General features: G+C 71.2%; 51 protein-coding genes, 4 tRNA genes, 4 pseudogenes and 1 riboswitch (1 of these 60 running past the window's edge). Of the genes and pseudogenes, 24 read left to right on the top strand and 35 right to left on the bottom strand.

What is annotated here, in order from left to right:
* A protein-coding gene (gene secE, locus ACWIF2_RS06185; protein WP_104785540.1) for a preprotein translocase subunit SecE crosses the window boundary here: on the bottom strand, positions 1-132 show its 5' end (the start). 153 nt of this gene lie to the left of the window's left edge; only the first 132 of its 285 coding nucleotides appear in the window; it begins with the start codon at positions 130-132; the stop codon falls past the left edge of the window.
* A 108-nt stretch (positions 133-240) separates the two neighbouring features.
* Positions 241-313: transfer RNA gene (locus ACWIF2_RS06180), tRNA-Trp, on the bottom strand.
* 307 nt (positions 314-620) lie between these two features.
* Between ACWIF2_RS06180 and ACWIF2_RS06175 the strand changes: the two genes are divergently transcribed.
* Together ACWIF2_RS06175 and ACWIF2_RS06170 are read left to right on the top strand one after the other, a co-directional pair.
* Positions 621-1847: a pyridoxal phosphate-dependent aminotransferase gene (locus tag ACWIF2_RS06175; protein WP_454358865.1), complete on the top strand. Its 1227-nt coding sequence runs from the start codon at positions 621-623 to the stop codon at positions 1845-1847.
* Positions 1848-2006: 159 nt separating this feature from the next.
* Complete coding sequence (locus tag ACWIF2_RS06170; RefSeq protein ID WP_454358864.1) at positions 2007-3038, top strand: adenosine deaminase; 1032 nt, start codon at positions 2007-2009, stop codon at positions 3036-3038.
* Positions 3039-3069: 31 nt separating this feature from the next.
* Here the strand turns inward: ACWIF2_RS06170 and ACWIF2_RS06165 are convergent, their stop codons facing one another.
* The 9 genes from ACWIF2_RS06165 to ACWIF2_RS06125 all read right to left on the bottom strand — a co-directional run bounded on the left by ACWIF2_RS06165 (position 3070) and on the right by ACWIF2_RS06125 (position 8308).
* Positions 3070-4128, bottom strand: a complete 1059-nt coding sequence (locus ACWIF2_RS06165; protein WP_454358863.1) for a UDP-N-acetylmuramate dehydrogenase — start codon at positions 4126-4128, stop codon at positions 3070-3072.
* Between the two features lie 92 nt (positions 4129-4220).
* Entirely contained in the window at positions 4221-4601 is a 381-nt protein-coding gene (locus ACWIF2_RS06160; RefSeq protein ID WP_454358862.1) for a DUF3291 domain-containing protein, read from the bottom strand.
* A gap of 58 nt (positions 4602-4659) precedes the next feature.
* The gene (locus ACWIF2_RS06155) at positions 4660-6096 is read right to left on the bottom strand and encodes an MFS transporter (protein ID WP_454358861.1); all 1437 of its coding nucleotides are present in this window, start codon (positions 6094-6096) and stop codon (positions 4660-4662) included.
* 91 nt (positions 6097-6187) lie between these two features.
* Positions 6188-6742 (bottom strand): TetR/AcrR family transcriptional regulator, encoded by a 555-nt coding sequence (locus ACWIF2_RS06150; protein WP_454358860.1) that lies wholly within the window; start codon positions 6740-6742, stop codon positions 6188-6190.
* A 130-nt stretch (positions 6743-6872) separates the two neighbouring features.
* Complete coding sequence (locus ACWIF2_RS06145; protein WP_382490696.1) at positions 6873-7301, bottom strand: MaoC family dehydratase; 429 nt, start codon at positions 7299-7301, stop codon at positions 6873-6875.
* A gap of 8 nt (positions 7302-7309) precedes the next feature.
* Entirely contained in the window at positions 7310-7762 is a 453-nt protein-coding gene (locus ACWIF2_RS06140) for an FAS1-like dehydratase domain-containing protein (RefSeq protein ID WP_454358859.1), read from the bottom strand.
* Positions 7763-7862: 100 nt separating this feature from the next.
* Complete coding sequence (gene rpmG / locus ACWIF2_RS06135; RefSeq protein WP_003948671.1) at positions 7863-8027, bottom strand: 50S ribosomal protein L33; 165 nt, start codon at positions 8025-8027, stop codon at positions 7863-7865.
* Positions 8028-8116: 89 nt separating this feature from the next.
* Positions 8117-8189, bottom strand: a tRNA-Met gene (locus tag ACWIF2_RS06130).
* 46 nt (positions 8190-8235) lie between these two features.
* Positions 8236-8308 (bottom strand) — tRNA-Thr (locus ACWIF2_RS06125).
* A gap of 272 nt (positions 8309-8580) precedes the next feature.
* Between ACWIF2_RS06125 and ACWIF2_RS06120 the strand changes: the two genes are divergently transcribed.
* Both ACWIF2_RS06120 and ACWIF2_RS06115 read left to right on the top strand, forming a co-directional pair.
* Positions 8581-9840 (top strand): amidohydrolase family protein, encoded by a 1260-nt coding sequence (locus ACWIF2_RS06120; RefSeq protein ID WP_454358858.1) that lies wholly within the window; start codon positions 8581-8583, stop codon positions 9838-9840.
* A 173-nt stretch (positions 9841-10013) separates the two neighbouring features.
* The gene (locus ACWIF2_RS06115) at positions 10014-10670 is read left to right on the top strand and encodes an NAD(P)H-binding protein (protein WP_454358857.1); all 657 of its coding nucleotides are present in this window, start codon (positions 10014-10016) and stop codon (positions 10668-10670) included.
* A 20-nt stretch (positions 10671-10690) separates the two neighbouring features.
* Here ACWIF2_RS06115 and ACWIF2_RS06110 read toward each other — a convergent pair whose 3' ends face one another.
* On the bottom strand, positions 10691-10903 hold the full coding sequence (locus ACWIF2_RS06110) for a hypothetical protein (protein ID WP_454358856.1): 213 nt from the start codon (positions 10901-10903) through the stop codon (positions 10691-10693).
* 263 nt (positions 10904-11166) lie between these two features.
* Here ACWIF2_RS06110 and ACWIF2_RS06105 point away from each other — a divergent pair, with 263 nt between their 5' ends.
* Complete coding sequence (locus tag ACWIF2_RS06105) at positions 11167-13545, top strand: MFS transporter (protein ID WP_454358855.1); 2379 nt, start codon at positions 11167-11169, stop codon at positions 13543-13545.
* 451 nt (positions 13546-13996) lie between these two features.
* Here the strand turns inward: ACWIF2_RS06105 and ACWIF2_RS06100 are convergent.
* A tRNA-Tyr gene (locus ACWIF2_RS06100) sits at positions 13997-14078 on the bottom strand.
* A 222-nt stretch (positions 14079-14300) separates the two neighbouring features.
* On the opposite strand from ACWIF2_RS06100, the gene ACWIF2_RS06095 reads away from it, so the two are divergent.
* The gene (locus ACWIF2_RS06095) at positions 14301-14789 is read left to right on the top strand and encodes a YajQ family cyclic di-GMP-binding protein (protein ID WP_382489292.1); all 489 of its coding nucleotides are present in this window, start codon (positions 14301-14303) and stop codon (positions 14787-14789) included.
* Between the two features lie 105 nt (positions 14790-14894).
* On the opposite strand, the gene ACWIF2_RS06090 is transcribed toward ACWIF2_RS06095, so the two are convergent.
* Positions 14895-15161 (bottom strand): GlsB/YeaQ/YmgE family stress response membrane protein, encoded by a 267-nt coding sequence (locus ACWIF2_RS06090; RefSeq protein ID WP_454358854.1) that lies wholly within the window; start codon positions 15159-15161, stop codon positions 14895-14897.
* A 193-nt stretch (positions 15162-15354) separates the two neighbouring features.
* On the opposite strand from ACWIF2_RS06090, the pseudogene ACWIF2_RS06085 reads away from it, so the two are divergent.
* Positions 15355-16633, top strand: a pseudogene (locus ACWIF2_RS06085) (APC family permease).
* 180 nt (positions 16634-16813) lie between these two features.
* On the opposite strand, the gene ACWIF2_RS06080 reads toward ACWIF2_RS06085, so the two are convergent.
* From ACWIF2_RS06080 to ACWIF2_RS06025, 12 genes are all read right to left on the bottom strand, one after another.
* Entirely contained in the window at positions 16814-17206 is a 393-nt protein-coding gene (locus ACWIF2_RS06080; protein WP_454358853.1) for a YccF domain-containing protein, read from the bottom strand.
* Positions 17203-18066 (bottom strand): zinc metalloprotease HtpX, encoded by an 864-nt coding sequence (gene htpX, locus ACWIF2_RS06075; protein WP_454358852.1) that lies wholly within the window; start codon positions 18064-18066, stop codon positions 17203-17205. The genes ACWIF2_RS06080 and htpX overlap by 4 nt, the downstream gene beginning before the upstream one ends.
* Positions 18067-18304: 238 nt before the next feature.
* Positions 18305-19828: an NADH-quinone oxidoreductase subunit N gene (locus ACWIF2_RS06070; RefSeq protein ID WP_454358851.1), complete on the bottom strand. Its 1524-nt coding sequence runs from the start codon at positions 19826-19828 to the stop codon at positions 18305-18307.
* Positions 19825-21399, bottom strand: a complete 1575-nt coding sequence (locus ACWIF2_RS06065; RefSeq protein ID WP_454358850.1) for a complex I subunit 4 family protein — start codon at positions 21397-21399, stop codon at positions 19825-19827. Before ACWIF2_RS06065 ends, ACWIF2_RS06070 begins: the two co-directional genes overlap by 4 nt.
* 6 nt (positions 21400-21405) lie before the next feature.
* Positions 21406-23400 carry an NADH-quinone oxidoreductase subunit 5 family protein gene (locus ACWIF2_RS06060; RefSeq protein ID WP_454358849.1) on the bottom strand — a complete coding sequence of 665 codons (1995 nt, stop codon included), beginning with the start codon at positions 23398-23400 and terminating at the stop codon, positions 21406-21408.
* A complete protein-coding gene (nuoK, locus tag ACWIF2_RS06055) occupies positions 23397-23801 on the bottom strand; it encodes an NADH-quinone oxidoreductase subunit NuoK (protein ID WP_454358848.1) in 405 nt (134 codons plus the stop codon). Before nuoK ends, ACWIF2_RS06060 begins: the two co-directional genes overlap by 4 nt.
* Positions 23801-24457, bottom strand: coding sequence for an NADH-quinone oxidoreductase subunit J family protein (locus ACWIF2_RS06050; RefSeq protein WP_454358847.1), 657 nt, complete (start codon positions 24455-24457; stop codon positions 23801-23803). Before ACWIF2_RS06050 ends, nuoK begins: the two co-directional genes overlap by 1 nt.
* Positions 24454-25179 carry a 4Fe-4S binding protein gene (locus ACWIF2_RS06045; protein ID WP_454358846.1) on the bottom strand — a complete coding sequence of 242 codons (726 nt, stop codon included), beginning with the start codon at positions 25177-25179 and terminating at the stop codon, positions 24454-24456. The genes ACWIF2_RS06050 and ACWIF2_RS06045 overlap by 4 nt, the downstream gene beginning before the upstream one ends.
* Before the next feature lie 2 nt (positions 25180-25181).
* Positions 25182-26150 carry a complex I subunit 1/NuoH family protein gene (locus ACWIF2_RS06040; protein ID WP_454358845.1) on the bottom strand — a complete coding sequence of 323 codons (969 nt, stop codon included), beginning with the start codon at positions 26148-26150 and terminating at the stop codon, positions 25182-25184.
* Positions 26147-27700, bottom strand: coding sequence for an NADH-quinone oxidoreductase subunit C (locus ACWIF2_RS06035; protein ID WP_454358844.1), 1554 nt, complete (start codon positions 27698-27700; stop codon positions 26147-26149). The genes ACWIF2_RS06040 and ACWIF2_RS06035 overlap by 4 nt, the downstream gene beginning before the upstream one ends.
* Positions 27697-28311, bottom strand: a complete 615-nt coding sequence (locus tag ACWIF2_RS06030) for an NADH-quinone oxidoreductase subunit B (protein WP_454358843.1) — start codon at positions 28309-28311, stop codon at positions 27697-27699. Before ACWIF2_RS06030 ends, ACWIF2_RS06035 begins: the two co-directional genes overlap by 4 nt.
* Entirely contained in the window at positions 28302-28709 is a 408-nt protein-coding gene (locus tag ACWIF2_RS06025) for an NADH-quinone oxidoreductase subunit A (RefSeq protein ID WP_382489269.1), read from the bottom strand. Before ACWIF2_RS06025 ends, ACWIF2_RS06030 begins: the two co-directional genes overlap by 10 nt.
* A gap of 223 nt (positions 28710-28932) precedes the next feature.
* Here ACWIF2_RS06025 and ACWIF2_RS06020 point away from each other — a divergent pair, with 223 nt between their 5' ends.
* The 5 genes from ACWIF2_RS06020 (at position 28933) to ACWIF2_RS06000 (ending at position 35678) form a co-directional block, all read left to right on the top strand.
* Positions 28933-30159, top strand: coding sequence for a sensor histidine kinase (locus ACWIF2_RS06020; RefSeq protein WP_454358842.1), 1227 nt, complete (start codon positions 28933-28935; stop codon positions 30157-30159).
* 140 nt (positions 30160-30299) lie between these two features.
* A complete protein-coding gene (locus ACWIF2_RS06015; protein WP_454358841.1) occupies positions 30300-31664 on the top strand; it encodes a sensor histidine kinase in 1365 nt (454 codons plus the stop codon).
* A gap of 204 nt (positions 31665-31868) precedes the next feature.
* Complete coding sequence (locus ACWIF2_RS06010; protein ID WP_382580102.1) at positions 31869-32528, top strand: LuxR C-terminal-related transcriptional regulator; 660 nt, start codon at positions 31869-31871, stop codon at positions 32526-32528.
* Positions 32529-32677: 149 nt separating this feature from the next.
* A complete protein-coding gene (locus ACWIF2_RS06005) occupies positions 32678-34606 on the top strand; it encodes a 2-oxoacid:acceptor oxidoreductase subunit alpha (protein ID WP_454358840.1) in 1929 nt (642 codons plus the stop codon).
* Positions 34599-35678: a 2-oxoacid:ferredoxin oxidoreductase subunit beta gene (locus ACWIF2_RS06000; protein WP_454358839.1), complete on the top strand. Its 1080-nt coding sequence runs from the start codon at positions 34599-34601 to the stop codon at positions 35676-35678. Before ACWIF2_RS06005 ends, ACWIF2_RS06000 begins: the two co-directional genes overlap by 8 nt.
* 31 nt (positions 35679-35709) lie before the next feature.
* On the opposite strand, the gene ACWIF2_RS05995 is transcribed toward ACWIF2_RS06000, so the two are convergent.
* A complete protein-coding gene (locus ACWIF2_RS05995) occupies positions 35710-36090 on the bottom strand; it encodes a winged helix-turn-helix transcriptional regulator (protein ID WP_454358838.1) in 381 nt (126 codons plus the stop codon).
* Between the two features lie 91 nt (positions 36091-36181).
* Here ACWIF2_RS05995 and ACWIF2_RS05990 point away from each other — a divergent pair, with 91 nt between their 5' ends.
* The gene (locus ACWIF2_RS05990) at positions 36182-37036 is read left to right on the top strand and encodes an SDR family oxidoreductase (RefSeq protein ID WP_454358837.1); all 855 of its coding nucleotides are present in this window, start codon (positions 36182-36184) and stop codon (positions 37034-37036) included.
* Positions 37037-37223: 187 nt separating this feature from the next.
* On the top strand, positions 37224-38174 hold the full coding sequence (rarD, locus tag ACWIF2_RS05985) for an EamA family transporter RarD (RefSeq protein WP_454358884.1): 951 nt from the start codon (positions 37224-37226) through the stop codon (positions 38172-38174).
* Between the two features lie 80 nt (positions 38175-38254).
* Here the strand turns inward: rarD and ACWIF2_RS05980 are convergent.
* Positions 38255-39334, bottom strand: a pseudogene (locus ACWIF2_RS05980) (MFS transporter); the annotation flags it as partial.
* A gap of 166 nt (positions 39335-39500) precedes the next feature.
* Here ACWIF2_RS05980 and ACWIF2_RS05975 point away from each other — a divergent pair.
* The 3 genes from ACWIF2_RS05975 (at position 39501) to ACWIF2_RS05965 (ending at position 41498) form a co-directional block, all read left to right on the top strand.
* On the top strand, positions 39501-39926 hold the full coding sequence (locus ACWIF2_RS05975) for a winged helix-turn-helix transcriptional regulator (RefSeq protein WP_454358836.1): 426 nt from the start codon (positions 39501-39503) through the stop codon (positions 39924-39926).
* A 7-nt stretch (positions 39927-39933) separates the two neighbouring features.
* Complete coding sequence (locus ACWIF2_RS05970) at positions 39934-40407, top strand: VOC family protein (protein ID WP_454358835.1); 474 nt, start codon at positions 39934-39936, stop codon at positions 40405-40407.
* Positions 40408-40550: 143 nt separating this feature from the next.
* Positions 40551-41498, top strand: a complete 948-nt coding sequence (locus ACWIF2_RS05965) for a M28 family metallopeptidase (protein WP_454358834.1) — start codon at positions 40551-40553, stop codon at positions 41496-41498.
* A gap of 16 nt (positions 41499-41514) precedes the next feature.
* Here ACWIF2_RS05965 and ACWIF2_RS05960 read toward each other — a convergent pair whose 3' ends face one another.
* On the bottom strand, positions 41515-42402 hold the full coding sequence (locus tag ACWIF2_RS05960) for a hypothetical protein (protein WP_454358833.1): 888 nt from the start codon (positions 42400-42402) through the stop codon (positions 41515-41517).
* A gap of 508 nt (positions 42403-42910) precedes the next feature.
* Between ACWIF2_RS05960 and ACWIF2_RS05955 the strand changes: the two genes are divergently transcribed.
* The 4 genes from ACWIF2_RS05955 (at position 42911) to ACWIF2_RS05940 (ending at position 46186) form a co-directional block, all read left to right on the top strand.
* Entirely contained in the window at positions 42911-43093 is a 183-nt protein-coding gene (locus ACWIF2_RS05955; protein ID WP_454358832.1) for a hypothetical protein, read from the top strand.
* Between the two features lie 444 nt (positions 43094-43537).
* Positions 43538-44041, top strand: a complete 504-nt coding sequence (locus tag ACWIF2_RS05950; protein WP_454358831.1) for a DUF6668 family protein — start codon at positions 43538-43540, stop codon at positions 44039-44041.
* A 305-nt stretch (positions 44042-44346) separates the two neighbouring features.
* The gene (locus ACWIF2_RS05945; RefSeq protein ID WP_454358883.1) at positions 44347-45522 is read left to right on the top strand and encodes an amidase family protein; all 1176 of its coding nucleotides are present in this window, start codon (positions 44347-44349) and stop codon (positions 45520-45522) included.
* Between the two features lie 82 nt (positions 45523-45604).
* Complete coding sequence (locus ACWIF2_RS05940; protein WP_454358830.1) at positions 45605-46186, top strand: flavodoxin family protein; 582 nt, start codon at positions 45605-45607, stop codon at positions 46184-46186.
* Positions 46187-46220: 34 nt separating this feature from the next.
* Here the strand turns inward: ACWIF2_RS05940 and ACWIF2_RS05935 are convergent.
* The 5 genes and pseudogenes from ACWIF2_RS05935 to ACWIF2_RS05915 form a co-directional block, all read right to left on the bottom strand.
* Positions 46221-46413, bottom strand: a pseudogene (locus tag ACWIF2_RS05935) (zinc ribbon domain-containing protein); the annotation flags it as partial.
* A 100-nt stretch (positions 46414-46513) separates the two neighbouring features.
* Positions 46514-47395 carry an ABC transporter permease gene (locus tag ACWIF2_RS05930; RefSeq protein WP_454358829.1) on the bottom strand — a complete coding sequence of 294 codons (882 nt, stop codon included), beginning with the start codon at positions 47393-47395 and terminating at the stop codon, positions 46514-46516.
* Positions 47382-48380 (bottom strand): ATP-binding cassette domain-containing protein, encoded by a 999-nt coding sequence (locus ACWIF2_RS05925; protein WP_454358828.1) that lies wholly within the window; start codon positions 48378-48380, stop codon positions 47382-47384. The genes ACWIF2_RS05930 and ACWIF2_RS05925 overlap by 14 nt, the downstream gene beginning before the upstream one ends.
* Before the next feature lie 41 nt (positions 48381-48421).
* The gene (locus ACWIF2_RS05920; protein WP_454358827.1) at positions 48422-49645 is read right to left on the bottom strand and encodes a LolA family protein; all 1224 of its coding nucleotides are present in this window, start codon (positions 49643-49645) and stop codon (positions 48422-48424) included.
* Positions 49646-49864: 219 nt separating this feature from the next.
* A complete protein-coding gene (locus tag ACWIF2_RS05915; protein ID WP_454358826.1) occupies positions 49865-50875 on the bottom strand; it encodes a polyprenyl synthetase family protein in 1011 nt (336 codons plus the stop codon).
* Between the two features lie 509 nt (positions 50876-51384).
* A riboswitch (cyclic di-AMP (ydaO/yuaA leader) is annotated at positions 51385-51555 on the top strand.
* Positions 51556-51558: 3 nt separating this feature from the next.
* Between ACWIF2_RS05915 and ACWIF2_RS05910 the strand changes: the two genes are divergently transcribed.
* On the top strand, positions 51559-52329 hold the full coding sequence (locus ACWIF2_RS05910; RefSeq protein WP_454358825.1) for a transglycosylase SLT domain-containing protein: 771 nt from the start codon (positions 51559-51561) through the stop codon (positions 52327-52329).
* Here ACWIF2_RS05910 and ACWIF2_RS05905 read toward each other — a convergent pair.
* Complete coding sequence (locus tag ACWIF2_RS05905; RefSeq protein ID WP_454358824.1) at positions 52293-53141, bottom strand: HAD family hydrolase; 849 nt, start codon at positions 53139-53141, stop codon at positions 52293-52295. The two genes, ACWIF2_RS05910 and ACWIF2_RS05905, sit on opposite strands and share 37 nt — an antisense overlap.
* Before the next feature lie 171 nt (positions 53142-53312).
* On the opposite strand from ACWIF2_RS05905, the gene ACWIF2_RS05900 reads away from it, so the two are divergent.
* Both ACWIF2_RS05900 and ACWIF2_RS05895 read left to right on the top strand, forming a co-directional pair.
* Positions 53313-54398, top strand: a complete 1086-nt coding sequence (locus tag ACWIF2_RS05900) for a GNAT family N-acetyltransferase (protein ID WP_454358823.1) — start codon at positions 53313-53315, stop codon at positions 54396-54398.
* Between the two features lie 41 nt (positions 54399-54439).
* Positions 54440-54785 (top strand): annotated as a pseudogene (locus ACWIF2_RS05895) (hypothetical protein); the annotation flags it as partial.

Below are 54785 nucleotides of genomic sequence, written 5' to 3'. Positions count from 1 at the left end.
CTGGCGGTAGAAGAGGGCCAGGCGCTTCAGCGGGCCCTTCTTGCCGCGCTTGCCGCCCTTGCGGGCCTTCTTGGACTCCGGCGCCTCATCCTGGGCATCAGGCATGTCGATGGAGCCCACGGCGTCCGTCACTCGTCCTCACCTGATTCCGGGTCGTGGCCGTGCCGCGCCCGGTCTGAGCCGCACGGCGGTGCATTGCTGTACGTACATGCGCACACATCCTGGCGAAGGTGTGTGTAGCAGGGCCGGAGGGACTTGAACCCCCAACCGCTGGTTTTGGAGACCAGTGCTCTACCAATTGAGCTACGACCCTTTGTGTGTCCCCCAACGTACCGCATCCATCCGGATGCGTGGTGTGCACCGAACGGGCGCGGCCTGCTGAAGGCCAACGAGGTGAGAGTGTACGTGGTCTGCGGCCGGTCGTCGAACAGAAAGGGCCCGCGGGAGGCCCCGTTGGCATGAGATCACCCCGGGAACAGGGGGCGGGGCGGTGGGTATCAGGCTGAAGATCGCCCAGGCCGGGCGGCCGATCCGTACTGTTGTCCGGGGGTTTGCCCGACGTTGTTCAGTCTGTGAAACCCCCGTGCCGCGAGCGTTTCCGGTCTGAAACGATGGGGCCCATGAGCCCTGCAACCCCTCCCACCGAGCGCCGGGTCTCCGCCCGAGTCGGCGCGATCTCCGAGTCCGCCACCCTCGCCGTGGACGCCAAGGCCAAGGCCCTCAAGGCAGCCGGGCGGCCGGTGATCGGCTTCGGCGCCGGTGAGCCCGACTTCCCGACCCCGGACTACATCGTCGAGGCCGCGATCGAGGCCTGCAAGAACCCGAAGTACCACCGCTACACGCCGGCCGGCGGTCTGCCCGAGCTGAAGGCCGCGATCGCCGCGAAGACGCTGCGCGACTCGGGCTACGAGGTCGACGCGTCGCAGATCCTCGTCACCAACGGCGGCAAGCAGGCCATCTACGAGGCCTTCGCCGCGATCCTGGACCCGGGCGACGAGGTCATCGTGCCCGCGCCGTACTGGACGACGTACCCGGAGTCGATCCGGCTGGCCGGGGGTGTCCCGGTGGAGGTCGTCGCCGACGAGACGACCGGCTACCGGGTGTCCGTGGAGCAGCTGGAGGCGGCCCGTACGGAGAAGACCAAGGTGGTCCTCTTCGTGTCGCCCTCCAACCCGACGGGCGCGGTGTACAGCGAGACCGAGACCGAGGCGATCGGCCGCTGGGCCGCCGAGCACGGCCTGTGGGTGCTGACCGACGAGATCTACGAGCACCTGGTCTACGGCGACGCCTCCGCCGTGTCGCTGCCGGCCGTGGTGCCCGAGCTGCGCGACAAGTGCGTCGTGGTCAACGGTGTCGCGAAGACGTACGCGATGACCGGCTGGCGGGTCGGGTGGATCATCGGCCCGAAGGACGTGGTCAAGGCCGCGACGAACCTCCAGTCCCACGCCACGTCGAACGTGTCCAACGTCGCGCAGGTGGCCGCGCTGGCCGCAGTCTCCGGTGACCTGGATGCCGTGGCGAAGATGCGTGAGGCGTTCGACCGGCGCCGCAAGACCATCGTGCGGATGCTGAACGAGATCGACGGCGTGGTGTGCCCGGAGCCGGAGGGCGCGTTCTATGCGTACCCGTCGGTGAAGGGCCTGGTCGGCAAGGAGATCCGGGGGCGCCGGCCCAAGGACACCGTCGAGCTGGCCGCGCTGATCCTGGAGGAGTCCGAGGTCGCGGTGGTGCCGGGTGAGGCGTTCGGCACGCCCGGCTATCTGCGGCTGTCGTACGCGCTGGGTGACGAGGATCTCGTCGAGGGCGTGAGCAGGGTGCAGAAGCTGCTGGCGGAGGCCAGGGACTGATCCCAACCTACTCACGTGAGTAGGTTGGTAACGGGCCGTTCCCCTGGCGGGGAGCGGCCCGCTTTCTCGTGTGCGCGTGTTCTCGTGTGCGCGTGCGAGCAAGACCACGTTCGGGGAAAACGCTGTCGGGACGGCTGAGGCATACGGCAGGATCCTGGGATGGAGCGTGTACGTGATGTCTCTGAACTGCCGAAAGCCCATCTGCACCTGCACTTCACCGGGTCGATGCGACCCTCGACCGTGCTGGAACTGGCCGACAAGTACGGGGTGCGGCTGCCCGACGCGCTGAGCGAGGCGCTGGTCAGCGGGGAGCCGCCGAGACTGCGGGCGACGGACGAGCGGGGCTGGTTCCGCTTTCAGCGGCTGTACGACGCGGCGCGCTCGTGCCTTCGGGAGCCGGAGGACATCCAGCGGCTGGTGCGGGAGGCCGCGGAGGAGGATCTGCGGGACGGCTCGGGGTGGCTGGAGATCCAGGTCGACCCCACGTCGTACGCACCGCGGCTGGGGGGTCTGATCCCAGCGCTGGAGGTCATCCTCGACGCGGTGGAGACGACGTCGCGTGAGACGGGGCTCGGTATGCGGGTCCTGGTCGCGGCGAACCGGATGAAGCACCCGCTGGACGCGCGCACGCTGGCCCGGCTGGCGGTGCGGTACGCGGACCGGGGCGTGGTCGGCTTCGGGCTCTCCAACGACGAACGCCGGGGGATGGCTCGGGACTTCGACCGGGCGTTCGGCATCGCGCGGGAGGCCGGGCTGCTGTCGGCGCCGCACGGGGGCGAGCTGACGGGCCCGTCGTCGGTGCGGGACTGCCTGGACGACCTGGGCGCGAACCGGATCGGGCACGGGGTCCGGGCGGCGGAGGACCCACGGCTGCTGAAGCGTCTGGCCGACCGGGGTGTGACGTGTGAGGTGTGCCCGGCGTCGAACGTGGCGCTCGGTGTCTACGAGAAGCCGGAGGACGTGCCTCTGCGGACCTTGTTCGAGGCGGGTGTCCCGATGGCTCTGGGCGCGGACGACCCCCTGCTGTTCGGGTCCCGGCTGGCGGCGCAGTACGAGATCGCGCGGCAGCATCACGGGTTCACGGACGCGGAGCTGGCGGAGGTCGCCCGGCAGTCGGTCCGGGGGTCGGCGGCACCAGAGGATGTGAAGGAGAAGCTGCTGGCGGGGGTGGACGGCTGGCTGCTGTCCTAGCGCCCGGCCTCTCCTCCCGGAGGCCGACCTCCTAGAGGAGGCTGACCCCTACCGTCACCGGCTCGTTGACCAGCGTGATGCCGAAGGCCCCGTGGACCCCGGCCACGACCTCACGGGCCAGGGTGAGGAGGTCCTCCGTGGTCGCGCTTCCCCGGTTGGTGAGGGCCAGGGTGTGCTTCGTGGAGATGCGGGCGGGGCCGTCGCCGTAGCCCTTGGTGAAGCCCGCCTTGTCGATCAGCCAGGCGGCGGAGGTCTTGGTGTGGCCCTCTCCCGCCGGGTAGGCGGGGGGTTCGGCGTCTTCGCCCAGGCGCTGCTTCACGCGCGCGCGGAACGTCGCGAAGTCGGTGTCCGTGAGGATCGGGTTGGTGAAGAAGGAGCCGGCCGACCAGGTGTCGTGGTCCTCGGCGTCCAGGACCATGCCCTTGCCGGCGCGGAGCTTGAGCACCGTCTCGCGAGCCGATGCGAGCGGGACGCGGTCGCCGGCCTCGACTCCGAGGGCGCGGGCCGTCTCGGCGTACCTGAGGGGGGCGGAGAGACCGCCCGCGTCCTCCAGGGAGAAGCGCACGCGCAGCACCACGAATCGCTCCGGGTCGGACTTGAAGCGGCTGTGGCGGTAGGAGAAGGCGCAGTCCTCGTTGGCCAGGGTGACCGTCTCGCCGGTCCGGCGGTCGTACGCGACGACCTCGGTGATCGTCGAGGAGACCTCCTGGCCGTACGCCCCGACGTTCTGGATGGGGGTCGCGCCAGCCGAGCCGGGGATGCCGGCCAGGCACTCGATGCCGGCGAGGCCCGCCTCGACCGTGCGGGCGACGGCGTCGGTCCACACCTCGCCGGCGGCCAGCTCAAGCCGGGTGCCGTCGAGGGAGAAGCCCTGGGTGGCGATGACGAGGGCGGTGCCCTCGAAGCCCTTGTCGCCGATGACCAGGTTCGAGCCGCCGCCGATGAGCAGCAGCGGGGTGCCCGCCTCGTCGGCTTCGCGGACGACGGCGATCACCTCGTCGTCCGTCGTCGCGGTGATCAGCCGGGTCGCGGGACCGCCCAGCCGGAAGGTGGTCAGCGGGGCGAGGGGGGCGTCGTGGAGTTCCTGCACGGGCTCAAGAGTACGAGACGGCACTGTCAGCCTCGGGCACGCGTACGTGCGGCCCCTTCGGCAGGAAGTGGGGCCGCACGCGCGCGTGGCTGTCAGGGCAGGCGCCGCAGCGCCTCGGACCAGGAGAGCGGGAGGTCCTCGCTCCTCGCCTGCCAGGTGGTGAACGCCGCGTCCCTCATCTGCGGGGCGAGAGCCCGGGCAGCCGGCCGGTGGGCGCCCGAGCGGACGAAGTCGTCGAGCGCGGCCTTCGACTCCCAGGCGGACAGCGTCCAGAAGGTCCGCTTGAGGGGCTTCGCCATCAGGCTGGCCCCGTAGGCGCCCGGGCTGCTGCGCACCTGCCGCCAGACGGCGGGGGTTCCGGCGAAGAACTTGAGCGCTCCCCACAGGGTGCGGGTTTCGAACCGGGAGGCGAAGACGTGCACCTCGGTGTCGCGGGGCGGGGTGTTCGGGACGGTCCAGGGAAGGGTGGGCATGGCTGTTCCTCCTTCGGGTCGTCAGGCTCTCGGTGTCGGGTCGTCGGTCTTTTCGGCGTCAATGGGAAACGGTTTCCAGGACGGGCGCCGGTTCGGCCGGGGCCGCCTGTCGCTCGGTGTGCCGCCGGGTCGGGATCAGCAGGGCCGCGATGCCCGCGAGGCCGACCACCGCCGAGCCTGTGACCAGGGCCGGCCTCATGCCGTCGACGAAGGCCTGGCCGGATTCGTAGCCGCCCTGGGCCGCGAAGATCGACGCCATGACGGCGATGCCGAGCGCTCCGCCCACCTCGCGCAGGGCGTTGTTCGCGCCGGAGGCGATGCCCTGCTCCTGGGGCCGGACGCTGGACATCACCAGGTGCGCGGCGGGGGCGAAGTACAGGGCCATGCCGATGCCGCTGACGATCAGGGCGGGCAGCTGCGCGGTGTAGGAGGCGTCCGCCGTGGCCACGACCGACATGTAGCCGAGGCCCAGGGCCTGCAGGAACAGGCCGGCGGCGACGACCGGGCGGCCGCCGATGCGGTCCGCGAGGAGGCCGGCGATCGGGGCGACCAGCATCGGCATACCGGTCCAGGGCAGCATCCTGAGGCCCGCCTCGGTGGGCGAGTAGCCGAGGACGCCCTGCATGTACTGGCTGAGCAGGAAGATCGAGCCGAACATGCCGAGGAACATCAGCAGGCTCGCCGCGTTGATGCCGGAGAACGCCCGGGAGCGGAAGAGCCGCATCGGGAGCATGGGGTTCTTGGCGCGGGTGCTGTAGAGGACGAAGCCCGCGAGCAGTGCGGTGCCCGCGAACAGGCCCGTCAGGACCAGCGAGCCGGTCCAGCCGTCGACGGGGCCGCGGACCAGGCCGTAGACGATCCCGAAGAGACCGCCGCTGGCGAGCAGGGTGCCGGGGACGTCGAGCGGGGAGCCGGTGCCGTGCGACTCGGCGAGGCGCAGCCGGGCGAGCGGCAGCAGGGCCAGGCCCAGCGGGACGTTCAGCCAGAAGATCCACTGCCAGGAGATGTGTTCGGTGAGGGTGCCTCCGACCAGCGGGCCGGAGGCGACGGCCAGTCCGTTGACAGCGCCCCAGATGCCGTACGCCATGCCCCGCTTGGCCTCGGGTACGGCAGCGGTCAACAGCGTGAGCGTGAGCGGCATCATGACGGCCGCTCCGGCGCCCTGGACCGCGCGGGCGGCGATGAGGGAGTCGATGCCGGGTGCCATGGCCGCCGCGGCGGAGGCCCCGGTGAAGACGGCGAGTCCCACTATGAAGAGCCGGCGGCGGCCGAAGCGGTCGCCGAGGGCCGCGCCGAACATCAGCAGGACGGCGAAGGTGAGCGTGTAGGCGCTCACGGTCCATTCCAGATCGTGCAGGGCGCCGCCGAGGTCCTCGCGGATGGAGGGCAGGGCGGTGGTGACGACGAGGTTGTCGAGGGCCGCCATGAATCCGGCGACGCTGGTGATGACGAGGGCCCAGGCGGCTCCCCCGCGGCGTGCGGTCTGCTGTGACATCGCTCCCCCAAGGGGTGATCACTTGATCGATTAGTTATTGATTACTAACTTTCGAGACCATGAAAACGGCCGGCCTTCTCACGCTTCCCTGTCAGCCCTCGGCCGCCGGCGGGGTCAGCCCCGCCCAAACCCGGTGATCGGCCGGGAAACCCATGGCCACCAGGCAGTTGATGAGCATGCCCTGGGCCATGAAAGTCGTCGTGCCGTTGACGTCGGCCCCCAGCGGCAGATGGACGGTGTCCCACAGCCGCATCCAGCCCGCGCGCACGGCCTCGCCGAACTCGTGGTCGCCCTCCTCCTCGGCGGCCGCCACGGCGAGGTACATCTGCATCTGCATCATCAGCCGCTCGGGCTGTTCGGAGATGGTCGTGATGTACGCACCACCCATGGCGTGGAGGGCCTCTTCGCCCTCCAGTCCCTCGGCGGCCTCCGCGAACATCCGGATGGTGTCCTCGACGCACCGCTGGGCCGCCGCCAGGAAGATCGCCTTCTTACCGGGGAAGAGCCGGAAGAGATACGGCTGCGAGACGCCGACCCGGCGGGCGATCGCCTCGGTCGACGTGCCGTGATAGCCGCCGCGGGCGAACTCGGCCGTCGCCGCACGGATGACGCTCTCGCGCCTCTCCTCTGCACTCATCCTGGCCATACAAGTAAGTTAGTACTCAATCACTAACCACGTCAAGCGGGCGCCGAGGACTCCATATGCGTAAGGGGCGCCTCGCCATATGCGTAAGGGGCGCCTCGCCCAGAGAGCGCCCCTTACATCGTCTCGCCGCTCAGGCCAGCCGCACGACCGCTCGCGACATGCCCAGCACCTTCTGCCCGGCGCTGGTCGCCGTCAGGTCCACACGGACGGTGTTGTCGTCGAGCTTGGCCGCGATCTTGCCCGCGACCTCGATCAGGGCGCCCTCGTCGTCGTTCGGGACGACGACCGGCTTGGTGAAGCGGACGCCGTACTCGACGACCGCCCCCGGGTCGCCCGCCCAGTCGGTGACCACGCGGATCGCCTCGGCCATGGTGAACATGCCGTGCGCGATGACATCCGGCAGGCCGACCTCCTTGGCGAACTTCTCGTTCCAGTGGATCGGGTTGAAGTCGCCGGAGGCGCCCGCGTACTGAACGAGGTTCGCGCGGGTCACGGGGAAGGTCTGCGCGGGCAGTTCGGTGCCGACCTCGACGTCGGAGTAGGAGATCTTCGCCGTCATGGGATCGCTCACGCCTCCTCGGCCGCGCGGGCCACAAGCTTGGTCCAGGCGGTCACGACGTGCTCGCCGGCCTCGTCGTGGACCTCACCGCGGATGTCCAGGATGTCGTTGCCCGCGAGGGACTTGACGGCCTCGATGGTCGAGGTGACCGTGAGCCGGTCGCCGGCGCGGACCGGGCGACGGTAGGCGAACTTCTGGTCGCCGTGCACCACCCGGCTGTAGTCCAGGCCGAGCTGGGGGTCCTGGACGACCTGGCCGGCGGCCTTGAAGGTGATCGAGAAGACGAAGGTCGGCGGCGCGATCACGTCGGGGTGGCCGAGTGCCTTGGCCGCCTCCGCGTCCGTGTACGCCGGGTTGGCGTCCCCGACCGCCTCGGCGAACTCACGGATCTTCTCCCGGCCCACCTCGTAGGGCGCGGTGGGCGGGTACGTCCGCCCCACGAAGGACTGGTCGAGCGCCATGGCTCGGCACCTCCTGGTTGCTCTACTGACCGGTACGGGTCATTCAACGACGCGAGGCCGCCCCCGATCACTCGGGAGCGGCCTCGTGTACGAGCCTGTTTTATCGCGTCTCGCGGTGCGCGGTGTGCGCGTTGCAACGCGGGCAGTGCTTCTTCATCTCAAGACGGTCCGGGTTGTTACGCCGGTTCTTCTTGGTGATGTAGTTCCGCTCCTTGCACTCCACGCAGGCCAGCGTGATCTTCGGGCGGACGTCGGTGGCAGCCACGTGAGTGCTCCTTGACGAACGGATGGGATGGTTTAACGCATAGAAGAGTAGCCGATCGAAGGACCGACCCCGCAATCGGCTACTGTCAGTAGCGGTGACCGGACTTGAACCGGTGACACAGCGATTATGAGCCGCTTGCTCTACCGACTGAGCTACACCGCTGTGATGCGATCGGACCCCGCCTCGCGGCGGGAACCTCACACACCAGAGCCCCAAAACGGAATCGAACCGTTGACCTTCTCCTTACCATGGAGACGCTCTGCCGACTGAGCTATTGGGGCGAGCGATGAAGACATTACACGGTCTGCAGCCGTTCACCCAAATCCGTTTCGGGGTACCCGCCGCGGGCGCGCGGACCGTCCTGCCGACGGCTCGGAAGCGCCTGCCCTCCGGGTTCCCTTCCCGCTTCCCTCCGGCTTCCCTTCCGCACAGCGGGCCACACCGGTACGACTATTGCGCTCCTCCCCGCCATGGGCGGGAGGCCGTCCTAGGCTCGACTCACTCTGCGTGATCATGCGTCCTCCCGTGCGCAAGCCCGAGCCCCTGGAGCGCGATGCCCGACAGCCGCCCGCAGCCGCCACCGCCCCCGTCGTCCTCGCCGGGTCCGGCCGACCCGTCGCCGCTGCTGCTGTGCGGGGCGCGGCTCACCGACGGCCGGACCGTGGACGTACGGCTGGGCGGCGGGCACATCGAGGCGGTCGGGACGGCCGGCAGCCTGGCGGCGGGCGGCACGCGCGCGTGCGGGGCGCGGGTGGACCTCGGCGGCTATCTGCTCCTGCCGGCCCCTGCCGAACCGCACGCCCACGCGGACACGGCCCTGTCGGCCGACTCCGAGGGACCTGTCCCGTACGAGCCGCAGGACGTGCAGCGCCGGGCGACCGAGGCCGCGCTGCTCCAGCTCGGGCACGGGGCGACCGCGCTGCGGGCCCACGTGCGCGTGGGGGACGTCCAGGGACTGGGCGCGCTGGAGGCCGTGTTGCAGGCGCGGCGCGCTCTGCGGGGGCTGGCCGAGCTGACGACGGTGGCGATGCCCCGGGTGCTGACCGGGGTGGCCGGGGCGGACGGGCTCGCGGTGCTGCGGGACGCGGTGAAGATGGGCGCCTCGGTGGTGGGCGGCCGGCCCGACCTCGATCCGGATCCGACGGGGTACGTGGAAGCGGTCCTGGAGGTGGCCTCCGAGCACGGCTGTCCCGTCGACCTGCACACGGACGCCGAGGATCCGGCGCGGCTGGCCCGGCTCGCCGCGATGGCGGGCGGGTTGCGTCCCGGCGTGACCCTGAGTCCGTGCGGCGACCTCGGGCGGCTGCCCACCGAGGTGGCCTCGCGGACCGCCGACCAGCTCGCGGCGGCCGGGGTGGCGGTGGTGTGTCTGCCGCAGGGCGGCTGCGGCGGCGTGGACCGGCGGGGAGCGGCTCCGGTGCGGCTGCTGCGCGCGGCCGGGGTGCGGGTGGCCGCCGGGAGCGGGGCGCTGCGGGACGTTTCGAACCCCGTGGGGCGCGGCGACCCGCTGGAGGCGGCGTTCCTGCTGGCCTCCCGCTACGGGCTGGCGCCCGAGGAGGCGTACGACGCGGTGAGCGGGTCGGCGCGGGCGGTGCTGGGGCTGCCCGAGGTGCGCGTGGAGGCGGGCTTCCCCGCCGAACTGCTCGCGGTGCGCGGGGACCGGCTGGCGGGGGCGCTCTCGCTGGCGTACAGCCGGGTGGTGGTGCACCGGGGGCGTGTGGTGGCGCGGACCAGCGCGGTCCGGGAGTACTGCGATTCGGCGGCTTCGGCGGAACTGGGGCTGCCGCGGCAGGGGCGGGGGGAGGTGTCGTAGGGGCAGGGTGAGGTGTCGTAGGGGCAGCGTGAGGTGTCGTAGAGCCGGGGGCCGGTCTTGGGGCCGGTCGTGGGGCGTGGGCCGGTGGAGGCGTGGGTCGGTGGGGGCATGGGTCGGGGGGCGTGGCTGAAGTCGTGCGGCGGATGGGGGCGTCCGGGCGTACGGTCGAAGGCATGCGCATTGTCATCGCTGGTGGTCATGGTCAGATCGCGTTGCGGCTGGAGCGCCTGCTCGCCGCGCGCGGGGACGAGGTAGCGGGGATCATCCGTAAGGCCGAACAGGCCGACGATCTGCGGGAGGCCGGTGCCGAACCGGTCGTGCTCGACCTGGAGTCGGCCTCCGTGGACGAGGTCGCGGAGCGGCTGCGGGGTGCCGACGCGGCGGTCTTCGCGGCGGGCGCGGGCCCGGGCAGCGGGGTGGCCCGCAAGGACACGGTGGACAAGGCCGCGGCGATCCTCTTCGCGGACGCGGCGGTGAAGGCGGGCGTACGGCGCCTCGTGGTCGTGTCGTCCATGGGCGCCGACCCGCGGCACGAGGGTGACGAGATCTTCGACGTGTACCTCCGCGCCAAGGGCGAGGCGGACGCGTACGTGCGCGGACTGAACGCCCTGGACTGGACGATCCTGAGGCCCGGTCAGCTCACCGACGACCCCGGCACCGGTCTCGTCCGCCTGGAGGCGCGCACGGGCCGCGGGCCGATTCCGCGTGACGACGTGGCCGCCGTACTGGCGGAGTTGGTGGACACCGCCGCGACGGCCGGACTCACCCTGGAGCTGATCAGCGGACCGGTGCCGGTGTCCGTGGCGGTGAAGTCGGTGGCGGGGAACTGACGTCTCCGAGGCGGAGTTCCCTAGAACAGGGGTAGTTGGCCGGGGAATTCGGGCACCGCGTAGCCGTCCAGGGACGGCTGCTCCGCGCCGGGCAGGGCCTGACGACGGGAGCCAGGGCACGAGGTGAGTTCGCCGTGCTCCCGGGCGCCCGGCGGGTCGTGGCGCGCGTACCGCCCCGCGACGACGGCGATCTCGCGGCGGCACTCGGGGCAGTTTCTGCGGCGGGAGGACATGGGGCCAGTGTGCCGCGCGGGCGGCGCGAGTATGCCTGTCCTCCCCCTGATCCGTGCCTTCTCCTGCCCTTGCTCCGCGTCTGCCCCTCCCCTGCTCCGTGTCTCCTCCTCCCGGGGTCCGCGCGTCCTTCCTCCCCCCTGTCCGCACGGTCGCCCTTCGCTCACCGCACCCTCACCCGATTCCGGTTGCTTAAGTCAATCAATGGACTTAGTTTTGACGGGTCGCGCTGTCCCTGACTGACGCCCCTAACGGAGGCCCGGCCATGTCCCACGCCCTTCCCCGACCCGCCGACGACGGGAAGCCCGCGGCGCCACGGGCCAACGGCGTCGTCGCGGTCCTGGCCTTCGGCGGGATCGTGGTCTCGCTGATGCAGACCCTGGTCATCCCGATCGTCCCGGAGCTCCCCCGGCTGCTGAACGCCCCCGCGTCGGACACCGCCTGGGCCGTCACCGCCACGCTGCTCGCCGCGGCCGTCGCCACCCCGGTGACGGGCCGGCTCGGCGACATGTACGGCAAGCGCCGGATGCTCCTGATCAGCCTCGTCATGCTGGTGGCCGGCTCGGTGACCGCCGCGCTCAGCGACACGCTCGCCCCGATGATCGTCGGACGGGCACTGCAGGGCCTCGCGTCCGGCGTGATCCCCCTCGGCATCAGCATCATGCGGGACGAGCTGCCCGCCGAACGGCTCGGTTCCGCCACGGCGTTGATGAGCGCCTCCCTCGGCGTCGGCGGCGCCCTCGGGCTGCCGACCGCCGCGCTGATCGCGGACAACTTCGACTGGCACACCCTGTTCTGGGCCTCGGCCGGGCTGGGCGCCGTCGCCCTCGTGCTGGTGCCGGCCATCGTGCCGGAGTCGCAGGTGCGCACCGGCGGGCGCTTCGACCTGGTCGGCGGCATCGGTATGGCGGCGGGGCTGGTGTCCCTACTGCTGGCGATCTCCAAGGGCGCGGACTGGGGCTGGAACAGCGGCACCACCCTCGGTCTGTTCGCGGCGGCCGTGGTCGTGCTGCTGGTGTGGGGCTGGTGGGAACTGCGCGTCAGGGAGCCGCTGGTCGACCTGCGCACCACCGCACGCCGTCAGGTGCTGGTCACCAACTTGGCCTCGATCGCCGTCGGGTTCGCGATGTTCGCGATGTCCCTCGTCATTCCGCAGCTCCTGCAGTTGCCTGAGGCGACCGGCTACGGCCTCGGCGAGTCGCTGCTCGTCGCCGGTCTGACGATGGCCCCGTCCGGCCTGGTCATGATGGCCACGGCCCCGGTCTCCGCCGCCCTGTCCAAGGCCAAGGGCCCGAAGATCACCCTGATGGTCGGCGCCCTGATCGTGGCCGCCGGGTACGGGCTGAACATCGCGCTGATGTCCGAGCTCTGGCACTTCGTGCTCGTCACCTGCGTCATCGGGGCGGGTATCGGGTTCACCTACGGTTCGATGCCCGCGCTCATCATGAGCGCGGTACCAGCCTCCGAGACGGGCGCGGCGAACAGCCTCAACACGCTGATGCGGTCCATCGGTACGTCGACGGCCAGCGCGGTGGCCGGGGTGATCCTGGCCCAGATGACGACGCCCTTCGGGCCGACCGCCCTGCCGTCCCAGAACGGGTTCAAGGCCGTCCTGGCCATCGGGGCCGGGGCCGCGCTGCTCGCCTTCGTGGTCGCGTCGTTCATTCCGCGGCAGCGGGTGGGGGCGGTGGCGGTGGAGCCGTCGGAGGGCGAGGAGTTGGGGGAGGGCGAGGAGCCGGGTACCGGTGAGGAGCCGGGTGCCGGTGGGCCGGCTCTGGTTGAGCCGGCTGGCGGGGAACCGGCTGGCGGGGAACCGGCTCTCGAGGGACCGACCGTCGAGAGGCCTGTTGCCGCGGAGGTCGCGACGGTTGGGTCCGCCGGTACCGGAATCCCTGTGCGGGGGCGGGTCCTGGGTGCCGAGCGGGTTCCGGTCGGCGGGGCCGCGGTGACGTTGATCTCGCTCGGCGGCAAGCAGCTCGGGCGGTCGGTCTCGCGGGGCGACGGGTCGTACGGAGTGGACGCACCCGGCGCCGGTTCCTACGTCCTGATCGCCTCGGCGGAGGGCTACCAGCCGCAAGCCTCCACGCTCGTCGCGGCCGGTGAGCCGGTGGCGTACGACGTGCTGCTGAGCGGCACCAGCGGGCTCGCCGGTGTGGTGCGGTCGGCGGACAGCGGGACGCCGGTCGCCGAGGCCGTGGTCATCGTGACGGACGTCCGCGGGGACGTACTTGCCACCGGACGGACGGATGTACTGGGCGAGTTCACCGTCACCGACCTGGTGCCGGGCCCGGTGACCCTCGCGGTCAACTCCCCCAAGCACCGGCCACTCGCCCAGATCGTCGAGATCGGCGGGGCCGGGACCACGCGGGTCGAGCTCGAACTGCGGCCCGGCGCGCAGGTGCGGGGCACGGTGCGCGGAGGGGGCGCGCCGTTGAGCGACGCGCGGGTGACGCTGGTGGACGCGGCGGGCAACGTGCTCGCCACGACCCGGACCGGTCTCGACGGGGCGTACGCCTTCTCCGACCTGGACACCGGCGCGTACACCGTCATCGCGACCGGGTATCCGCCGCAGGCGACATCGGTGTCGGTCTCGGGCACCGGCGTTGACGACCACGACATCGAACTGGCCCACGGGAGGGAGTAGTCCCGAATGACCCCGCCGCGGGCATCGCCGCACCCACGCTCGAAGGGCTGCTCCACGAAGAAACGGCCTCGCTGCTGGCCTGCCGTCCCTACGACCTGCGGCACGCCGGCGTCCCGTTCCGGCTCAGCTCCGGGGTAGATGCGATGGAGTTGCCCGCCGCGCTGGCGTCAGCATCGCCGTGCTGCACAAGGTGTACGCCAAGGTCCTTGACCAGACGCGGGAGCGGGCGAACAGCCGGACCGATGCGGCCCCGCGGGAGTGGAACGGGCCGGGGTGATCATGCTCACCCCCGGGGGACGCCTGGGGGACACGCACTGATCAACGGTGGGATACGGGCGGTACGAAGTGAGACACGTCCACGCCCCGTCCGCAACGAATCGAACAGGGAAGGCCAACGAAAGACCCCCTCTGAGCAGGCGAAAAACCTGATCAGAGGGGGTCTTCCCCAGTGTGGCGGCGCCAGGATTCGAACCTGGGAAGGCTGAGCCGGCAGATTTACAGTCTGCTCCCTTTGGCCGCTCGGGCACACCGCCGGGGGTAGCTGCCCTTCGAGCCGCTTTTCGGCGGCGCTCCGTGGCAACGACGTAAACAATACCTGATGTGGAGGGGTGCTTCGCCACCCGATTGATCGGCGCCCGAAGGGCGGGGGGTGGCTAGGCTTGTCCGGATGCGGCCCGGGACCTGAACGGGACCGGCGGCCGCCCACGTACGCCGGTACGCACCGATACGCACCCCGATACAAGGAGCCACAGGACATGGCCGACTCCAGTTTCGACATCGTCTCGAAGGTCGAGCGGCAGGAGGTCGACAACGCACTCAACCAGGCCGCCAAGGAGATCTCGCAGCGCTACGACTTCAAGGGCGTGGGCGCCTCGATCTCGTGGTCCGGTGAGCAGATCCTCATGGAGGCGAACTCCGAGGACCGGGTGAAGGCGATCCTCGACGTCTTCCAGTCCAAGCTGATCAAGCGCGGCATCTCGCTGAAGGCTCTGGACGCGGGCGAGCCCCAGCTCTCCGGCAAGGAGTACAAGATCTTCGCTTCGATCAAGGAGGGCATCTCCCAGGACAACGCGAAGAAGGTGGCGAAGGCCATCCGCGACGAGGGCCCGAAGGGCGTGAAGGCGCAGGTGCAGGGCGAGGAGCTGCGGGTCAGCTCCAAGAGCCGTGACGATCTGCAGGCCGTCATCGCCCTGCTCAAGGACAAGGACTACGACTTCGCCCTGCAGTTCGTGAACTACCGGTAGGTCCGGTCGGGTCCTCGGGGCTCACGGCCTGCACGGGTACGAGAGAGGGCGGGCACCTGCCGGTGTCCACCCTTCTCGTCTGGCGGCTGCGGTCGGTGGGCGCGTTCAGCTGCGCGAGTTGCCGAACAGCAGGCGGTAGGCGACCAGGAGGACGAGCGATCCGCCGATCGCCGCGGCCCAGGTCGTGCCGTCGTAGAAGTCCTTGGTGATCGGGTGGTCCATCCAGCGGGCCGATATCCAGCCGCCGATGAACGCGCCCGCGATGCCGATCAGGGTGGTGCCGATGAGGCCGCCTGGGTCGCGCCCCGGCAGCAGGAACTTCGCGATGGCTCCGGCCAACAGTCCCAGGATGATCCAGCTGATAATGGTCATGCCGTGAACCTGCCCTTTCACGCTGTGCCCGCACTGTCCCGGCCATGTGATCTTGCTCCCGGCAGGCCGTGCCCGTGCGTCGTACGTCGGGCGTACCGCGCGCATCGTCCTTGCCGCGCGCTTTCACGCCGTCTTGGTGAGGAGGACGCCCTGACGGCACCCACCGGTTGCGCTGATCAGTAGGGTGCGACGCATGACAGCCTCCGGTTCCGAACTGCGCCGTAGCCTCGGTGTGGGGGACGCGGTGGTCATCGGACTCGGTTCGATGATCGGAGCCGGGATCTTCGCCGCCCTCGCGCCTGCGGCGCACGCTGCCGGGTCCGGGCTGCTCCTCGGGCTCGCCGTCGCCGCCGTGGTCGCCTACTGCAACGCCACGTCGTCGGCTCGCCCTCGCCGCCCGGTATCCCGCCTCGGGCGGCACGTACGTCTACGGGCGTGAGCGGCTCGGGGAGTTCTGGGGGTATCTCGCGGGCTGGTCGTTCGTGGTGGGGAAGACTGCCTCCTGTGCGGCGATGGCGCTGACTGTGGGCATGTACGTGTGGCCCGGGCAGGCGCATGCGGTGGCGGTCGCGGCCGTGGTGGCGCTGACCGCGGTGAACTACGGCGGGATCCAGAAGTCGGCGTGGCTGACGCGGGTGATCGTGGCGGTGGTCCTGGCTGTCCTCGCTTCCGTGGTGGTCGGGTGTCTGGGGTCCGGCGCGGCGGACGCCGGGCGGCTGGACGTCGGTGCCTCGGGCGGTGCGGGCGGCGTGCTTCAGGCGGCCGGCCTGCTGTTCTTCGCGTTCGCCGGGTACGCCCGTATCGCGACCCTCGGTGAGGAGGTACGCGACCCGGCGCGCACCATTCCGCGCGCGATTCCGCTGGCGTTGGGCATCACGCTGGTGGTGTACGCGTGTGTGGCGGTGGCTGTCCTTTCGGTGCTCGGGTCGGACGGTCTCGTGGACGCGGCGGCGCCACTGGCCGACGCGGTGCGGGCGGCCGGGACACCCTGGCTCGTGCCGGTGGTGCGGGTCGGTGCGGCCGTGGCCGCGCTGGGCTCCCTGCTGGCTTTGATCCTCGGGGTCTCGCGGACGACGCTGGCCATGGCCCGGGACCGGCATCTGCCGGGGGCGCTGGCGGCCGTGCATCCGCGGTTCCAGGTGCCGCACCGGGCGGAGCTGGCGGTGGGTGCGGTGGTCGCGGTCCTGGCCGCCACGGTGGACGTCCGGGGCGCGATCGGGTGCTCCTCCTTCGGTGTGCTGGCGTACTACGCCGTGGCCAACGCGTCGGCCTGGACGCTGGGTTCGGCATCGACTTCGGCATCGGCGGGGCTGGCGGCTCGGGCGGTGGCGGGAGTCGGGCTGGCCGGGTGCGTGGTGCTGGCGTTCTCGCTGTCGGCGGTATCGGTGGCCGTGGGAGCGGGTGTGCTGGTGGTGGGCGCGGTTGTGTATGGAGTGCGGCGATGGGCGGGGGCTCGGGCGGGGAGGGCGTAGGGCTGCGGGCGGTTGAGGCAGGCACTCCGCCGCTGTTGCTGGTCAGGCTCTCTTGGCCGTCACTCGGGTCGGCAACTGCTCGTTCGCGGTCATGGGTTCATCATGCAGGCCGCCGCTGACAGCCGGGCGGGCCTGTGGATAACCCCTGGCCTGTGGAAACCGGGCTCCGTAATCCCGCCGTCAGCGTGCTGTGAACGGCTCGTCGGTCCGGACGATGTCGCGGCCGAGCGGGAGCAGCGAGACCGGGATGAGCTTGAAGTTGGCGATGCCGAGCGGGATGCCGATGATCGTGACGCACAGGGCGATGCCGGTGGCGATGTGGCCGAGGGTCAGCCACCAGCCCGCGAGGACCAGCCACAGCACGTTGCCCACACAGGACGGCGCGCCCGCGTCACGGCGCTCGACTGTCGTGTACCCGAAGGGCCACAGGGCGTAGACGCCGATGCGGAAGGCCGCTATGCCGAACGGGATTCCGATGATGGTGATACAGAGGAGCAGGCCCGCGAGCATGTAGGCGAGGAAGAGCCAGAAGCCGCTCAGGACGAGCCATATGACATTGAGAACTGTCCTCATTGGTTTCCACCTGCCATCTTCTCTAGCCGGGCGATGCGTTCCGCCATGGGCGGATGCGTGGAGAACATCCTCGAGAGGCCCTGGCCGGGGCGAAACGGGTTCGCGATCATCATGTGGCTGGCGGTCTCGATGCGCGGCTCGGGGGGCAGCGGGAGCTGCTTAGTGCCGAGTTCGAGCTTGCGCAGGGCGCTGGCCAGGGCGAGTGGGTCGCCGGTGAGCTGGGAGCCGGAGGCGTCCGCCTGGTACTCCCGGGAACGGCTGATGGCCAGTTGGATGAGCGAGGCGGCGAGCGGGCCCAGGATCATGATCAGCAGCATGCCGAGCAGGCCGGGGCCGTCATCGTCGTCCGAGCGCCCGATCGGGATCAGCCAGGCGAAGTTGACCAGGAACATGATCACGGAGGCGAGGGCACCGGCCACCGAGGAGATGAGGATGTCGCGGTTGTAGACGTGGCTGAGCTCGTGGCCGATGACGCCGCGCAGCTCGCGCTCGTCCAGGAGGCGCAGGATGCCTTCGGTGCAGCACACGGCGGCGTTGCGCGGGTTGCGGCCCGTGGCGAAGGCGTTGGGCGCCTCCGTCGGGGAGATGTACAGACGCGGCATGGGCTGGCGGGCCTGGGTGGAGAGCTCGCGGACCATGCGGTAGAGCCCCGGGGCCTCGAACTCGCTCACCGGGCGGGCCCGCATCGCGCGCAGTGCCAGCTTGTCGCTGTTCCAGTAGGCGTACGCGTTGGTGGCCAGCGCTACCAGGACGGCGATGACGAGCCCCATGCGGCCGAAAAAGCTGCCGATGACGATGATGAGGGCGGACAGTCCCCCGAGGAGGACTGCGGTCCTGAGCCCGTTGTGCCGGCGGTGCACGGTACGCCCTCCAAGTGGTGCGGCAGGGGGACCCTTGCTCGGTGATCTGCGGTGCCACTGGTGCCGTGGTGTCACGTCCAGTGGACCCTCCCGTACTGGTCAACGCCAGGCGGAGGGCACTAGTTCCCTTGTGCGTGCGGCGGCGGGTGTGGGCCGTCCGGGTGAACGGCGCCGGGAAGCGGCACGCGCGCGTGGGGAGGCGGGTGCCCCACGCGCGCGTGGCGAAAGCGGCTGTCGTTCAGAAGAGGGCGGTGTCGGTGAACCGCAGGACGAGCTGGGGTGCCCCGGACAGGGCGATGCCGAGGACGCCGGTCAGGGCGATCGCGGCGGTGAGAGGGGCCGGGACTCGGTGCTTCTCGGGCTCGCCCTCGGGGGCGCGGAAGAGCAGGGTCGTCCACTGGAGGTAGTAGAACAGCGCGATGACGACGTTGACGGCCATGATCACGGCCAGCCAGCCGAGGCCCGCGTCGACGGCCGCCGCGAAGACGGTGACCTTGGCGAAGAGGCCGATGATGCCCGGCGGCAGTCCGGCGAGGCAGAGCAGGAAGAACGCGAGGAGCAGGGCGGACAGGGGGCTCGACGCGTACAGGCCGCGGTAGTCGGCGACGCGGTTGAGGAGCCTCGTCCGGCCGACGAGCGCGGCCACGGCGAAGGCGCCGAGGTTCACGGCGCCGTACATCAGGGCGTAGGCGACGGTGGAGCCGACCGACTTTTCGGCGTCCCCGGAGTACGCGGCGGCGGCGATCGGTACGAGCAGGTAGCCGGCCTGGCCGACGGACGACCAGGCGAGCAGGCGGACCGCGCTGTACGCGCGCGTGGCCTGCTGACGCAGGGCTCCGACGTTGCCCACGGTCATGGTGAGCGCGGCCAGGACCGCCAGGGCCGGGCCCCAGAGGTCGGCGTACGACGGGAGGGCCACGACCGTGACGAGGATCAGGCCGCTGAAGCCGACCGCCTTGCCGATGACCGACAGATAGGCGGCGATGGGCAGGGGCGCCCCCACGTAGGTGTCGGGCACCCAGAAGTGGAAGGGCACGGCGGCCGTCTTGAACGCGAAGCCGACGAGGGTGAGGACGACGCCGGTCTGGGCGAGCGTGTGGAGTTGTCCGTCGACGTTCTGGATGCGGTCGGCGACCTGGGTGAGGTAGAGGGTGCCCGTGGAGGCGTACACGAAGCTGATGCCCATGAGGCTGACCGCTGTCGCGGTGACCGAGGACAGGAAGAACTTCAGGGCCGCTTCGGAGGACTTCCGGTCGCCGTACTTCAGGCCGACCAGCGCGAAGGCGGGCAGGGAGGCGACCTCCAGGGCGACGATCAGGGTCGCCAGGTCGCGGGAGGCGGGCAGGAGGGCGGCGCCGGCCGCGGAGGAGAGCAACAGGAACCAGTACTCCCCTTCGGGGAGCTCCTTGCGGCCGTCCTTCAGGGCGGTGACCGACAACAGGGCGGTGAGGAGGGCTCCGCCGAGGACCAGGAACTGGATGACCAGGGTGAAGCGGTCGGCGGTGTAGCTGCAGACGGCGGCGTCGCCGGTCAGGCAGAAGGTGCTGCGGTCGCCGTCCAGGAGGGGCAGCAGCATCAGGGTGGCGGCGGCCAGGCCCGCCACCGATGTCCAGCCGAGCAGCGCCTTCCGGTGCTCGGCGACGAACAGGTCGGCGACCAGGACGACGAGTCCGACGACCGCCGCGATGGTGGGCGGTGCGATCGCGAGCCAGTCGACGGACTGGACCAGCGACGCGGCCAGGGGCTGGGCCTGGGAGCTCATCGGTTGCCTCCTGCGAGGAGCTGCTGGACGGCCGGGTCGCTCAGGCCGAGGAGGGCCTTGGGCCACAGGCCCGCGACGACGGTGAGGGCGACGAGCGGGGTCCAGGCCGCGAACTCGTACGAGCGCACGTCGGTCAGCTTCGGAGCGTCCTGGGGCAGGGCGCCCATGCAGACGCGGCGGACCACGATCAGCAGGTACGCGGCCGTCAGCAGGGTGCCGAACGCGGCGATCGCCATGAAGGTGAGGAAGGCGGGACGGCTGAGGCCGGCGGCGGGCTGGAACGCTCCGAACAGGGCCAGCATCTCGCCCCAGAACCCGGCCAGGCCCGGCAGGCCGAGCGAGGCGACCGCGGCGAAGGCGAGCAGGCCGCCGAGGCGCGGGGCCTTGCCGTAGAGCGCGGCTCCGGTCTCCTCGGCGAGGGTGTCGAGGTCGGTGGTGCCGGTGCGGTCCTTCAGGGCGCCGACCAGGAAGAAGAGCAGGCCGGTGATGAGGCCGTGGGCGATGTTGGCGAAGAGGGCACCGTTCACCCCGGTTGGGGTCATGGTGGCGATGCCGAGCAGGACGAAGCCCATGTGGCCGACGGAGGAGTAGGCGATCAGGCGCTTGAGGTCGCCCTTCGCGCCCTGCTTGGCGAGGGCCAGACAGGCCAGGGACCCGTAGATGATGCCGACGACGGCGAGCGCCGCGAGGTAGGGCGCGAAGGTGCGGAAGCCGTCCGGTGCGATGGGGAGCAGGATCCGGACGAAACCGTACGTACCCATCTTCAGCAGGACACCGGCCAGCAGGACCGAGCCGACGGTCGGCGCGGCGGTGTGGGCGTCGGGCAGCCAGCTGTGCAGCGGCCACATCGGCGTCTTGACCGCGAGGCCGATCCCGATCGACAGAACAGCGATGACCTGCACGGATGTGCTCAGCGACCGGCCGTTGTCAGTGGCGAGTGCCATCATGTCGAACGTGCCCGCCTTGAGCCCGATCAGGAGCAGGCCGAGCAGCATGACCACGGAGCCGAGCAGCGTGTAGAGGATGAACCGCCAGGCGGCCTGGCTCCGGCCCTCGCCGCCCCAGCGGGCGATGAGGAAGTACATCGGGATGAGCACCATCTCGAAGGCCAGGAAGAACAGCAGCAGGTCGAGGACGGCGAAGGTCGCGAGCGTGCCGGACTCGAGGACGAGCAGCAGGGCGACGAAGGCCTTCGGGGTCGGGCCTTCAGGCATCTTGAAGTATGAGTAGAGCGCGCAGAGGAAGGTCAGCAGCGCGGTCAGGACCAGAAGGGGGAGGGAGATGCCGTCGATGCCGAGGTGGATGCGTACGTCGAGTGCGGGGATCCAGCTGATGTCCGTGCTGGCCTGCATCTTCGACGGCTGGTCGTGGTCGAAGCCGAGCGCGAGGACGATCGCCGCGATGAGGACCGCGCCGGTGACGGTGACGCCGTGCCGGAGCACCGCCTGCTCGGGTGACTTCCCCTTCAGCCCGGGCGGAGCCGGCAGGAGAGCCGCGGCGGCGCCGAGGAGCGGGCCGACGACGATGAACGCCAGAAGGACCTGCATCACGGACTCGTTGATATCGATCACGCCTGCTCACGCTCCCGTGGCGACGAGGACGGCGGCGACCGCGAGGACGACGGTGCCGGCGAGCAGCGCGCTCACATAGGTCTGGACGTTGCCGGTCTGGGCGCGGCGTACCGCGGCGCCGAGCCAGCGGGGCAAGGCACCCGCACCGCGTACATAGGTCTCGACGACCTCGCGGTCGAGGAACCGGACGAGGCTCGCTCCGGCCTGGACCGGGCGGACGAAGAGTGCCGTGTACACAGCGTCCAGGTGGAAGCCGGCGGCCGCGTGCCGGTGCAGGGGGCCGAGCAGGAGCCGTCCCGGATCGGAGGGGTCGGGCGCGTAGGCGATGTCGCCGTAGGCAGGCTCGTGGGTGGCGATGGCTTCCGCCTCGACCTGGGCGGCGTCGCCCTCGGGGTGGGCGGCGACCGCGCCGAGCGGGACGCGGGCCGCGAGCGCGGTGGTGTGCCGCCAGGCGCCGTAGGTGACGATGCCGCCGACCAGGGCCACGCCGGTGCCGAGCACGGAGGTGGTGAGCGTCGGTCCGAGGTCACGGCCGTCGAACCAGTCGGGCAGCAGGCGGAACGCGAATCCGCCGAGGGCCAGGGACGGGACGGCCAGGACCCACAGCACGACGGTCATCGTCAGCGGCTCCTTGCCGTGGTCGGGGGCTTCGGTGCCCCGGCCCCGGAAGGCGAGCAGCCACAGGCGCATCGCGTAGGCGGCGGTGAGCAGGGCCGTGAGCAGGCCGGCTACGAGGACGATCCAGCCCGCGGCGGCGGGGGCGTGCTCGGTGTGTCCGGTGACTACGTGTTCGGCGACGCCGAGGACGGCCTCCTTGGAAAAGAAGCCGCTGAAGGGCGGGATCGCGGCGAGCGCGAGCAGCGCCACGGTCATCGTCCAGTAGGCGTCGGGGACGCGGTCGCGGAGGTTCCGCATACGGGACATGGCGGCGAGCGAGTTGGTGCCGGCGGCGTGGATGATCACGCCGGCCGCGAGGAACAGCAGCGCCTTGAAGGCGCCGTGGGACAGGAGGTGGAAGACGGCGGCTCCGCGGTCGCCGACGGCGAGGGCGCCGGTCATGTAGCCGAGCTGGCCGATCGTCGAGTAGGCGAGGACGCGCTTGATGTCGTCCTGGGCGAGCGCGGCGAGCCCCGAGCCGGCCATGGTGACGGCGGCCATGACGGCGAGGACGACCATCGCGGCCTGGGAGGCCTCGAAGACGGGGAGGAGACGGGCGATGAAGTAGACACCGGCGGCGACCATCGTCGCGGCGTGGATCAGCGCGGAGACGGGCGTCGGGCCCGCCATCGCGTCGGGGAGCCAGGTGTGCAGCGGGAACTGCGCCGACTTGCCCGCCACGCCCGCGAGGAGCAGCAGGGCGATCAGCGTCGGGTGGTCGAGTGAGCCGCTCGCGACGGCGCCGAGGACCTTCGTGATGCGGAAGGAGCCGGCGTCGGTGGCGAGGGCGAACAGGCCGATGAGGAAGGGGACGTCGCCGAGCTTGGTGACCAGGAAGGCCTTGAGGGAGGCGGCGCGGGCCTCCGGGGTCTCCCAGTAGTGGCCGACCAGGAAGTAGGAGCAGATGCCCATGACTTCCCAGCCGACCAGCAGCACGATCAGGTCGCCGGAATAGACGACCAGGAACATCGCGGAGGTGAACAGGGAGACGAGAGCGGCGTACGAGGGGTAGCGCGGGTCGTCGCGCAGGTAGCCCGTCGAGTAGATCTGCACGCATGTGGCGACGAAGCCGACCACGATGGCGACGAGGGCGGCGAAGCCGTCGATGTGCAGGGCGAGTTCGATCGGGACCGCGCCGGTCGGGGTGAGTTCCGTGGCCGCGTTGACGGCCGTGTCACCGCCCTGCCGTGCGGCGACCAGCGCGGCGAGCACCAGGGAGGCGAGGGTCGGCAGGACGGCGAGCGGGCGGACGAAGCCGGGTGCCGTGCGGCCCAGGAGCAGGCCGGCGGCGGCGCCGAGGAACGGAAGGAGGGGGACGAGGACGGCGAGGGTGGTCGTGGTCACGCGGTGGCCTCAGCCTTCTGGGCCTCGTCGGACTGCTCGGCCGTGAGGGCGTCGTGGTCTGTGCCGTCGCCGCCGGGGCCGTGCCGTTCGGCGGTGTCGCGGAGCTTGTCGATGTCCGCGGTGCCGCGGTTGCGGTGGACGGCGAGGACGATCGCCAGGCCGATGCCGATCTCGGCGGCGGCGATGGCGATGGTGAACAGGGTCAGGGCCTGGCCGGAGTGCAGGGTCTCCTCGGCGGTCTTGCTGAGCCAGACGTCGAAGGCGACCAGGTTGAGGTTGACGGCGTTGAGCATCAGCTCGACCGACATCAGGACCAGGATCGCGTTGCGGCGGGCGAGGACGCCGTAGAGGCCCGTGCAGAAGAGGAGGGCGGAGAGGACGGCTGGATAGGCGAGGTGCATCAGCGGGTGCCCTCCTTCTCGCTCCGGCCGGCCGGGGCGCTGTCGGGCGCGGGCGCCGCGTCGGCCTTCGCCTTGCGGGACAGGACGATCGCTCCGACCAAGGCGGCGAGGAGGAGGACGGAGAGGGCCTCGAAGGGGAGGACCCAGTTCTGGAAGAGGCTGGCGCCGGTGGCCTCGGTGGAACCGGCGGCGGGGCCGTCCAGGTCGATCCAGGTCGTGCGGAAGGCGTCGACGACGACCCAGACCAGGGCGGCGGCCGCGGCGAGGGCAACGGTGAGGGCGGCCCAGCGGTTGCCGGAGTCGGCGTCCGGGGAGCGGCCGATCGGGGCCCTGGTGAGCATCAGTCCGAACAGGAGGAGGACGACGACGGATCCGACGTAGATGAGGACCTGCACCCAGGCGATGAACTCGGCGGTGAGCAGGAGGTACTCGACGGCCAGGCCGCCGAGGGTCACCACCAGCCACAGGGCGGCGTGCACCAGCTGCCGGGTGGTGACGGTGACGATCGCGGCGCCGAAGGTGACCAGGCCGACGAGGAGGAAGGCGATCTCGACGCCGGTCGGGGAGAGGAAGCCGTGGCTCTCGGCGGCCGTGGTGGTGTGGGCCGCCGTGGTGGTGGCGTGGGCCGCTGTCGTGGCGGCTGCGGCCAGGGTCATTCCTGTCCCTCCTGCCGGTCCGTGGGCCGCTGCCTCGGCTGGTCGGTCTGCTGCCGGTCCGTGGGCCGCTGCCTCGGCTGGTCGGTCTGCTGCCGGGACTCGCCTGCCGGGCGGGTGGGGGCTTCCGCCGCGCGGGCCTGCTCGTCGGCGGCGGAGTCGGTGGGGGCGGGCTGCTGCTGGGCCGCGAGTTTCTCAGCGGTCTTGCGGGCGGTGGCGACTTCCTTCGGCTCCTCGGCGGCGGGGTCGAGGGCCGGCGGGGCCGGGACGGTCCACATCCACTCGCGGAGCTTGTCGCGCTCGTGGGTGAGGTCGTGGATGTCGGTCTCGGCGTACTCGAACTCCGGTGACCAGAACAGGGCGTCGAAAGGACAGACCTCGATGCAGATACCGCAGTACATGCACAGGGCGAAGTCGATGGCGAAGCGGTCGAGGACGTTGCGGCTGCGTTCGCGGCCGCCGGGGGTCGCCGCCGGGACCGTCTCCTTGTGGGAGTCGATGTAGATGCACCAGTCCGGGCACTCGCGGGCGCAGAGCATGCAGACCGTGCAGTTCTCCTCGAACAGTCCGATCACACCACGGGTGCGGGGCGGGAGGTCGGGCTGGGCGTCCGGGTACTGCGCGGTGACGGACTTCTTCGTCATCGTGCGGAGGGTGACGGCCAGGCCCTTGGCGAGGCCGGAGCCGGGGATGCGGGGCCGGGAGTTCGGGAGGGACGCAGCCATGGTTACTGGATCACCACCTTGACGACGCCGGTGAGGGCGATCTGGGCGAGGGACAGGGGGACGAGGAGGGTCCAGGCGAGCTTCTGGAGCTGGTCCTCGCGCAGGCGCGGGTAGGTGACGCGCAGCCAGATCACGAGGAAGGCGAGGACGGCGGTCTTCAGCAGGGTCCAGACCCAGCCGAGGCCGTCGGCGCCCCAGGGGCCGTGCCAGCCGCCCAGGAAGAGGACGGTGGTGAGGCCGCACAGGACGACGATTCCGGCGTACTCGGCGAGGAGGAAGAGGGCGAAGCGGAGGCCGGTGTACTCGGTGTACGCGCCGAAGATGATCTCCGAGTCGGCGACGGGCATGTCGAAGGGAGGGCGCTGGAGTTCGGCGAGGCCGGCCACGAAGAAGACGATCGCGCCGACGATCTGCCAGGGCAGCCACCACCACTCGAAGGCGTCGAGGATGCCGGGGAGGGAGACCGTGCCGGCCGCCATCGCGACCGAGGCGGCGGTCAGGAGCATCGGCAGCTCGTAGGCGAGGAGCTGGGCGGCGGTGCGGAGGCCGCCGAGGAGGGAGAACTTGTTCGCGGACGCCCAGCCGGCCATGAGCGAGCCGAGGACGCCGACGCCCATGACGGCCAGGACGAAGAAGATGCCCGCGTCGATGACCTGGCCGACGGCTCCCTCGTCCGGGCCGATGGGGATGGCGAGCAGGACGAGGAGGTACGGCAGCAGGGCTACGGCGGGGGCCAGTTGGAAGATACGGCGGTCCGCGCCCGCGGGGACGACGTCCTCCTTCTGCGCGAACTTCACGCCGTCGGCGATCAGCTGGGCCCAGCCGTGGAAGCCGCCGGCGTACATGGGGCCGACGCGGCCCTGCATGTGGGCCATGACCTTGTGTTCGGTCTGGCCGATGATCAGGGGGAAGGTGAGGAAGACGACGAAGACGACCAGGAGTCGCAGGGTGACGTCGAGGGCGTCGTTCACCGCGGGCCTCCTGTGGGGTCGTCGGGGGTGTCCTTGGGCTCTGTGGCCTCTGTGACCTCTGTGGTCTCTGAGGGCTTTGAGGGCTTTGAGGGCTTTGAGGCCTCGGGGGTCTCCGAGTCGTCCGAGGGCTCGGGGGCCGGCGACTGCGCGGTCTGTGGCGACGATTCCGTCGTGGGTTCCGGTTCGTCGAAGGCCGGGCGGGCGTGGTGCCAGGGGGCGTCCGCGCTGCGCGGAGTGGGAGCGGACTTGCCCGGTCGGCTGTCGCCCCGGTCATCCGCGGCGCGTTGGCTCGAGCTGCCCTCCGACGCACTGCGCGCGCGGCGCGGTCCCGCCGACGGGGTCGGGGATTCGGCCTCGGTGGCGGGGGACTCCGGCTGCGCGGTGGTCGGCTTCTCGGTGCCGGGCGCCGGCGATTCGAAACCGGTCGCCGGCGATTCGGAACCGGGCGCCGCCGCTTCGGAACCGGGCGCCGCCGCTTCGGACCCGGGCGTCGGGGACTCAGGTGCGGTCGCCGGGGTTTCCGATCCGCTGGGCGTCTGGCTCGCCGAGCCGTCCGCAGCGGTACGGGTGCGACGCGGGGCGGCCGGTGACGACGGGGCCGTGTCGTCGGGCGTGGTCTGGCTGACCGAGCCTTCCGCCGCCGAGCGCGCACGACGCGGGGCACCGGCAGACGGAGCCGGGGCTTCCGAGGCCCTCGCAGCAGCCTGGCTCGCCGAGCCCTCCGCCGCCGTGCGGTGACGCCGTGGCCCCGTCGGAGCCGAGGCAGTCGACTCCCCGGGCGGGGACTGGCTGACCGAGCCTTCCGCCGCCGAACGCGCACGACGCGGCGCACCCGCAGACGGAGCCGGAGTCGGGGCTTCCGGCGCCCCCGCAGCCGCCTGGCTCGCCGAGCCCTCCCCCGCCGAGCGTGCACGCCGTACGGGGCGTTCGCCTGCCGCGCGGGGGGTTGTGGCTCGGGTCGGGCGGGACGGGGCCGGGGGGAGTTGGCCCTTCAGGGGGCCCCATTCGTTGGGGTCGGGGACGCCGGGTGGGAGCATCTGGCGGCGTTTGGGGCCGCCGTGTTCGGACTCGCCGGGTTCCTTCGCGCCGGGCCAGGCCTTGGCGACGCGGGCGGCCAGGACGAAGTCCTTGCGCAGGGGGTGGCCTTCGAAGCTGTCGGGCAGGAGCAGGTGGTCGAGTGCCGGGTGGCCTTCGAAGGCGATGCCGAACATCTCGTGCGTCTCGCGTTCGTGCCAGGCGGCGCCCGCGTAGACACCGACCGCGGAGGGCAGGGCGGGGGTCTCGTGCGGGATCGTCGTACGCAGGAGGAGGCGGCGGAGGGGAGACAGGGCCGCGATGTGGGCCGTGACGCGAAAGCCCGTGCCCGGCTCGTCGACCGCGCTCAGCCAGTCGAAGTAGGTGCAGCCGAGCCGGTCGCGGGCGGTCTCCAGGGCGGAGATCCAGGTCGCCGGCGGGACGTCGACGGTCAGGACCTCGTACGACTCCTCGGCCGTGGCGTCCGGGCCGAAGAGTTCCTCGGTGGCGGCGGGCAGCCAGCCGACCGCGGTCATCGTCCCTCCCCGGAGTTCTCGGACGGCGGCCGCACCAGGCCGCTCTGCAGCGCCGCCGCGGAGGGGCGTCCCGTGCCGTACCGCTCCCCCAGCGACTCGCGGGCGATCTTCTCCTGGAGCTTGAGGATGCCCTGGAGCAGTGCCTCGGGGCGGGGCGGGCAGCCGGGGACGTAGACGTCGACGGGGATGATCTGGTCGACGCCCTTGGTCACGGAGTACGAGTCCCAGTACGGGCCGCCGCAGTTGCTGCACGCGCCGAAGGAGATGACGTACTTGGGCTCCGGCATCTGCTCGTAGAGGCGCTTCACCGCCGGGGCCATCTTGTCCGTGACGGTGCCGGAGACGACCATCAGGTCGGCCTGGCGCGGGCCCGGGGCGAACGGGATGACGCCGAGCCGGATGAAGTCGTGGCGGGCCATCGACGCGGCGATGAACTCGATCGCGCAGCAGGCGAGGCCGAAGTTGAAGACCCAGAGCGAGTAGCGGCGGCCCCAGTTGAGGATCACCTTCATCGGCTCGGGTGCGAGGCGCGCGAGGGCGCCGAGGCGCTTCGGTTCCGGAAGCAGTACGGGTTCGGGGCCGGCGGAGGTCACGTCGGGGGTCACGTCCATGCCAGGACGCCCTTCTTGTATGCGTAGAGCAGGCCCACGGCCAGGAAGCCGAGGAAGATGAACATCTCCACCAGGGTCGTCGCGCCGTAGCCGGGGGCTGCGAAGACGGTCGCCCAGGGGAACAGGAAGATCGAGTCGACGGCGAAGATCACGTAGAGGAAGGCGTAGACGTAGTAGCGGACCTGGGTGTGGGCCCAGCCCTCGCCGACGGGGTCGACGCCGCATTCGTACGTCAGGAGCTTCTCGGGCGTGGGGACCACGGGCCGCAGCAGGCGGCCGGCCCCGAAGGCGACGGCGACGAACAGCACGCCGACGGCGGCGAGCAGTCCGACGACCGAATAGGACTGGAAGTAGTCCGCCGCGACGACGGTCGTGGTGACGACGGTCGGTTCCGGCACGTCCGTCCCTCGCTCCCTTGAAACTCGGACCTGGTCCTGCGGCGATCCCCCGGTTCACCCGGACGCCGCTGTTCGACGATCTGTACGCACGGGAGTCTAGGCCCTGATAAAGGCAGGGTAAGCAGCCCGTCACGCCCTGGCATGCGGGGGTGGGGTTTTCCTCAGTCGATCCTGGCGGTCCACCTCATGGCGCGGCTGCCCACGGCCGGGCACGCTAACGCGTATGACCGAACGCTTTCCGTCCCCCGGCACCAAGGCGGCCGCGACGACGGCCGGGCAGGACGACCGCCCGCCGCCGCCCCGGTTCGCCTACGACCGGCACACCTGGAAGGAGATCGCGCACCTCCTGGCGAACCTTCCTCTCTCCCTGCTCGGATTCACCTACGTCATGACGGTGCTGTTCACCAGCTTCTGGCTGACCGTCACGGTGATCGGGTTCCCGCTGCTCGCCGCCGGACTCATGGGCGCGCGGCAGTTGGGCAAGCTGGAGCGGGCGCGGGCCAGGGCGCTGCTCGGGGTGCGGGTGGACGAGCCGAGCCGGCTGCCGCTGCGCGGCTCGGGCGGCTTCCTCGCCCAGGTGTGGATGTCGCTGAAGGACCCGGTGGGCTGGCGTGCGGTGCTGTACGAGTTCATACGGCTGCCGTGGGGCGTCCTCACCTTCACCGTCACGCTGACCTCGCTGTTCGTACTGTGGCCGGTGCTGCCGTACATCGCACGGGGGCTGGCCAACGCCGACCGGGCCATGGTGCGCGGGCTGCTGTCGCCCTCGGACGAGCTGGAGCGGCGCATCGCCGAGCTGGAGTCGGACCGGGGGGTCGTGGTCGACACGGCGGCGGCGGACCTGCGGCGCATCGAGCGGGATCTGCACGACGGGGCGCAGGCCCGGCTGGTCAATCTGGCCATGGGCCTCGGCCTGGCAAAGGAGAAGGTGCTGGAGGACCCCGACGCGGCGGCGGCGATGGTCGAGGAGGCGCACGGCGAGGTGAAGCTGGCGCTCCAGGAGCTGCGGGACCTGGCCCGCGGCATCCACCCGGCGGTGCTGACCGACCGCGGCCTGGACGCGGCCCTGTCCTCGGTCGCCTCGCGCTGCACGGTCCCGGTGAAGGTGACGGCCGACCTGCCCGGGCGGCCGGCCGCGGCCATCGAGGGCATCGCCTACTTCACCGTCTCAGAGCTGCTGCAGAACGTCAGCAAGCACAGCCGGGCGAGGTCGGCGTCGGTGGATGTCTGGCGGTCGGCGGACCGGCTGCTCATCCAGGTGTGGGACGACGGCCGCGGCGGCGCGAGTCTCGACGGCGGTACGGGGATGAAGGGCCTGGCCGACCGGCTGGGCGCGGTGGACGGCCTGTTCGTCCTGGAGTCGCCCGAGGGCGGCCCGACGACGGTCACGGCGGAACTGCCGTGGCGCGACCGCACGGACGCCTCCGCCGCGGGCACCGGCAGCCGCTGAGGCGCGCTGGGAAGCCGGGCCGGAGGTAGGGAAAACCCCCCGTCCAAGACGCCGACGGACTCCATGGTCCGCCGACCTGCGGCGGAGCAGGGTGGAGGTATCGAGGGCACAGCAGCGGGACGAGGAGAAGGACGACGCCGATGGCCACGGAGTACGGACAGGGATACGGGCTCGACGGCGGGCCCGGGTACCCCGGGAGCACCCAACGACGGCGGCACCGGCTGCCGGTCGCGCTGCGGGCGCCGGTCGAGGGCCGCACCTGGCGGGAACTCGGCCATGTGCTGCTCAGCCTGCCGATCAGCATCGTGCTGTTCGTCTACGCGGTGACGATGGTGTCGCTGGGCGCGGGGCTGCTGGTGACGTTCCTCGGCGTACCGGTGCTGGCGGCAGCGCTCGCCGGGTGCCGCGGCTTCGGGGCGGTGGAGCGGTTCCGGGCGCGGGCGCTGCTGGACCTGGAGGTGGAGGAACCGGAGCCGCTGCGGATGCGGAAGCCGGGCGCCATGGCGTGGATGGGGGCCGTCCTCAAGAGCGGCGCCTCGTGGCGGGCCCTGCTGTACGCGCTGTTGCAGATGCCCTGGGCGGTGTTCTCGTTCGCGGTCGCCGTGAACGTGTGGGCGCTGGGCTGGGGGCTGCTGACGTACCCGCTGTGGGCCTGGGTGTTCCCGATGTACGCCGGCCAGGACGGGATCCAGCTGTACGGCGACGAGACGCACCGGGTCTACCTCGACAACCCCTTCGAGATCACGATGACCGCGCTGGTGGGTCTGCTGTTCACGATCGCCATGCCCTGGATCCTGCGGGCGCTGACGATGGTGGACCGGCTGCTGGTGCACGGGCTGCTGGGGCCGTCGCGGCTGGCCTCCCGGGTGGTGGAGCTGGAGTCGGACCGGGGGGTCGTGGTCGACACGGCCGCGGCCGACCTGCGGCGCATCGAGCGGGATCTGCACGACGGGGCGCAGGCCCGGCTGGTGGCACTGGCCATGGATCTGGGGCTGGCGAAGGAGAAGCTCCAGGAGGATCCGGAGGCGGCCGCGCGGATGGTGGACGAGGCGCACGGCGAGGTGAAGACGGCGCTGCAGGAGCTGCGGGACCTGGCCCGGGGGATCCATCCCGCGGTGCTGACGGACCGCGGCCTGGACGCGGCGCTGTCGGCGGTGGCCTCGCGGTGCACGGTGCCGGTGCGGGTCGAGGTCGATCTGGCGGAGCGGCCGGCGCCGGCGATCGAGGGGATCGCGTACTTCACGGTGTCGGAGCTGCTGCAGAACGTCAGCAAGCACAGCCGGGCGACCTGGGCGGGTGTGGAGGTCTGGCGGACCGAGAACCGGCTGATGCTGCAGGTCGTGGACAACGGGCGGGGCGGGGCCGATGTGTCCCGGGGGTCCGGTCTTACCGGGCTGGCGGACCGGCTCGACGCGGTGGACGGGATCCTGGTGGTGGATTCGCCGGCGGGCGGTCCGACCCGGGTGACGGCGGAGCTGCCGTGGCGGGCGGCGTATGTGAGGTGACCTCTGGTCGGGGGTGGCGGGTGTGAGGGCGTTGCACTCCTGGCCCGCCACCCCCGAATCACTCGGACAAGAAGCCGGTCCTGCCCCCCATCCACCCCCCGATCCTGAAATGCTGGACCCGTCGCACGGGTGGGCGCGGAGCCGTTGTGGGCTGCGGACGGGCGGCATCGGGCTGTGGGGGGCCGGAACATCGTGGAGGACAGGGTGCGGGTGGTCATCGCCGAGGATTCAGTGCTGCTCAGGGAGGGCCTGACCCGGCTGCTGACCGACCGCGGGCACGAGGTCGTCGCCGGAGTGGGTGACGGCGAGGCGCTGATCAAGACCATCACCGAGCTGGACGCGCAGGGCGAGCTGCCGGATGTCGTGGTGGCCGATGTGCGGATGCCGCCGACGCACACCGACGAGGGCGTACGGGCGGCGGTGCAGTTGCGCAAGGCGCACCCGGGGCTCGGTGTGCTGGTGCTGTCGCAGTACGTGGAGGAGCGGTACGCCACGGAGCTGCTGGCGGGCTCCAGCCGGGGGGTCGGTTATCTGCTGAAGGACCGGGTGGCCGAGGTCCGTGAGTTCGTGGACGCGGTGGTGCGGGTGGCCGACGGCGGTACGGCCCTCGACCCGGAGGTGGTCGCGCAGCTGCTGGGCCGCAGCCGTAAGCAGGACGTGCTCGCGGGGCTCACGCCGCGGGAGCGGGAGGTGCTGGGGCTGATGGCCGAGGGGCGGACGAACTCGGCGATCGCCCGGCAGCTGGTGGTCAGCGACGGAGCGGTCGAGAAGCACGTCAGCAACATCTTCCTGAAGCTGGGGCTGTCGCCGAGCGACGGGGACCACCGCAGAGTCCTGGCCGTGCTCACGTACCTCAATTCCTGACATGCGAGGCAGGAGTGTGTGATCACCCCAAAGTCGCGTCCAAGATGCGAATGACACAAAGAAGGCGACCCTTACGGTCGTAGGGTTGATCCTGGGAGGCCTGCGGGAAGGCCTGTCCCGGACAGCCGCCTCGAGGGAGGTCCAGTTCAGTGACCAGCCAGGTCAGTAGCCCAGCGGAGCAGGCCGACGGACCAGTCGTAGGAGAGCAGCGCAAAGCGGCGGGCGCCAAGGGCGTCCGCCGTCTCGACCGGGTGATCATCAGGTTCGCGGGGGACTCGGGTGACGGTATGCAGCTCACCGGCGACCGCTTCACCTCGGAGACCGCGTCGTTCGGCAACGACCTGTCGACGCTGCCGAACTTCCCGGCCGAGATCCGGGCGCCCGCCGGAACCCTGCCAGGGGTGTCGTCCTTCCAGCTGCACTTCGCCGACCACGACATCCTCACGCCCGGTGACGCGCCGAACGTGCTGGTGGCGATGAACCCGGCCGCGCTGAAGGCGAACATCGGCGACCTGCCGCGCGGCGCCGAGGTGATCGTCAACACGGACGAGTTCACCAAACGGGCGATGCAGAAGGTCGGCTACGAGACGTCTCCGCTGGAGGACGGGTCGCTGGACGGCTACCACCTGCACCCGGTGCCGCTGACCACGCTCACCGTGGAGGCGCTGAAGGAGTTCGACCTCAGCCGCAAGGAGGCGGAGCGCAGCAAGAACATGTTCGCGCTGGGCCTGCTGAGCTGGATGTACCACCGGCCCACCGAGGGCACGGAGAAGTTCCTCAAGTCCAAGTTCGCCAAGAAGCCCGATATCGCGGCGGCCAACATCGCCGCGTTCCGGGCGGGCTGGAACTTCGGCGAGACCACCGAGGACTTCGCCGTCTCCTACGAGGTGGCCCCGGCGTCCACGGCGTTCCCGCCGGGTGTCTACCGCAACATCTCCGGCAACCTCGCCCTGTCGTACGGCCTGGTCGCCGCGAGCCGGCAGGCGGATCTGCCGCTCTACCTGGGGTCGTACCCGATCACTCCGGCGTCGGACATCCTGCACGAGCTGTCCAAGCACAAGAACTTCGGCGTGCGGACGTTCCAGGCCGAGGACGAGATCGCGGGTATCGGGGCCGCGCTGGGCGCGGCCTTCGGCGGTTCGCTGGCCGTGACCACGACAAGCGGTCCCGGTGTGGCGCTGAAGTCGGAGACCATCGGCCTCGCGGTCTCGCTGGAGCTGCCGCTGCTGGTCGTGGACATCCAGCGCGGCGGGCCGTCGACCGGTCTGCCCACCAAGACCGAGCAGGCGGACCTGCTCCAGGCGATGTTCGGGCGCAACGGCGAGGCCCCTGTCCCGGTGGTCGCGCCCCGTACGCCGGCGGACTGCTTCGACGCCGCGCTGGAGGCGGCGCGGATCGCGCTGACGTACCGCACGCCGGTCTTCCTCCTCTCCGACGGTTATCTGGCCAACGGCTCCGAGCCCTGGCGGATCCCGGACCTGGACGAGCTGCCCGACCTGCGGGTGCAGTTCGCGCAGGGCCCGAACCACACCCTGGAGGACGGCTCCGAGGTGTTCTGGCCCTACAAGCGCGACCCGCAGACACTGGCCCGGCCGTGGGCGATCCCGGGCACGCCGGGTCTGGAGCACCGGATCGGCGGCATCGAGAAGGAGGACGGCACGGGCAACATCTCCTACTCGCCGGCCAACCACGACTTCATGGTCCGCACCCGGCAGGCCAAGATCGACGGCATCGACGTCCCGGACCTCGAGGTGGACGATCCGCACGAGGCGCGGACGCTGGTGCTGGGCTGGGGTTCGACGTACGGGCCGATCACGGCCGCTGTGCGGCGGCTGCGCAGGGCCGGGGAGTCCGTCGCGCAGGCGCATCTACGCCATCTCAACCCCTTCCCGCGGAATCTGGGCGCGGTGCTGGAGCGTTACGACAAGGTGGTGATCCCCGAGATGAACCTCGGGCAGCTCGCCACGCTCATCCGGGCGAAGTACCTGGTCGACGCCCAGTCGTACAACCAGGTCAACGGCATGCCGTTCAAGGCGGAGCAGCTCGCCGCGGCTCTGAAGGAGGCCATCGATGGCTGAGACGTCCACGCACGGCACGGGCACCATCGAGGCGTTCTCCCTCGTCCCCAAGGCCGAGGGCAGGCAGTCGATGAAGGACTTCAAGTCCGACCAGGAAGTCCGCTGGTGCCCCGGCTGCGGCGACTACGCCATCCTCGCGGCGGTGCAGGGCTTCATGCCCGAGCTGGGTCTGGCGAAGGAGAACATCGTCTTCGTCTCGGGCATCGGCTGCTCCTCCCGGTTCCCGTACTACATGAACACGTACGGGATGCACTCCATCCACGGCCGTGCCCCGGCCATCGCCACCGGTCTGGCGAGCTCGCGCCGCGATCTGTCGGTGTGGGTCGTCACCGGTGACGGCGACGCGCTGTCCATCGGCGGCAACCACCTGATCCACGCGCTGCGCCGCAACGTCAACCTCAAGATCCTGCTGTTCAACAACCGGATCTACGGTCTGACCAAGGGCCAGTACTCGCCGACCTCCGAGGTCGGGAAGATCACCAAGTCGACGCCGATGGGCTCGCTGGACGCGCCGTTCAACCCGGTGTCGCTGGCCATCGGCGCGGAGGCGTCGTTCGTGGCGCGGACGGTCGACTCCGACCGCAAGCACCTGACGGAGGTGCTGCGCCAGGCCGCCGCCCACCAGGGCACGGCCCTGATCGAGATCTACCAGAACTGCAACATCTTCAACGACAACGCCTTCGAGGCCCTCAAGGACAAGCAGCAGGCCGAGGAGGCCGTGATCCGGCTGGAGCACGGCGAGCCGATCCGGTTCGGCAGCGACCTGCACAAGGGCGTCGTACGGGACCCGCTGACCGGGGATCTGAAGGTGGTCGCGGTGACGCCGGACAACGAGGACCAGGTGCTCGTCCACGACGCGCACTCCCCGTCCCCGACCACGGCGTTCGCGCTGTCCCGCCTGGCCGACCCGGACACCCTGCACCACACGCCGATCGGTGTCCTCCGCTCGGTCGACCGGCCGGTCTACGACACGCAGATGTCCGACCAGCTCGACACCGCGATCGAGCAGCACGGCAAGGGCGACCTGGGCGCGCTGCTGGCGGGCGGGGACACCTGGACGGTCGTCGGCTGAGTCGCTTGGAGAGCACCGGAACCCGGGACCGCTACGACGCGGCCCGGGTCTCGTCGTAGGTCAGGCGGGCCTTCTCCACCTCGCCCATGCGCTGGTGGGTCCACTGCGCGAGGGCCCGTACCTGCTCGGCGGCCTCGCGGCCCAGGTCGGTGAGGGAGTAGTCGACACGGGGCGGGATCACCGGCTTGGCGTCGCGGTGGACCAGGCCGTCGCGCTCCAGGGTCTGGAGCGTCTGCGTGAGCATCTTCTCGCTGACACCCCGGCCGTTGTACTGGCTGATCGCCCGGCGCAGCTCGCTGAACCGGTGCGGGCGGTTCAGCAGCTCGATCAGGACGAGCACGCCCCAGCGGCTGGTGACGTGTTCCAGGACGAGCCGGTACGGGCACAGGGCCTCGCCATCACTTACTGCCATGACAGTACCTTACTTCAAAGTGGGTACTTTCGAAGAGTTAGCGCTTCTCCTAGGGTTAGTGCCACCGCACCCCACAAGGAGAGTCATCACCATGAGCATCGTCGTCACCGGAGCCACCGGACAGCTCGGCCGTCACGTCGTGGAGCAGCTGCTGGAGAAGGTTCCCGCCGAGCAGATCACCGCGGTCGTCCGCAACGCCGAGAAGGCCGCCGACTTCGCGGACCGCGGGGTGAGGATCGCACTGGCCGACTACAACAACCCCGCGTCCTTCGACGGCCTCTTCTCCGCCGGTGACAAGGTCCTCCTGGTCTCGGGCAACGAGTTCGACAAGGGCCGTGTACAGCAGCACAAGGTCGTCATCGACGCCGCCAAGGCGGCCGGGGTCGCCCTGCTCGCCTACACCAGCGCCCCGGGCAGCCTGACCGCCGCGCTCGCCGACGACCACCGCGGCACCGAGGAGGCCCTGCTGGACTCGGGCGTGCCCTACGCGCTGCTGCGCAACGGCTGGTACCACGAGAACTACACCGAGAACCTCGCCCCGGTGCTGGAGCACAACGCGGTCGTCGCCGCCGCCGGCGAGGGCAGGGTCTCCTCCGCCTCCCGCGCCGACTACGCCGCCGCCGCCGTCGCCGTGCTGACCGGTGAGGGGCACGAGAACAAGACCTACGAGCTGGGCGGCGACTCCGCGTGGAGCTTCGCCGAGTACGCGGCCGAGCTGAGCCGGCAGACCGGCAAGGAGATCACCTACAACGCGGTCACGCCCGAGGTGCTCACCGGCATCCTGGCCGGCGCCGGGCTGCCCGAGCAGTTCGCCCAGATCCTGGCCGGGGTCGACGCCTCCATCGAGAAGGGTGAGCTGGTCGTCTCCACCGGCGACCTGTCCCGCCTGGCCGGCCGTCCGACCACGCCGTTCTCCGAGGCCATCGCCGCCGCGCTCAAGGGCTGAACTCCCTCGGCGGACCCGCCCTCACCCCCGGGTGTCATGACCGTATGCCGATACGGCCATGACAGCCGGGGGTACTCGGCGTTACCTTCGTGGTCGCGGAACACCACGTGCGAAGGAGGGGGCCGTGACCGGCAAGCCGAGGGCCGAGGGACGCATAGGACTGCTGAACGGCTTCGCCGCCTATGGGATGTGGGGGCTCGTCCCCCTGTTCTGGCCCCTGCTGAAGCCGGCGGGAGCGGTGGAGATCCTGGCCCACCGGATGGTGTGGTCGCTGGTCTTCGTGGGCGCCGCCCTGCTCGTGCTGCGCCGCTGGGCCTGGGCCGGAGAGCTGCTGCGGCAGCCGCGCAAGCTGGCGCTGATCACGGTCGCCGCGGCGGTCATCACCGTCAACTGGGGCCTGTACATCTGGTCCGTGAACTCCGGACACGTCGTCGAGGCCTCGCTCGGGTACTTCATCAACCCGCTGGTCACCATCGGGATCGGCGTACTGCTGCTGAAGGAGCGGCTGCGGCCGGTGCAGTGGGCGGCGGTCGGGACCGGCTGCGTGGCGGTCGTCGTGCTGACCATCGGCTACGGCCGGCCCCCGTGGATCTCGCTCTGCCTCGCCTTCTCCTTCGCCGCCTACGGGCTGGTGAAGAAGAAGGTGGGCCTCGGCGGCATCGAGTCACTGGCCGCCGAGACCGCGATCCAGTTCCTGCCCGCGCTCGGCTTCCTCGTGTGGCTGACCGCGCAGGGCGATTCCACCTTCACCACCGAGGGCGCGGGACACGCGGCCCTGCTCGCCTCGGCCGGCATCGTCACCGCGCTGCCCCTGATCTGCTTCGGCGCGGCCGCCATCCGCGTGCCCCTGTCCACCATCGGCCTGCTGCAGTACTCGACGCCGGTCATCCAGTTCCTGCTCGGCATCCTCTACTTCCACGAGGAGATGCCGCCGGAGCGCTGGGCCGGGTTCGCGCTGGTGTGGCTGGCGCTGACGCTGCTCACCTGGGACGCGCTGCGCACCGCCCGCCGCGCCGCCCGCGCGCTCACCGACGAGATCAGCGTGCCCAGCACCACCAGGACGACCGGCACGACCAGCGCCGCCCGGAACGCCGAGAGCGTGGCCTCGGGGCCGGACCCGGTGGACGCCAGGCCGTAGACCGCGGTCACCGCCGAGATGCCGATCGCCGAGCCGAACTGCGTGGCGGTGGTCAGCAGCCCTCCGGCCAGCCCCTGCTCGGACTCGGCGACCCCGTCCGTCGCCGCGATGGTCAGCGGCCCGTAGGCCAGGGCGAAGGCGGAGCCCGCCAGGAACAGCGTCGGGAACATCACGGCGTAGGACCAGCCCATGCCGACCGGCAGGAACAACGCGTACGCGGCCACGGCCAGGACGAAACCGCCGACGATCACGCGGGCGTTGCCCCAGCGGGCGACCAGCCGCGGTGTGAGCGTCGGGGCGAGGACGGCGTCGATGCCCATGGGAATCAAGGCCAGCGCAGTCTCGAGGGACGACCAGCCGCGCAGTTCCTGCAGGTAGAGCGTGACGATGAACTGGAAGCCGAAGAAGGCGCCGAGGAAGAGCAGCGCCCCGAGGTCGGCGCGCACGACCGGGCCCTGACGCAGGATGCCGAGACGGACGAGCGGGTCCGGGCAGCGGCGTTCGGCCGCGACGAAGGCACCGGCCAGCAGCAGCGCCGCCAGCCCCGAGGCCACGGTGAGCGGCCAGTCGCGCAGGCCGTGCTCCAGGCGCACGACGGTGTAGGCGGCCAGCAGCATCGCGCCGGCGGCGGTGATCGCGCCGGGCAGGTCGAAGGTGCCCCGGCGGGCCCTCGGAGCGTCGCTCCGGGGGATCAGCCGTACGGCGGGGACGAGCAGGGCCGCGGCCAGCAGCACCGGCGCGAAGAACACCCAGCGCCAGCCGAACTCGGTGAGCACGCCGCCGACCACCAGGCCGAGGGAGAAGCCGGCCGCGCCCGTCCCGGCGAAGATCAGCAGGGCCTTGTTGCGCTGCGGTCCCTGCTCGTACGACGTGGTGATCAGGGAGAGCGCGGCCGGGGTCATGAAGGCGGCGGCGACACCCGTCACGAACCGGGCGACGACCAGCATCCAGCCCTCGGTCGCGAAGCCGCCCAGCCCCGAGAAGGCGAGGAAGACGGTCAGCCAGAGCAGGAACATCCGGCGCCTGCCGAGCAGGTCGGCGGCCCGGCCGCCCAGGAGCGTGAAGCCGGCGTAGCCGAGCACGTAGGCGCTCATCACCCACGCCGCGGTGTCGGTGCCAAGACCCAGGTCGGAGCGGATGGCCGGGATCGCCACCGCCATCATCGCGATGTCGATGCCTTCGAGGAAGATCGTTCCGCACAGAACGAGCAACAGCGCCCAGGCACGGGTGCCCATCAGTCCACACTCCTCCGCCGTCAGTCGGTTACGCAACTGAGGGTCGGTTCCCTCTTGTAACCATGACCAGCCTGCGGCAGCATCGGGAGACATGGAAGAAGGCACTTCGAAGTCACCGAGTAACTGCGAGAGCACCGTGGACTACGGCGACGCCGATCCCTTCCAGTGGGACACCCGGGAGGACTGCCAGGTCCGGCAGATCCTCGACCGGATCGCCGACAAGTGGTCGCTGCTGGTCATCGCGCTGCTGGAGAACCGGCGGCTGCGCTTCACCGAGCTGCGCCGGGAGATCGACGGGGTCAGCCAGCGGATGCTGACGGTGACCCTGCGGTCGCTGGAACGGGACGGGCTGGTGAAGCGGACCGTGCACCCGGTGGTGCCGCCGCGGGTCGAGTACGAACTGACCTCCCTCGGCAGGACCCTGCACACCACGATCCAGTCCCTGGTGACCTGGACGGAGGAACACCAGGAGGAGATCGCCGCGGCCCGGACCGCGTACGACACCCGGCCCGTATAACTGGTACATGACACAGACACCGGCACGTCCCGCCCCCGTGCACTGGAAGGTCGTCATCGACGCGAACGACCCGCACGCGCAGGCCGACTTCTGGGCCGCCGCGCTCCACTACGAGGTGGAGGACAACAGCGTCCTCATCGGGAAGCTGCTCGGTGCCGGTGTCGTACCGGAGGAGCTGATCGTCGAGTCGCACGGCCGTCACGCCTTCCGCGACCTGATCGCCGTACGGCACCCCGAGGACCCGTTCGAGGAGGAGAGCGGGACCGGGCTGGGGCGGCGGCTGCTGTTCCAGCGGGTGCCGGAGACCAAGACGGTCAAGAACCGGCTCCACCTCGATCTGCACCCGGGCGAGGGGCGGCGCGAGGAAGAGGTCGCGCGGCTGGAAGGGCTCGGGGCGAGGGTACTGCGGCGCGTGGCGGAGCAGGGCGGCGAGTGGGCGCTGATGGCGGACCCGGAGGGGAACGAGTTCTGCGTGCAGTAGCACTGAGGCGGGTCCGGTAACGCCCTGTCCTGTTCGGGCTCTTGACGGAGAGTCAGTGACAGCTTCACCATCCAGGCACCCCATTCAGCGTGGGCGGCCTGCGGACACCCCACGGGCTGCCCGTAGGAACTCGGAGTCCCCACATGAAGCTCTCCGTTTCCGCGCGTGCCGTGGCAGCAGGCGGCATAGCGGCTGTCATGCTCCTGACCGGCGGTGCCGTGGCCGATGCCGCGTCCGCTCCCCCGAGACCGGCGGCGGCGCCCGACATCCCCCTGTCGGGCGTCAAGGCCCATCTGACCCAGCTGCAGTCCATCGCCACCGCCAACGGCGGCAACCGCGCACACGGCCGGACCGGCTACAAGGCCTCGATCGACTACGTGAAGGCCAAGCTGGACGCCGTCGGATTCACCACCACGCTCCAGCAGTTCACCGCCTCGGGACGCACCGGCTACAACCTGATCGCCGACTGGCCCGGCGGCGACACGAGCCAGGTCGTGATGGCCGGCTCGCACCTCGACAGCGTCTCCTCCGGGCCCGGCATCAACGACAACGGTTCCGGCTCGGCCGCCGTCCTGGAGACCGCCCTCGCCGTGGCACGTTCGCAGTACAAGCCCACCAAGCATCTGCGGTTCGCCTGGTGGGGCGCGGAGGAACTCGGCCTGGTCGGCTCCCGCTACTACGTCAACCGGCTGGCGACCGGGGACCGTTCCAGGATCAGCGCCTACCTCAACTTCGACATGATCGGCTCCTCGAACCCTGGCTACTTCGTCTACGACGACGACCCGGCGATCGAGAAGACCTTCAAGGAGTACTTCAGCGGCCTCGGCGTCCCGACCGAGATCGAGACCGAGGGGGACGGCCGCTCCGACCACGCGCCGTTCAAGAGCGCGGGCGTGCCGGTGGGCGGCCTGTTCACCGGGGCCAGCCGCGCGAAGACGGCGGCGCAGGCGGCCAAGTGGGGCGGTACGGCCGGGCAGGCCTTCGACCGCTGCTACCACTCCTCCTGCGACACCACCGCCAACATCAACGACACGGCCCTCGACCGCAACAGCGACGCGGTCGCGTACGCGGTGTGGGAGCTGTCGGAGTAGTTCCGGCCGCTCTCCCCTACTGGTTGCGGGCGCGTTCCGTGAGGCGGCCCATGCGGGCCCGGGCCGACTCCAGTTGCTCGACCTCCTCGGCGGCAGGGCCGTCCTCGGCGGCGAGCTCGGTCCACAGGCCGATCAGGTCGCGCCCCAGCTCCAGCCCCAGCGCCGGGTCGCGCACGGCCCGCCAGGCGGTGGCCGCGCTCTGCACATTGCCGTACGCGGCCTCCCCGTCGCCCGTACGGCGGCGGGCACCGGCCAGGTCGAGAGACAGCCGGAAGGCGCGGAGCGGGTCGCCCGCCAAGTAGGCGATGTACGCGCTGAGTTCACCCAGCCGGAGCACCTCGGGGTGCTCCGGCCCCAGCGTCGCCGACGCCTGCGCGACGGTCTGGTCCGCCAGCGCGGCCGCGGCGTCGATCCTGCCCTCCTTCACGGCCTCGTTGATCCGCGTGATCGGCTCCGCGACGAGGTGGCCGGGGGCTCCGGAGTCGCCCTGTGCGCCGGAAGGTTCGTCACCGAACATGGCCTCCGCGACCGCGTCGAAACCGCGGGCGGGGGTGGGCTTGGCATCGAGGTCGGCGAGCAACTCCGCTTCGAGCACGGGGTCGGGCTTCCCGCTGCGCCGGGGCACGGCGGCGGGACCGGATTCGGGGAGCGGGAGCGGCCTCGCGTCCATGGGCGGAGGCGGCCCGAACTCACCGGTCGGGGGCGCGACGGTACCGGGCGGTGTGGCATGGCCCGGAGGCGCGTCTTCCGGTGCGGGCCGCGGGGGCTCCTGCACGGCGCGCAGCCGGAACGTCGGGGCCGCGCCGAGCTCGCCCGACTCCGGTACGGGGCGCAGGACATGCGTGGCGCTGTCGCTCCGCGGGGGCTTGCTCGGCTGCTCCTGCTCCGCCGCAGCGGGTGGCATGGGTCCGGGGGTGCTCGGGGCGGGGGTGCCCGGAGCGGGGGTGCCCGGAGCGGGGGTGCCGGTTACGGGCTGTTCCGTGGCTGTGCCGACCGCGGGCGGGTCGGCAGCCGTGCCGGCCGTTGGCGGTTCCGCACCCGCGCCGGCCGTTGGCGGTTCCGCACCCGCGCCGGCCGGGGGCCACTCCGTCGCCGGGCCGGCCGTGGGAGGTTCTGTGGCTGCGCCGGCCGGGAGCCGATCCGAAGCCGCTTCTGCCGGGGGCCACTCCGTGGCTGCGCCGGACATGGGAGGCTCCGTGGCTGCGCCAGCCGTCGGCCGTTCCGAAGCCGCACCCGCAGGGGGCCACTCCGTCGCCGGGCCGGCCGTGGGAGGTTCTGTACCTGGGCCGGCAGTCGGCCGGTCCGAAGCCCCACCCGCCGGAGGCCACTCCGTCGCCGGTCCGGCCGTAGGAGGTTCCGTCGCTGCGCCGACCATCGGCCGTTCCGCGGCCGCGCCCGCCGGAGGCCACTCCGTGGCCGCACCGGAAGTGGGCCGGGACGTCGCCGCGCCAGGCATGGGCGAGGACGTCGCCGCGCCAGTCGTGGGTGGTTGCGGCGGGCGTCCGGTGGCCGGTTCCTCCGGCGGTGTCGTACGGACCGGCTCGGCCGTGAAGTGGCTGGAACCGTCCGGGTCGACCCGGAGGGGGACGACGTAGCCGATGCGCTCGTCGTGGATCGTGGCGAGGACCGCGTGGCCGGTGGCGAGGGCGATGTGGTGGAGGCGGTTCAGGACGGCCTTGTGGAGCTCCTCGCCGGGGGCCGCGAAGACCGGGACGCCGCCGACGGACGCGCCGTCGGACACGCCCGGCGCTCCGGCCCCGGCACTCGGTCCGGCACCGTGCCCTGTCCTGGGGACATGGACGTCGATCGGCGCCGCCGGGGTCGCCGCGTGTGCGGCCTGCTTCTGTTCCCGCTTCTTCTCGCGGCTGAGTCGCGACATCGTCCCCTCACTCGGCGTCGTACACCTACTGTCGAGTGTGTCCGCTCGCTCCCGTTTCTCACGTCACCGCGGTGTCACAGGCTCGTCCCAAGGACTGTAGGCCCCGGCGCGCGTTGTTCCGGTTGGCATGAAGATCGGGAGTACGAGGGAGGAGAGGTGCATGCAGACAGGCGTGCGACAAGGCCCGGAGATCTGGATCCGCGGCCCGGTGACCACCCAGGAGCCGGGACCGCCGGAGCCGGCCCACGCCCATGCCGCGGCCCGGCGCTTCTCCTGGGTCGGCACGCACGGCGGCGCGGGCGTCTCCACGCTCGCCGCGGTCTACGGCGGTCATGACAGCGGCCGTGCCTGGCCCGCGCCGGGCGCCCCGCCGTCGGTGCTGCTGGTCGCCCGAACGCACGCGGCCGGGCTGGACACGGTCGCCGGTGCGGTGGAGATCTTCCGGCGCGGTCAGGCTCCGCAGGGTCTCGACCTCGACGGCGTCGTCCTGGTGGCGGACGCCCCGGGCCGGCTGCCGCGCCCGCTCGCCCAGCGGGTCAAGTCCCTTGAGGCGGTCATCGACGTGTACCGCGTGCCATGGGTGCCGTCCTGGCGGCTCGGCGAACTGGGCCACCCGCCGCGCGAGACGGCACCCCTGGCCAGGCTGACGGGAGCGGCACGCTGACGGCCTTCCCCCTGTCGGCCCAGGAGATCGCGGCGGGCGTACGGGCCCGGGAGCTGCGCGCTGTCGACGTGGTCGCGGCGGCCCTGGAACGGATCGACCGGGCCGATCCGGAGCTGTGCGCGTTCGTCGAGGTGTGGCACGAGGAGGCGCTGCGACGGGCGGGCGAGGTGGACGCGCTGCTCGAACGGAGGGCCGAGGGCGCACCCGGCTTGAGCGGAGCTGACAACGCCGACGGGTCGGGGGATGTCCCCTGCGGGAGCGCGGCGGCCGGGCGCCGGGGCGTCCCTCGCACGAGTGATGCCGGCATCTCTGGGGACACCCCTCGCACGAGTGGTGCCAACAGGCCAGGTGTCCCTGGCGCGACTGCAGTCGGCAGGTCAGGGGGTGGCCCTCGCACGAGCGCAGTCGACCCGCACGGGGATGTCCCTCGCGCGAGCGCAGCCGACAGCCCCGGGCGCGCCCCTCGTACGAGTAATGCCGACAGACCCGGTGGCGTCCCCCACACGAGTGAGTCCGACAGCTTCACAGCGGCGAGCGGGGCACTGCCCCTCGCCGGTGTGCCCATCGCCGTGAAGGGGCGGCACGGGCTGCGGGCGGCGGGGCCGCTGCTCGCGGCCGGAGTGGTGGCCGTAGGGGCCACCTCCGTGCCCGGGCCGGGGACGCCGTGGCAGACCTGGGGGCTCGGTGCGCGCGGCCGGACCGTCAACCCGTGGCGGGCCGACCGTACGCCGGGCGGTTCCTCGGCCGGGTCGGCCGTGGCGGTGGCCGCCGGGCTGGTGCCGCTGGCCACGGGCAGCGACGGGGCCGGGTCGGTGCGGATCCCGGCGGCGTGGTGCGGGGTCGTCGGGCTGAAGGCCACGGTCGGGCGGCTGCCCTCCGCCGACCGCACGGGACTTGCCGTCCCCGGCGTGCTCGCCCGCTCGGCGTCGGACGCGGCCTGCTGGTGGCAGGTGGTGTCCGGCGAGCCCGAGCCCGTCCTCCCGCCCCTGCCCGTCACCGCCGCCTGGTCCCCCGACCTCGGTTTCGCCGGGCCCGATCCGGAGCCCGTCGCACTCGCCCAGGCCGCGGTGGAACGACTCGTGGCGACGGGTGTCGTACGGCTCGTACGGCCCCGGGTGCCGCTGCGGCTCACGGACCCCGGGCCCGCGTGGCTCGCGCTGCGCGCACCCGGCGCCGACCTGGCCGGGGCCCACCGCGTCCGGGCGGAGAACGACCTGCGGCTGGCCGGGCTGTTCGGGGATGCCGAGCTGCTGCTGACGCCCACGGCACCCACCGCGCCGCACGGCCACGAAGGGCCGGGGGACCGCTACTCCACCTCTCTCACCTGGGCGTTCAACCTCAGCGGGCATCCGGCCCTGAGCCTCCCGGCGGGCTTCGGCGGGGACGGCTGCCCGGCCGGACTGCAACTGGTGGCGCCGCACGGGCGGGAGGCGCTGCTGCTGGCCGTGGCGCGGGAGGCGGAGGCGCGTATCGGGAGCTGACGGCCACCCCTGGCGGATTTGAATGCGCACGCATATGATGCATGCGCGCGTAATCGCCGTACGCCTTCCTTCTGGGGGACACATGACCCGCCGTTTCCTTTTCGTCCTGGGCAGTGCCCGCGCCGACGGCAACACCGAGCTGCTGGCCCGCCGGGCCGCCGAGCAACTGCCCCCGGACGTCGAACAGCAGTGGATCGACCTCACCGAGCACCCGATACCCGACTTCGAGGACCTGCGGCACGACAGCGACCATGTCCGCCCGACCGAGGGCAACCTCGCCCTGCTGCTCGACGCCACGCTCGCGGCGACGGACATCGTGATCGCCTCGCCCCTGTACTGGTACTCGGTCTCGGCGCAGACCAAGCGCTACCTGGACTACTGGTCGGGCTGGCTGCGCACGCCCGGCCTCGACTTCAAGGCGACCCTGGCCGGACGCACCCTGTGGGGCGTCACCGCCCTCGCGCACCGGGAGGAGGTCGTCGCCGACCCGCTGATCGGGACGCTCCACAACTCGGCCGCGTACATGGGGATGCGCTTCGGCGGGGTGCTGCTCGGCAACGGCAGCAAGCCCGGTGACGTGGTGAACGACACCGAGGCGCTGACCCGCGCGAAGACGTTCTTCACCCAGGAGGCCCCGCCCGCCCGGTTCCTCTACGAGAATTGAATCCTCCCCCTCGCGAACGAGGGGGATTCCTGGCTCAGGCTGCCTTCGGGAGCAGCGCTCCCGCGGAGTTCTTGTCTCGCGGCGAGACGGCTCCGCAGGCGGTGCAGGTGTAGGTGCGCCCACAGAGGAAGTGCGTGCTCGGTTCTCGCTCCGCACTGCGTGCAGTCCATGGTGGTGTGCGCGGGATGTACGAGGCGCACATCGCGCCCGTGTTTGCGGCCAATCTCACGGCGCTCCCCGCCCTGAACCCGATGCGGCGATTCCTCCGCGGCGTGAACGCCAGGGCCTCCTCGCAAGAAACAGGTGAACCCCGACGGCGTGTGAGTCCTAGGCCGTGATGTCCTTCGTCGTGAAGCGGGCCCAGGCCGCCGAGCCGAAGACCGCCGCGTACAGGGCCTGGAGGCCGAGGTTCTTCGCCAGGTCGTCCCAGTAGACCGGCTCGCGCATGAGGTCGGCGAAGGACAGCCAGTAGTGCGAGAAGAAGTACGGCTGGAGGGCGTGCAGTTGCGGGATCTGGTCGAGGATCTGGACCGTGATCAGCAGGCCGACGGTGGTCGCCATCGCCGCGATGCCGCTGCCTGTGAGCGTCGAGACGAACAGGCCGAGCGCCGCGACGCCGATCAGTGACGCGGCGACGGCGAGGGCGATCAGCAGGGCTCTGCCCAGGCCCTCGGCGAAGCTGATCTGGGTGCCGGAGATGGTCGTCAGGTCGCCGAGCGGGAACAGCAGCGCGCCGACCGTCAGCGCGGAGACGGCGACCACCAGGGTGGCCGCCAGGCAGAAGATGACGACGGTCGCGTACTTGGTGAGCAGCAGCCGGCTGCGGCCTGCCGGGGCGACCAGCAGATAGCGGAGGGTGCCGGAGTTCGACTCGCCGGCGATCGCGTCGCCCGCGACGACCCCGATCGCCATCGGCAGGAAGAACGGGAGGGTGGCGGCCAGGGCGGTGAAGACGAGGAACAGGCCGTTGTTGGTGATCTGCGAGATGAAGGCCGGCCCTCCGCCCCCTCCGCCGCCGGGCGACGACCCGTCACCCGTCTCTATCTTGACGGCGATGCCGACCAGCACGGGCACGCCCGCGAGGACGGCCAGCAGCGCGAGGGTGCGCCAGCGCCGGAAGGTCGTGGTGAGCTCGCTGCGCAGCAGCCCGAAGGTCCACAGCGGGCTCACCCGGCGTACGGCAGCCTTCGCCGTGTCAGCCTGCGACATCGAAGCCCTCCCCGGTCAGCGCCACGAACGCGTCCTCCAGCGAGGCCCGTTCGACCGTGAAGCCGCGCACCCGTACCCCGGCCGTCACCAGCGCGGCGTTCACCTCGGCGAGGTCGCGGTCCGGCGGTTCGCCGGTCACCCGGTCGTCGGTGACGACGAGGTCGCCGACGCCCTGCTCCTTCAGCACCCGGGCCGCCTCCGCCGGGTCCGGCGTGGTCACCACGAGCCGGCCGCGTGCCCCCGCCGACAGCTCGGCGACCGGGCCCTGTGTGAGCAGCCGGCCCTGGGCCATCACGGCCGCGTGGGTGCAGACCTGCTCGATCTCGTCGAGCAGATGGGAGGAGAGGAAGACGGTCGTGCCGTCCGAGGCCAGCTCCCGGATCAGGGTGCGGATCTCGCGCATGCCCTGCGGGTCGAGGCCGTTGGTCGGCTCGTCGAGCACGAGCAGCCGGCGCGGCTGGAGCAGGGCGGCGGCGAGGCCCAGGCGCTGTTTCATGCCCAGTGAGTACGCCTTGGCCTTCTTGCCCCCGGCGGCCGTCAGCCCCACCCGGTCCAGGGCGGCGGCGACCCGGGCCCGCCGGGTGCGGGGATCGGCGGCCGGGTCGGCCGAGTCGTACCGGATGAGGTTGTCGCGGCCGGAGAGGAAGCCGTAGAGGGCCGGGCCCTCGATGAGGGCGCCGACGTGCGGCAGCACGGCGCGGGTGGCCCGGGGCATGGGCTGCCCGAGGACCCGCGCCGTGCCGGAGGTGGCCTCGATGAGGCCCATCAGCATGCGGATGGTGGTGGTCTTGCCGGAGCCGTTGGGGCCGAGGAAGCCGAAGACGCTGCCCGCCGGGACGGTCAGGTCGAGACCGTCGACGGCGAGCTGTCCGCCGCGGTAGCGCTTGGTGAGCGCGCGGGTGGCGATGACCGGTTCCCCGGCCGCGGCATCCGCGCCGCTCGGCTCCGGCTCGCGCTCGGGCTCCGTGGCGGACGGTTCGCCCATCGGCTTCCTCGTTCTCTCTGTGCCCCGTGGCCGCAGGGGACTTACTTCCCGGCGTCGGCCGCCTTCACGAGCGCGTCCTTGGTGACCAGGCCGACGTAGACCTTGCCGTCGTCCGTGATCAGGGCGTTGACCAGTCGGGTCGAGAAGACCGTGCCCGAGCCGAACTTGCCGGTGACCTTGTCGCCGAGCGAGTCCATGAAGCCGCCGAGTTCGCCGCCGGCCTCGCCGGAGGGCACGCCCTCGCCGCCGGTGTCGAAGGTGGCTATGGAGTTCCAGCCCTCGCCGATGGTCTTCATGCCGTCGAGGCCCTTGCCGAGGTCCTCATCGGACTTCGGGAGGGACTTCGGGGCGTGCTCGCGCGCTTCGGCCTTGCCGGACGCCTTCTCCTCCGACGCCTTCTCCTCCGTGACCTTCGCCCCCTTCGGCGGAGTGAAGTCGAAGGTCGAGGCGGCCGGCTTGGCGAAGTCGACCTGGGTGAAGCCCGCGTCGACGACGGCGGAACCGCCGCCCGCCGGGGTCAGCGTGAACTTCAGCGGCGTGCCCGTCTTCGCGTCCACGGCCACGGTGATCGCGCCGACCGTCGAGCCGGACTGCTTCGGCTTGATGAGCAGCTTGTAGGCGTCCCGGCCGGCGACCTGGGCGGTGCCGTCCACGGTCACGGAGGTCGTCTCGTCGGCGGCCTTGAGCGCCTCCTCGGCGAAGTCCTTCGGCGTGGCCGGCGGCTGCTGGTCCTTGCCGCTCTCGGAGGCCGTGCCGTGGTGGACCTCGTTGGACTTGCTGTCGTAGGCCCAGACGTCCTTGCCGTTGTGGACGATGCTGTACTCGGCCGCGTTCTCCAGCAGCGACAGCTTCTGCTTGTCCGGGCCGTCGGCCGCGACGCGCAGGGTGTGGGTGCCGGAGGCCAGTTCCGTGAGCTTGGCGGTCGGGTCGGCGGAGGAGCCTCCCTCGCCCTGGCTCGCGGCACCGGACATCAGGCTGCTCTCCAGCCCGCCGAGGTCCGGCAGCCCGAGGTCCGTGCTGATCTTCACGGTGCCGGACAGCTGCTGGACGTCGGACTTGGCGATCTTCTCGATGAGCTGCTGTGCGGTGATCTTCGGGAGGTCGGGATCACCGGAGTCGGCGAGTGCGGGGACCAGCCCGATCGTCGCGGCGGCCACCCCCATCACCGTGACGGGTACGACGTACCGCGCGGCCTTGCGCCGTCCGGAACGCTGCTCGTCGACCTCCCCGGCGGTCGTGCTGTCGTCGGATGCGTACGGTGCCATGTGTGCCCTACCTCCGTGGTCGGCGGCGGCTGTCCGTGTCGTCCACGCACTCGTCCCTGGCCGCCATTCTCACCCGAACAGGTGAGGTTTGGTGTTTTCCGTGGTTTCCATCTGACCAAATCGGCCAGGGAGATACGTCAGACCGCGGACTCAACTCCACGTACTGCTGGGGTATGACACGGAGGGGCGGCTTCTCCCCCGACCCGTAGGGGTTGCCGGTCAGCCGGCCCGGTGCACCACCGCGTCGCACAGCTCCACGAGTGCCGTCTTCGCGGCGCACTCGGGCAGGGGGGCCAGCGCCGAGCGGGCGTCCTGGGCGTAGCGGACGGTGTCCTTCCGGGCCTGCTCCAGCGCCGGGTGGGCGCGCAGCAGGCGCAGGGCCTCGGCGTGCCGTTGGTCGTCGGTGAGGTCGGAGTCCAGCAGCTCGCACAGGGCGATGTCGTCGGCGAGCCCGAGCCGGGCCGCCCGCTCGCGCAGCCGCAGCACCGGCATCGTGGGGATGCCCTCGCGCAGGTCGGTGCCGGGGGTCTTGCCGGACTCGTGGGAGTCGGAGGCGATGTCCAGGACGTCGTCCGCGAGCTGGAAGGCGACGCCGAGCCGCTCGCCGTACTGGGTCAGCACGTCCACGGTCGTCTCGTCGGCGCCGGACATCATCGCGCCGAACCGGCACGACACGGCCACCAGCGAACCGGTCTTGCCGCCCAGCACGTCCAGGTAGTGCTCGACGGGGTCGCGGCCGTCCTGCGGTCCGGCCGTCTCCAGGATCTGCCCGGTCACCAGCCGTTCGAACGCCTCGGCCTGCACCCGCACCGCCTCCGGACCGAGGTCGGCCAGGGTGTGCGAGGCACGGGCGAAGAGGAAGTCGCCGGTGAGGACCGCGACGGAGTTGTCCCAGCGGGTGTTCGCGCTCGCGACCCCGCGGCGCACCGTCGCCTCGTCCATCACGTCGTCGTGGTACAGCGTGGCGAGGTGGGTCAGCTCCACGACGACGGCCGACGGCACGATCCCGGGCGCGTACCGGTCGCCGAACTGGGCGGAGAGCATCACGAGCAGCGGACGGAACCGCTTGCCGCCGGCCCGCACCAGATGCTGGGCGGCCTCCGTGATGAAGGGCACCTCACTCTTGGTGGCCTCGAACAAGCCTTCCTCGACAGCCGCCAACCCGGCCTGGACATCGGCTTCCAGAGCCTGGTCCCGCACGCTCAGCCCGAACGGCCCGACGTCGGTCACGAGGGGTCTCCTGTCTGCTGTGTCTGCCGGTGATTACGCGGATTGTCGATAGGTCGCTGCCATCACTCGAGTCAGCGTATCCGGTCACGTTTCGATCACCGCCAGCGCCCATGGTTACAGGCCGGGTGGTATCTGATCACGACCGTTATGTTTTTGATCGGGCCATAAGAACAGACATTTGTCGACTTACCAGTCGATAGTGAGATATTCACGATTTGCCATGACGATTGAGCAAATCCCCTTTGACGGCAATTGCCCCACAGGCTTGTGATCAGTGAGTTGAATCACGTTAACCCCTTTGTCGCGCCACCCCGGCATCGACCCGTACCTCCTTCAGCCGAACGCCAGTTGAGCCTTGGCTCTCGCAAAGGATCAAGCGGACCAAACACCCCTGACCAAGGTCAACCGCGCGATATGTGACTCCGGCGCTTGTTCCCGACATGTGCTCTCGCATACGTTCCCGGCCTGTCCGGCGGACGCCGAATCCTGCCGCCGCCCGGACCCCCACACGAACCGACTCACTCACGCAGGGCAGGAGCGGGGGACCCAGGTAAGTCGCCGGTCCGCACAGCGGCACGGCTCGGGGTGAAGCCGCGCACGGCAGTACACCGCCGTACGCGGCCGGGCACCTCCCGGCCCGAACCCGACAGCTCACCTCGCAGGCGCCGGAGAGGAATATCGCCATGGCCGGACGAGGCAAGCACCGTCGCCCCAGAACCAACCCGCTCTCCCGAGGTGTCGCGATCGCCGGCACCGGCGGAGCGGCACTGACCCTCCCGCTCCTCGGAGCCACCTACGCGAGCGCCGCCGAGGCGCCGCAGAGCGCCCCCGCCGTCGCACAGTCCGTGCCCCAGGCGGCCCAGCCCAAGTCGCTCTCGTACACCGTGACCAAGGGCGACACGCTCTACCGCATCGCGGACAAGTACGACGTCTCGGGCGGCTGGAAGAAGCTCTACAAGGACAACCGCTCCGCCATCGGCGACGACCCGAAGCTGATCCACCCGGGCCTGAAGCTGAAGGTGTCGACGACCAAGGCGGCCGCCACGAAGAAGGCCACCAAGTCGTCCGCCAAGCCGGCCGCGAAGCCCGCCGGCGGCGTCGCCAAGGCCACCCAGGCCTCCGCGAAGACCTACGCCGACAACCTCGACGGATGGATCCGCGAGGCGCTGGACATCATGGCGCAGAAGGGCATTCCGGGGTCGTACGACGGCATCTACCGCAACGTCATGCGCGAGTCGTCCGGCAACCCCCAGGCGATCAACAACTGGGACTCCAACGCAGTCAAGGGCACCCCCTCCAAGGGCCTGCTCCAGACCATCGACCCGACCTTCCAGGCCTACCACGTGGACGGCACGTCGTGGGACCCGTACGACCCGGTCGCCAACATCACCGCGGCCTGCAACTACGCGGCCGACCGCTACGGCTCGATCGACAACGTCAACGGCCCGTACTGAGCCGTCCCGCCCAGCAGTCGCTCGAGGACGACGGCGATGCCGTCGTCCTCGTTCGACAGGGTGATCTCGTCGGCCACGGCCTTGAGTTCGGGATGGGCGTTCGCCATCGCGACGCCGTGGCCGGCCCAGTCGAACATCGGGATGTCGTTGGGCATGTCGCCGAAGGCGATGGTGTCCGCCGGCCGCAGCCCCAGATGCTCGGCGGCCAGCGCCAGGCCCGTCGCCTTGGTGACCCCGCACGGCTGGAGCTCGACCGTGCCGGGCCCCGACATCGTCACCGTCGCCAGTGAGCCGACCACCGAACGGGCCGTCGCCGCCAACTCGTCGTCCGTCAGGTAGGGATGGCGCAGCAGCACCTTGCTGATCGGCTCGCACCACAGGTCGTCGCGCCGGTCGACCCGTACGGCCGGCAGGGTCGGGTGCGGCATGAGATAGCCCGGCTCGATGAGCGTGAGCCCGTCGACCCCGTCCTGGTCGACCGCGGCGTACACCTGCCCCACCTCGGCCTCGATCTTGCCGAGCGCGGTCTCCGCCAGTTCCCGGTCCAGGGTGATGGACCACAGCAGCCGGTCCGCGCCGGCGTCGTACACCTGCGCGCCCTGCCCGCACACCGCGAGCCCCGTGCAGCGGAGGTCGTCGAGGAGCGGTCGCACACGCGGCGCCGGCCGGCCCGTCACCACGAGGTGCTGGGCACCGGCCTCCGCCACCCGCGCGAGCACGGCGAGCGACCGGTCGGAGAGGGTGTCGTCGCCGCGCAGCAGCGTTCCGTCCAGGTCGGTGGCGATGAGTGAATATGCGATGGGTGCGGCCATGATCTGAGAATACGGACAGCGCGCCCCTTCGTTTCACCGCGCCGTGGACACCGATTGCCCGGTTGAAGGCCTCTGCACCAGTTGGCAACAACATGGTCCGCTACCTACCGTCGAGGCCGTCTCGGGCGGTACCTTCCAAGTGTCCAGGGGGGACTTGATCGGGGGGTCGAGTTGAGCAGTGGGCGCATTCGCGTGGCTGGGCCCGGGGAGCTCGGCGAAGGGGAAAGGGAGCGCTGGCGCGCGCTGCGCGCTGCCTCCGAGGCACCGCGCAACCCATTCATGGAACCGGAGTTCACCGAAGCCGTCGGCCTGGTGAGGCCGCAGGCCCGGGTCGCGGTGGTGTACGAGGGGCTGGAGCCGGCCGGCTTCCTGCCCTATGAGCGGGGCCCGTTGGGCCAGGGCCGGGCGATCGGGCTCGGCGTCTCGGACGCGCAGGGGGCGATCCTGCGGCCGGGCCTGGACCTGGACACGGGCCGGCTCCTGAAGGCCTGCTCGATGTCGAGCTTCGCCTTCGACAACCTGGAGGCCGAGCAGCGGCTGTTCGTCCGGTACGCGGCCGAGGAGCACGCCACCTACGTCATCGACGTGGAGAAGGGCTACGAGACGTACGAGTCGGTACTGCGTGCCCAGTCGCCGAAGTTCCTGAAGACCACCCTGGCCAAGGAGCGCAGGCTGGGACGGCAGGCCGGCGAGCCCCGGTTCGTGTTCGACGAACGCGACCCGGCCGCACTGCGCACCCTCATGGAGTGGAAGTCGGCGCAGTACCGCAGGACAGGCCGGCAGGACCGCTTCGCACGGGAGTGGATCACCCGGCTCGTGGGACGGCTGGCCCGGACCCGGGCACCGGAGTGCAGCGGCACCCTGTCCGTGCTGTACGCCGGTGAGCGGCCCATCGCCGCGCACTTCGGACTGCGCTCGGCATCCGTCCTGGCCTGCTGGTTCCCGGCCTACGACCCGGAGTTCGCGAAGTACTCGCCGGGTCTGGTGCTGCATCTGCGCATGGCCGAGGCGGCGGCCGCCGAGGGCATCGGCATGCTCGATCTGGGGCGGGGCGCGGCGGAGTACAAGGACGCGCTGAAGACGGGCGAACTGCCCGTGTACGAGGGTGCGGTGACGCGGCCGGGGGCGGGCGCGGCACTGCACTGGCTGAGCCGCGAGCCGGCGCGCCGCGCGCACAGCTTCGTCCGCGCCAGGCCGCGGCTCGCGGCGCTGGCCGCGCGGACCCTGAAGGGCGCGGCTCGGCTGCGCCGTACCTGAACGCGAGTTCGTACCTGACACGAGTGGGGGGTGAGGGGCGCATGGCTCGTTCGGCGCGTGCGCGGGAGGAGATTCGGCGGTTCCTGGACATCGGGGCGGTTCAGGTCGCCGAGTTGGACCTCGACGGTGACGAGGCGGTGCTCAGACCCGGTCCGGGGAGCCCGCCGGTGACGCACGGCGAGGTGTTCGTGCTGGTCCGCAGGGGCGGCCGGCCCGTGGGCACGCTGCTCGGGCGGGTGCCGAAGGGGGCGGACGCGCGGGTTGTGCTGGCGGGGCGGGCGCGGGCGGAGTGTGCGCCCCTTCCGTCCGCGCGCGCGGATGCCGGTGAGCCCGGTGAGCCCGGTGAGCCCGGTGAGCCCGGTGAGCCCGGTGAGCCCGGTGAGCCCG

The sequence above is a fragment of the Streptomyces sp. NPDC055506 genome, assembly GCF_053643595.1.
This window is presented reverse-complemented; position numbering and strand designations above follow the sequence as displayed.

Bases quoted from the DNA above. Each gene is read 5' to 3' on its own strand.
- ACWIF2_RS06175 (WP_454358865.1), top strand. From the start codon at position 621: ATGAGCCCTGCAACCCCTCCCACCGAGCGCCGGGTCTCCGCCCGAGTC.
- ACWIF2_RS06170 (WP_454358864.1), top strand. From the start codon at position 2,007: ATGGAGCGTGTACGTGATGTCTCTGAACTGCCGAAAGCCCATCTGCAC.
- ACWIF2_RS06160 (WP_454358862.1), bottom strand. From the start codon at position 4,601: ATGCCCACCCTTCCCTGGACCGTCCCGAACACCCCGCCCCGCGACACC.
- ACWIF2_RS06155 (WP_454358861.1), bottom strand. From the start codon at position 6,096: ATGTCACAGCAGACCGCACGCCGCGGGGGAGCCGCCTGGGCCCTCGTC.
- ACWIF2_RS06150 (WP_454358860.1), bottom strand. From the start codon at position 6,742: ATGGCCAGGATGAGTGCAGAGGAGAGGCGCGAGAGCGTCATCCGTGCG.
- ACWIF2_RS06145 (WP_382490696.1), bottom strand. From the start codon at position 7,301: ATGACGGCGAAGATCTCCTACTCCGACGTCGAGGTCGGCACCGAACTG.
- ACWIF2_RS06140 (WP_454358859.1), bottom strand. From the start codon at position 7,762: ATGGCGCTCGACCAGTCCTTCGTGGGGCGGACGTACCCGCCCACCGCG.
- ACWIF2_RS06120 (WP_454358858.1), top strand. From the start codon at position 8,581: ATGCCCGACAGCCGCCCGCAGCCGCCACCGCCCCCGTCGTCCTCGCCG.
- ACWIF2_RS06115 (WP_454358857.1), top strand. From the start codon at position 10,014: ATGCGCATTGTCATCGCTGGTGGTCATGGTCAGATCGCGTTGCGGCTG.
- ACWIF2_RS06110 (WP_454358856.1), bottom strand. From the start codon at position 10,903: ATGTCCTCCCGCCGCAGAAACTGCCCCGAGTGCCGCCGCGAGATCGCC.
- ACWIF2_RS06105 (WP_454358855.1), top strand. From the start codon at position 11,167: ATGTCCCACGCCCTTCCCCGACCCGCCGACGACGGGAAGCCCGCGGCG.
- ACWIF2_RS06095 (WP_382489292.1), top strand. From the start codon at position 14,301: ATGGCCGACTCCAGTTTCGACATCGTCTCGAAGGTCGAGCGGCAGGAG.
- ACWIF2_RS06090 (WP_454358854.1), bottom strand. From the start codon at position 15,161: ATGACCATTATCAGCTGGATCATCCTGGGACTGTTGGCCGGAGCCATC.
- ACWIF2_RS06080 (WP_454358853.1), bottom strand. From the start codon at position 17,206: ATGAGGACAGTTCTCAATGTCATATGGCTCGTCCTGAGCGGCTTCTGG.
- ACWIF2_RS06070 (WP_454358851.1), bottom strand. From the start codon at position 19,828: ATGAGCTCCCAGGCCCAGCCCCTGGCCGCGTCGCTGGTCCAGTCCGTC.
- nuoK (WP_454358848.1), bottom strand. From the start codon at position 23,801: ATGCACCTCGCCTATCCAGCCGTCCTCTCCGCCCTCCTCTTCTGCACG.
- ACWIF2_RS06050 (WP_454358847.1), bottom strand. From the start codon at position 24,457: ATGACCCTGGCCGCAGCCGCCACGACAGCGGCCCACGCCACCACCACG.
- ACWIF2_RS06045 (WP_454358846.1), bottom strand. From the start codon at position 25,179: ATGGCTGCGTCCCTCCCGAACTCCCGGCCCCGCATCCCCGGCTCCGGC.
- ACWIF2_RS06035 (WP_454358844.1), bottom strand. From the start codon at position 27,700: ATGACCGCGGTCGGCTGGCTGCCCGCCGCCACCGAGGAACTCTTCGGC.
- ACWIF2_RS06030 (WP_454358843.1), bottom strand. From the start codon at position 28,311: ATGGACGTGACCCCCGACGTGACCTCCGCCGGCCCCGAACCCGTACTG.
- ACWIF2_RS06020 (WP_454358842.1), top strand. From the start codon at position 28,933: ATGACCGAACGCTTTCCGTCCCCCGGCACCAAGGCGGCCGCGACGACG.
- ACWIF2_RS06015 (WP_454358841.1), top strand. From the start codon at position 30,300: ATGGCCACGGAGTACGGACAGGGATACGGGCTCGACGGCGGGCCCGGG.
- ACWIF2_RS06000 (WP_454358839.1), top strand. From the start codon at position 34,599: ATGGCTGAGACGTCCACGCACGGCACGGGCACCATCGAGGCGTTCTCC.
- ACWIF2_RS05995 (WP_454358838.1), bottom strand. From the start codon at position 36,090: ATGGCAGTAAGTGATGGCGAGGCCCTGTGCCCGTACCGGCTCGTCCTG.
- ACWIF2_RS05990 (WP_454358837.1), top strand. From the start codon at position 36,182: ATGAGCATCGTCGTCACCGGAGCCACCGGACAGCTCGGCCGTCACGTC.
- rarD (WP_454358884.1), top strand. From the start codon at position 37,224: ATGTGGGGGCTCGTCCCCCTGTTCTGGCCCCTGCTGAAGCCGGCGGGA.
- ACWIF2_RS05975 (WP_454358836.1), top strand. From the start codon at position 39,501: ATGGAAGAAGGCACTTCGAAGTCACCGAGTAACTGCGAGAGCACCGTG.
- ACWIF2_RS05970 (WP_454358835.1), top strand. From the start codon at position 39,934: ATGACACAGACACCGGCACGTCCCGCCCCCGTGCACTGGAAGGTCGTC.
- ACWIF2_RS05965 (WP_454358834.1), top strand. From the start codon at position 40,551: ATGAAGCTCTCCGTTTCCGCGCGTGCCGTGGCAGCAGGCGGCATAGCG.
- ACWIF2_RS05960 (WP_454358833.1), bottom strand. From the start codon at position 42,402: ATGCCACCCGCTGCGGCGGAGCAGGAGCAGCCGAGCAAGCCCCCGCGG.
- ACWIF2_RS05950 (WP_454358831.1), top strand. From the start codon at position 43,538: ATGCAGACAGGCGTGCGACAAGGCCCGGAGATCTGGATCCGCGGCCCG.
- ACWIF2_RS05940 (WP_454358830.1), top strand. From the start codon at position 45,605: ATGACCCGCCGTTTCCTTTTCGTCCTGGGCAGTGCCCGCGCCGACGGC.
- ACWIF2_RS05930 (WP_454358829.1), bottom strand. From the start codon at position 47,395: ATGTCGCAGGCTGACACGGCGAAGGCTGCCGTACGCCGGGTGAGCCCG.
- ACWIF2_RS05925 (WP_454358828.1), bottom strand. From the start codon at position 48,380: ATGGGCGAACCGTCCGCCACGGAGCCCGAGCGCGAGCCGGAGCCGAGC.
- ACWIF2_RS05920 (WP_454358827.1), bottom strand. From the start codon at position 49,645: ATGGCACCGTACGCATCCGACGACAGCACGACCGCCGGGGAGGTCGAC.
- ACWIF2_RS05910 (WP_454358825.1), top strand. From the start codon at position 51,559: ATGGCCGGACGAGGCAAGCACCGTCGCCCCAGAACCAACCCGCTCTCC.
- ACWIF2_RS05905 (WP_454358824.1), bottom strand. From the start codon at position 53,141: ATGGCCGCACCCATCGCATATTCACTCATCGCCACCGACCTGGACGGA.